Here is a 57,671-nt window from a genome sequence, read left to right on the forward strand (position 1 = left end):
ATATTGCCACTTTTTTATACCGAAATATACACTTTTTGGCAATTTAACAGAGCCTTTTTTAATATTATTTTATCATAAGTTATTAACAATCAGATTGTTAATTTGTTTTTAAGGAATGACTAAATATTTAACCTGATTGTAGGCGGGGATGCAAATAGATACTTTTACCATTTTATATTTTTTTTGCTATACAAATAATAAAATCTTTCTTTTCTAACTCTTTTTTTATAAAATGAGTCTCATAGTTTTGGTAATAAATACTTTCAATTTTCAATCCCGCTTCGTCAAGCCAATCCTCGATTTTCTTTTCATTAATATCAAATGTCAAATGAAAACCAAGTTTCATTGCCCCTTCACTTTTTTCCTGCATGTAGGGAGTAGAAAAAATAAATTGCCCGTTTTCTTTAAGAGCATTTGCAAAAATTTTCAGAAGCAACTTAATATCTTCTTCTTCAAAATGCTCAATAGTTTCAAATGATAGTATTGTATCAAATAAATTACTAAAATTAAGATTTAATAAATTCTCATTTAAAAAACTAACATTAGCTTTTTCTTTGTAACGTTCTTGTATTGTATTGACCACTATGGCATCTATATCTGCTCCAATAACCTTACTTGCCTTGTCAGACATTAGTACTGAACCATACCCTGTTCCACAAGCAAAATCGCCACATACTGAACCATCATCAATAAATTCCTTAGCAAATTCATAACGAGTAAAATGATTTTTTTGATAAATATCTAATTTCTCAAAATTTAAATTAGTTTCAAACTGAATATCTACCCGTTCACCATTTCCCCCAAGAGGATTCGATTTATTAAAATCATACATTTCTTCTTTGAAGAAAAAACGTTTCTTTATTCTTCTTAAAATCCCTTTTATAATTCTTTTCATATTAATTTATTCTATGAATGTTTGTTTCTAATTTTCCCTCCTTAAATTAATTCTTCCAAAAAAATCCATATTAAATATTTTGAATAAATCTCTTTTCAAAAGAGATTTGGTTAGGATATTTTTCCCACCTTCTAAAATACGTACAAGTAATACTTGGTCACTTAATACTATTACTTCCTTTCTTTTTCAATACCTAAAAGCAAAAAATACTACTGCAACTCATTGACATTTGTTTCCAACAAAATGGCATCCAACCGCTTTTTAAAATTCTCATCTCCAAAATAATCCCCAAATGGATATACAGCTTCATTAGAACTCATTCTGTTTACGATTAGGTTTTCTAGTTTTTGTTTTATTTCTTCCTTGTCAGCGCAACTAGTTATGTATTGAGGGTCTTTGACTATCCTTCGCATTTCGCTTCGTTCAGGAGAAATCGAGAGAATAGGTTTCTGTGTTGCAGCCAGAAACGGGGCTTTACCAACCAAAATATTAGAATACAAAGGCCCGCTCTCTATGATGATGTTAATATCGGCTTCGTGCATTTGCTCTTTACAGGAATCCGTAAAAATGGCAAAATCCAAAATTTTAATATTGGGACAATTTACATATTTGAGCACTAATTTTTTCTTATCAATCCCTTTTAATCGCAAAACAAACTCCGTATTTTCTTTATATAATGGGTTGCCTTTGACTAATTCTTGATATGCGTCTAAAAGCAACTCCACATTTCTGCCAAACTGAATCGCTCCTTGATAAGAAATCATGATTTTTGAATTCTTTTTAAAACCATTTTCTACATTCAATAAATCAAAAACACTCTGATCGTATTGATGAGGCAAAGTATAGATTTTTTTTCTACTACCAAAAAGTGCTTGTAAATCTTCAGACAATAAACTAGATGGACTGATACAGGTTTTGGCTTGTGTAACTACTTCGAACATCTCTTTTAGTCGGAAGAGTTCTAAATTAGTCAAGGCTGTTTTTGAACCAGGATACCAAAATAAGGGATAGGGGTCATGAAAATTGACAATTGCTTTTTTTAGAATAGGCAAATTTTTAGCCCCCAAAATGGTTTCGTGTTCAATACCAGCACTCCGAATAAAAATGTGGTCGTACTGATGGTAGTCTATTTTAGCAAAACACGATTGATACACTTTGCGAATATGATTTCTTATTAACGAAACATGAAATAATCTCCAATAAATTTTATTGAACCATTTGGTAAAAAAAGGAATCTTCACATCCAGCACATATTCTTTTATAGAATCAACTGGCAATAAATACAATTGGTCGTAGCTTGCTTCTTGCTTTACATATACCACATCAATAATAGATTGGGGGTATGCAACACGCAACTTTGCCAAGAACGACCTGGATACAATACCTTCGCTGGTTCCCCAAGCCCTTAAATCTTGTGCGATTACTAAAAACTTCATTGTTTGATTATTATTATAAAACTCTAACTGAAAATAAGAAAAGTTAGAACCTTTTATTAATTACTTTTCTCATTTTATATAGCCTCAGTCTGAAAGGCAAAACCGCATAAAAAAGTTGCCATTTTAATTTTTCAAATATACTCAATTCTAAAATGTTTAAAATATCTTCACACAAATGATATTCTTCAAAGTCAATCGAAAAGGCTATAAAATATCGTTTTAATGAATAGGTAAGTAATTGTTTTTCTTTTAAATTTTGTACTACCAATAAAATTGCTTCGGCATAGGACTCTCTTCTAACAGGGTTATTAAGGTAATATTCTCCTGTATTGGACTGAGGATGTTTCCTTCCATAAAACAAGGTTTTATTTATAGAAATACCTCTACAACCAGATGAAACTATGCGCGAATACAATTCCCATTCCTCAGCATACATCAACGTTTCTACAAATCGATTCTTTTCAAAACAAGATGCCTTCCACATTACGGAACAAGAATTAAACTGAAGTTGGTTGTTCAACATCTTTTCAATGTCGCTCTTATCAATATAAAAAGAAGTGTAAGTTTTAGAATAATCAAAAGCGTAATGAAAATCTTCAAAAAAAACATCTCGAATGTACCTGCAAAAAGAAATGGAGGGATGCTCTAACTCCAACAAACACAACTCCAAGTTTTGGGGATGTGGAATATCATCATCATCAAAAAAAATGATATAATCTCCATGTGCTAAATCTATCCCATAATTGCGACAACCCGGCAAACCTTTTACATAAGTGTCTGGCCGTTTATGGAACTGGAATCGATTGTCTTGCTCTAAAATAACAGCTATTACTTCCTCCGTATTGTCGGTTCCTCCATCATCAATAATCAAACATTCCCAATCAACAAAAGTTTGCTTTTGAATAGACAAAAGCGTTTCTACTATAAAATGCGCCCTGTTGTAGGTCGCCATGATGATACTTACTTTTGGATTCATTGATTTGAAACTACTTAAAAATTTTACTTTTTGGTAATAAATGTAGGGTTTATAAAAGCTTTTTAGATAAATTTCCTGAGAAAATCTTTAATGGCCAAAAGATTAAAATTCCTAAGGTAATGTTTGAGGATAAATAACCAATCTTTTATACCCAAGGACTTTACCTTTTTTAATTCGAAATAGTATTTTCGTACTATTTTTATGCTCTGGTATCTTGTAAAATGTCTTAATTTGTCCTGAATTAAAAAATGATAAAAGGCTACCGAAGACTTATTTTTTAATGCCATATTATCGCGCCTTCCCGTAATATTCTCCGAGGACATTCTGGGATAAACTATACTCTCGTTGATAGAATAAATAGGCTTCTCTTCACAGAAAACCAACCAAGCATGATCGTCGCTGTTCCAAGCCAAAGGATAGTCATGAAAACCATACTTTTCAAATGCATTTCTAGAAAAAACATATTCAGAAAGTGAACTCATGGCGATGCGCTTAAATTTCCTATAAAAAGCATCCGTGGCAGATTCCCACACAGGATTTGTAAATATTTTTGATTTGGTCTTTTCTGACTCATAGACCAATTGAGAAGCATATCGGACCACATTGGATTTCGATTGAAACTCCGGCAAATGAAAGTAAAATTTTTCTACCACATTCTCACCCAACACATCATCATCCCCCAAAATCATGAGCCACTCTTCATCAGTAGACAAAGCAATACAGCGTTCCCATTGTTGGGCTAAGGAAGTTCCTCCTAAATTAGATTCAAACCGATGGTAATCAAAATCAAACTTTCCCTGAAATTTATCTAGCAAATCCAAAGGGCTTTCAGGGCTGGCATCATTACCAATATACACTTTGAATCTTTTGTCAGTTTGATTAGCTAGTGACTGGAAAGTAGCCTCAAAGAAAGTGAGTTTGTAATAGGGAATTATTATGGCAAGCATATCGAAACGTATTTATTTAGCTTTAAATTTCAAAACATAAGGAATAATACGTTTGAACATACCCAATACACCCGCAGTTTTTAAAACTTTTTTAATCATTAACCCCGTTTGATAAGTATTCGAGTTTTTAGTATCACTTAATTTGAGTTTATATTCTTCATATAATTTATAATATCTGGAGATTAAAATTATAGAAAATTTACGATATTCCTCATCAGATAAATAGTTTTTAAAATATTCACAGGCTTTTATCTGGTCTTCGCATAATCCTTTTGTCATCATTCTACTGGAAGGATTTAACCTATACAAAGCTAAAGGCTTGTCTATAAAAACGGAATTACAACCCGTTTTAAAAATACTGACCCATACAATCCAATCTTCTTGCGCTGCTATATTTTCTGGAAATCGAATGGTTTCGAACAAGGAAGAATGAAAAAAACCACAATGGATTGGAATTGAGAAATTTAGATTCCACTGATACAGTATGTTTTCAAAAGTAAATAACTGGGCGTTTAAATGGCAAAATGGTTCTGATGATTGTTTTGGGTTCGCCGTAAACATCCTAAAGTTGGATATAACCAAATTTACTTCTTTATTACTCTCTATTTGTTGCAAGGTCAATTCTAATTTTTCCTTGTCTAAAAAATCATCCGAATCCAAAAATTGAAAATACGCTCCTATAGCTTTTTCTATTCCTAAATTCCGGGCACTACTTACACCTCCATTTTCTTTATAAATATAAATAAAACGAGGGTCTTTTTCGACCCATTTTTTCGCCACTTCCTCAGAATTATCCGGACTTCCGTCATTGACAATAATACATTCCCAATCGGGATACGTTTGTTCTAAAACGGATTGCAAAGCGGCATCCAAGTATTGGGCTTGGTTGTAGCAGGGAACAATGATGGAAACTAAACGATTCATATACTTTTATAGGCATAAATAATTCCCGTAATAGGTGTTAAAGTCCTAGTGAAATATTCAAATCCGGATTTTTTTAGTATTTCTGTAATGATTTCTGAACCTTTATCGTGCCATTCCAACATAAAGACATCCACTTTATTAATAATTCCGGATTTATAAATATTTTCGAAAATTTCATATTCAGCACCTTCACAATCCATTTTGACAATTATTTTTCTTTCTGGGTTTTCATCAATAATTTTAGTAAATTCTGAAGAAGCATCCTTGATTTGAACTTCCCTTTCTGAAATACTTTGATTAGAAGAATAACTTGGACTTAATTTACCCCGAACTCCTGTATTCCCTTTAACAAACTTATTGTATTCAAAAGTTTCTTTTCTATCATTGTCACCAAGTCCGATATTTTGAATACGATAAACTTTATGCAGCTTTTCGTTTAATAACAAATTATATTGGGCTTGCTCAAAAGTGTCTTCTACAGGCTCAAAAGCATAAATTTTATCTACATACTCTAAAGTAGAAAAAAATAAAGAAGAAATGCCAATATTAGCTCCAATATCAATTACGACAGCTTTCGAATTGGAACTAAAGTTATAATCACTTTCAGCAAAAACTTCATTCAAGATAAAAAACTCTTCGGGACTTTCGACGTAAATGGTCAAATTTAAAAAACCTACCAAAAATCCGTCTTTATGAGGCTCCATTTTAAAATTATTGAACTTTTGATCTAATTTTAAAACAAATTTTCTGGAACTAAAAAATAATTCAAAATTATCATTAACATTGAATTTTGCCAAAGAATTTATTTCTCTTTCCTTTATTTTCTTTTTGTTTTCTATTCTGAAACCTAACTTATTAATAAGTAAATAGAGTGCCTTTTTCATAATCCTTATTTAAATTGTATATCAAAATCTACATTCAATCTACTTTGCCCTCTGGTAATTTTCTTTCCTGGTAGAAAATAGCTCCCTTCCTCGACTTCAAAAGTAAAAGCATTATCAATCCAGTCGGCAACATCATTTTTTATTTGTAAAAAAATGGTAGCAAAATAAATACCCGATTCAAACGGATTTTTATCAAATTGCAACACAATTTTATTTGGGTCATCAACATTGCGCATTTCCTTCAAACGAGTACTTGCCCAAACTAATCTTTGTCCAAAATCATCATCTATCCTAATGTCAAAGAAAATATCGCTGGAATGAATCAAATGTTGATTTACTATACTAAACTCAAGAACCAATACGCCTCCCGTTATTGGTTTTAAATCTTCAGCATCACCATAAACTTTTACGCTTTCAAACAAAATCAATCCACAACCAATACGGTTATTGTTATCAATTAATTTGGTGTTAACAATATCTCCCTGCAAATATTTAGAAATTGTTTCATCAATACTTCCATCAAAGATAGCAGTTCCATTCTCAATTAGAATCCCTCTAGTACACAAACTCTTCACCGCCGCCATATTATGACTCACAAACAAAACGGTTCTACCGCCTTGTTTGGAAATATCTTGCATCTTGCCAATGGCTTTTTTCTGGAACTCAGCATCACCCACGGCCAGCACCTCATCGATTACCAGAATTTCTGGCTCTAGAAAAGCAGCCACAGCAAAAGCCAGTCGCACCGTCATTCCACTGCTGTAGCGTTTTACAGGTGTATCTATGTACCGCTCACAACCCGAGAATTCTATAATTTCATCGAGCTTCGAGGCGATTTCTTTTTTGGTCATACCCAGAATAGCACCGTTCAAAAAGATATTTTCTTTACCCGTAAGTTCAGGATTAAATCCGGTACCTACTTCGAGCAGGGAGGCAATCCGTCCCCCGCACTTAATGCTCCCGGTAGTGGGTGCTGTAACCTTAGATAATATCTTCAACAAGGTAGATTTTCCCGCTCCGTTTTTGCCAATGATGCCCAAAACTTCGCCCCGTTCCACTTCAAAATTAATGTCTTGCAGTGCCCAAACATAATCGCTAGTGCCTTTGGTACTGCGGTCATTAGTATCCCCAATTTTGAGATAAGGATCTTCTTTGCCCCGCACTTGATGCCACCAACGGTTCAGGTCGTGGCTGAGCGTGCCAGTACCTACCTGCCCGAGGCGGTATTGTTTAGAGATGTTTTCGGCTTTGAGGATAATGTCTTTCAATTGGGGTGTTTTTTTGCCACGAAGGCGCTAAGGCACAAAGTTATTTTATTTTTTGTCAAAACACTATTGGGAGGCAACTTTTTTGGACACGCCCTTCGACTGCGCTCAGGGTGACAGTCACGGATTCGCTAAAGCGAAGTCACGGATCAAAACGGATTTTTTTCAAACCATATGAGGCATTGAAGGATATTTAAGGTTTCGCTTTGAGGATGATGTCTTTCAAGGTAGGAGGTTAGAGGTTAGAGGTTAGAGGTTAGAAGTTGTTTAAAAGTTTAAAATTGTTTAAAGGTTTAAGGTTTGCTGTTGCTATTGTCATTTGTTTTTTTTTACCGCGAAGGCGCTAGGACGCAAAGTTATTTTATTTTTTTACTTAAATGAAACTTAAATGCCTTAGATGATTAAAAAGTTAGAAGTGGGAAGTTGCCATTCGACGAGCTCAGGGTGACAGTCACGGATTCGCTAAAGCGAAGTCACGGATCAAAACGGATTTTTTTCAAACCATATGAGGCATTGAAGGATATTTAAGGTTTCGCTTTGAGGATGATGTCTTTCAAGGCACGAGGGTTAAGGTTAGAGGTACGAGGTTAGAAGTTGTTTAAAAGTTTAAAGGTTTAAAGTTTAAGGTTTAAGGTTTAAAGTTTGCTATTGAAATTGTCATTGCTATTTTCAATTAACCGATTAACCGACTATGCGATTAAACCATTTTAAACTTTTACACATTGAAATTGTTATTGCCATTGCCATTGAAAGTCTTAATCCATTATCGAGTAAACCAATTTTCAATTTTAATGTCGTCCAAATTTTGAAAATCCGATACATTATCAGTCACTAAAGTCAGTTTGTTTTCAATAGCAGTTACCCCAATTAGTAAATCAAATTCATCGTGCATCGGTTTTCCCAAACGACGAAGCCGTACTTTTTCTTTAGCATATTTTTTTATTGAACCAACAATTGGAATTATTGATAACCCATTTACAAATAAGTCAACAGCTTTATGAGATTTAGTTGGGTTCTCACTGTTTTCTGCACCATAACGAAGTTCAAAAAGGGTGATTTCGGAGATAAAACAGTTTTCCGTCCCTTTTTCTCTAATTATTTTGTCTAATTCAAGTTTTCCTCTCAAAAAGAAAACACAAATGGAGGTATCAAGTAAATATTGCATCAGAATTTAATTTCTTTATTTTTAAATTTTCTACTCCATTTTATATCTTTAGTAATTTCCTCAGCCGTTTTTTCGGAAGCAAATGCCCCAAAAGATTTAAAAAAAGAACTTTCCTTTGCTGTCTTATCTTTTTTAAGCGATTTACTTAACTTTTCAATCAATTCAATTTTACTCAAAGAAGGTAATCCTTCGAATAATATAGAATAGGCTTCCACTATATTTCTATCAGTATAACTCATCTTGCTGTTATTTATACAAAGTTACAATTAATATTTCAAACATTTAAAATTCTAAATCGCTCTATTCTTGCCTATAATGCCCAAAGCTTCGCCCCGTTCTACTTCAAAATTAATGTCTTGCAATGCCCAAACATAGTCGCTCGTGCCTTTGGTACTGCGGTCATTGGTGTCTCCAATTTTAAGATAGGGATCTTCTTTACCCCGCACCTGATGCCACCAACGGTTCAGGTCGTGACTGAGTGTTCCTGTCCCCACCTGCCCAAGGCGGTATTGTTTGGAGATGTTTTCGGCTTTGAGGATAATGTCTTTCAATAGGGGTGTTTTTTTGCCACGAAGGCGCTAAGGCACAAAGTTATTTTATTTTTTGTCACATTACTATTGAGATGCGTTTTTTTTTGGACACGCCCTTCGACTGCGCTCAGGGTGACAGTCAAGGATTCGCTTACGCGAAGTCACGGATCAAAACGGATTTTTTTCAAACCATTAAGGCAATTAAGGTACGAGGGTAGAGATACGAGGTTAGAGGTTAGAGGTTAGAGGTTAGGAGTTGCCCTTCGACGAGCTCAGGGTGACAGTCACGGATTCGCTTACGCGAAGACACGGATAAAAACGGATTTTTTTTAAAACCATTAAGGCAATTAAGGTACGAGGGTAGAGGTACGAGGTTAGAAGTTGCCCTTCGACGAGCTCAGGGTGACAGTTTAAGGGTTTAAAAGTTTAAGGTTTCAGGTTTGCCATTGAAATTGCCATTTTCAATTAACCGATTAACCAACTAACCGATTAAACCATTTTCAGTTAACCGATTAACCCTATTAAACTTTTCACATTGCTAATGAAATTACTGTTTTCAGTTAAATTTTTCCATCATATAAATCGGCTATTGGGAAAATCATATCATAATCATTCCAGTTGAGATTACCGTCTATAATTTTAAATGTACCAAAAAGAGTTTCGTTTAAATATTTTTTTATGGACTGGTGTTGTGATTTTGATAAAAAATCCGCGAAATCAACAAATTTTTCCACACCATTATTAAACTCAATTAAAATATGATAATTGCCTAGATTTTTAGCCTTAATTATTGATAAAGGTTTATCTAGATTATAATCTGTATTGCTAACCGTAATTTTCATCTGTATATAATATTTGTTTTTTATTGGAAGATGGAACGCCTATAACCATTTTTCTGTGTGTCAATGATGATTATCGTGGGCGTTTCATCTGATTATAGTTTTTTTGTTATTTTTTCAAATTCGATTTCCTTATGATAAACAAAATAAGCAATCCATTTTTCGACTATTTTTTCTGAATAAACTGCTAAAAATGCTTCAAAATCCTTTAATTCTTTGTTTGCTAATGGCTTTCTTCCTTTAACGTTTATGATTTTGATTTCTGTTATTACTCCATTTTCTATGCAAAATGTTGCTTTACTTTCAAATTCTCCTTTTTTAGCATGTACATGAATTGGCACATGTTCGTTAGAATAAAAAAACAAAATTATTCCTAAATATTCATACAGTTTCGGCATAGCTGAATCATTTATCTAGCAAAGATAATCACTATTATTTTAATTATTTGCTGTAAGTAATGTGTTTTTTTGCTGCCAACACTTCTCCCCGCTTTACTTCAAAAATACTATCTTTCAAGGTACGAGGGTAGAGGTTAGAGGTTAGAGGTTAGAGGTTAGAAGTTAGAAGTTAGAAGTTAGAAGTTGTTTAAAGGTTTAAGAGTTTAAAGGTTTAAACGACTAAAAAGTTATACCTTTTTGCCGCTCACGAGCATCAGCGAACCGATGAAGTAAATGCGGTAAAGCAAAAAGTTATTATTTTTTGCCACACACGAGTCCCGATAATTATCGGGACAAACTGACGAAGTAAAGGCGCTAGGGCACGAAGTTTTTTTTAAACCAGTAAGGCAATGAAGGCAAATTAAGGGTGAAAGTGGGAAGATGGAAGTTAGAAGTTGCCCTTCGACGAGCTCAGGGTGACAGTTTAAGGGTTTAAAAGTTTAAGGTTTAAGGTTTAAAGTTTCAGGTTTGCCATTGAAATTGCCATTTTCAATTAACCGACTAAACAGTTAACCGATTAAACCATTAAGCGATCAAACCAATGAACAACTGATCACTCGAAACTGAACACTGATGACTAATACTACACCGTATCTATAAAACTTTTCTCCGTCTTATTGAAAACCAATAGCCCCACAAAAAATACAATGATGGTAATGCAAACGGTATAAACCAATCCCCAAAGCGAAACCGTTCCGACTCCCAGAAGGATATAACGGGTGGTTTCTATAATATAAGCCAAGGGATTATACTGCACCAACCAGGCATAATCAGGCATTTTGTCTTGAATCAAAGCCATGGGATACATCACCGCCGAGAGGTACATTAGCAATTGTACTCCAAATCCAATCAAATAACTCAAATCTCTGTATTTAGTAACCATAGAGGAAATCAACATCCCCAGTCCCAAACCTAAAATCCCCATCAATAGGATTAAAAACGGGAAAAATAAAACGTAGACATTCAAACTCAACGGAGCGCCTTGAATATAAAAGAAAAGGTAAAAAGCAACAAAAATAAAAAATTGGATGCCAAATTTGATTAAATTGGAAATCACTACCGACAAGGGGGTAATGATTCTGGGAAAGTAAACCTTGCCAAAAATAGCTGCATTTTTTTTGAAAGTATCCGAAGTATCATTCAAACAGGCGGTAAAATAATTCCAGACCATAATGCCCGCTAAATTGAATAAAAAAGGAGGAATCGTTCCCGTCTCGATTCCCGCAACCGTATTGAAAATGATGGTAAAAGTTACCGAAGTAAACAAGGGCTGTATCAAATACCATAAGGGCCCCAATACGGTTTGCTTGTAAACAGTAACCACATCCCTTTTAACAAAAAGTAGCAGCAAATCGCGGTATTGCCAGACTTCTTTGAGGTTAAGTGAGAAGAACTTGTTCTTGGGTGTGATCTCAAACAACCAATCGTTTTCAATATTTTCTGTAGTCTTCATGGGCATATATAAATTCAATCTACCGAACAAATCTAGGAAAATATACCTCCATCAAAACCTACAATCCTAACCAATGTTCAAACGCAAATATAATAATTTCTACCTAAGAACTAAGACAGAAACAAAATGATTAAATAAGAGCCAATGACAATCATTTGAAAACCGAAAACAGTTAACCGATAACCGATAACTGATAACTGATAACCGATAACTGATAACCGATAACCGATAACCGATAACCGATAACTGATAACCGATAACTGATAACCGATAACTGATAACCGATAACCGATAACCGATAACCGATAACCGTCAACATTTTTCGTATCTTTGCACCATGCTTTCATTTTTCAAATCAAAACCGCTACTCAAAGATCTCATTCCTGAGAATTACATTGACATACATTCCCATCTTTTGCCCGGAATTGATGATGGCGCTAAAACAATTCAGGATAGTATCCACTTAATCACAGGTCTTCAGGGATTTGGGACTTCGCAATTCATTACTACGCCTCACGTGATGCATCATTTTTGGGAAAACACTTCCAAAATCATTCAGGATACGGCAAAAAACACCCAAATCAAATTACAAGAAAACAACATTTCGATTCCATTTCGGGCGGCTGCCGAATATATGATGGACGACAATTTTGTAAAGCTATTTCAGTCGGAGCCGTTATTGACGCTCAAAGACAACTATGTCTTGGTGGAAATGTCCTATATCAACCCACCCATCCAATTGTATTCGATTCTATTTGATTTGCAGGTGGCAGGCTATATTCCCGTTTTAGCTCATCCGGAACGATATGTGTTTTACCACAACAATTTCGAAGAGTACAACAAACTGATCAACGCAGGTTGTCTATTGCAACTGAATTTACTAGCTATAGTGGGATATTATGGCGAAGGAATTGCCAAAATTGCCGAAAAATTACTCCAAAATGACATGTATAGTTTTGTAGGTTCTGATGTGCACCATAACAATCATATTGCAGCATTCAACCAAAAAATTAAATTAAAAGACCCAGTTCCCTTGCAAGAAACCATCGAGAAAAATCAGTTTTTCAGGCTATAAAAAAATTCCAAAACTCAGAAGCCTGTCTTTGGAATTTGTCATGTGCAATTTAAAAAACCCGTCTTATAGTACCAACTTCTAAACTCGTACTTCGTACCTCATTCTACTTATCCAATACTTGAAAAGTAGAATTCATACTGATAAACTCTGGGAGTATCTTTTTCATTTTGGCAACAATATCATCATTGTCAAAAAAAGCAGCTATTCCGATCAGCTCTTGAATATTAACATGCAAGTCTAAAAACTCTTCCTGAATTTCCTGAGCAATCATAATTTTTTCGTGGTGAGTAGGCAATGTTTTGGAAGTATCATTAAGTAATTCTTCGTATAGTTTTTCGCCCGGTCTCAATCCGACAACTTTAATTTTTATATCACGCTCCGGTACATAACCAGCCAATTTAATCATCTTTTTGGCCAAATCGATAATTTTCACCGGTTTACCCATATCAAAAATATAAATCTCGCCTCCGTTACCCATCGAACCTGCTTCTAAAACCAATTGACAGGCTTCCGGAATGGTCATAAAATAGCGAATAATATCGGGATGTGTAATAGTCAACGGGCCTCCTTCGGCAATTTGTTTGGAAAACAATGGAACAACCGAACCATTAGAACCTAACACATTCCCAAAACGAGTTGTTATAAATTTTGTGGCATAAACATCCTCTTTACTCCTGTATTTTAAGTGCAGTGATTGTACATACTTTTCGGCAATCCGTTTACTGGCACCCATAACATTACTAGGGTTAACCGCCTTATCGGTCGAAATCATCACAAATTTTTTCACCCCATATTCACAAGACAGATCAGCTAAATTCTTTGTCCCATTTACATTAGTCAAAATAGCTTGCGATGGATTTTCCTCCATCAATGGCACATGTTTATAAGCAGCAGCATGGTACACCACATCAGGTCTAAATAACTTAAACACTCTTTCAATAGCCGATCTATCTCTAATGTCAGCAATAATAGAGTGAATATGAACATTCCGCTTAATGGTCTCCACTTCTAACCCTATATGATGCAGAGGTGTTTCGGCCTGATCCAAAATAACTACTTTTTTGGGTTCAAAGTTTAATATTTGCCTAACTATTTCACTTCCGATAGATCCTGCAGCACCAGTAATCAAAATGGTTTTGCCTTTTAATTGACTACAAATAGAAATAGTGTCCAAAACTATTGGATCTCTTTCTAACAAATCTTCAATTTGAATGTTTTTTACCTTTTGAGATATTTCCTTTTGATCTTCCCAGTCTAAAATCGTGGGCACAGAAAACACTTTAAAATTGAATTCAATACATTGATCGATTAGTGCAATTTGTTCTTCTTTTGACAAACTTTTATCAGCAATCACAATCCCCTCAGCACCAATGGATCGCATCAATGCAGGCAGTTTTTTACGTAAAACCAAAATAGGCAAATCCAGCATTCGTTTGGAAGCATTCTGATTGTTTTTATCGACAAAACCAATAATTTTGAAACGAGAAGGACTTTCAAATTTTAAGGCGTTCGCAATGGATATCGCATTTGCATCGGTACCGTAAATAATGGTTTTAATTAATTTTGTATCATTTTTTTCGACAAAATAAAGCTCAAAAGTCTGTTTAACAACCACTCTATACAAGAACAAACCACAAAAAGAAAGGACTATATTGATGAAAAAGGCGGTATTCAAAAATGCTTTTTGCTGAAAATACAATTCAAACAAAAAATTAAAAAACAAGAAGAAAACCAAGACCGCCGTTTGAGAAAATAACAGTTTAACAGCATCTATATAAGACGAATGTCTAATAATCCCGGCATATGTTCTGAATAGCCAAAAGAAAAACAAATTAATCCCCATCAAAGAACTCACGAACAATCCGTACCGCTTGGTCACTATATAATCGAGTCCTGTGCCGTCAAAAATCAAATACGTAAAAAAAAAGGAAAGAATCAACACGGAAAAATCGATCAAGATAATGATCCACCTTGGCAAATAGCTTAAATTATGAATATTGAATCTTATATTGTCTCGTGAAAAATAACTTTTTGTACTATCTTTTCCCATCTTAAATAAAGTATTTATTATTCATGTGCTGGTGTATTTTTAAAAACCATTCCTAACAACCATTGATTCAAAATTAAAACTGAATTCTAATAATAACACTTTAGAATTAATTTGAAACCGTTTTAAAAACGAACCAATATGTTAAAGAAATCAAAGATAGCAATAATTAAGATATGATTTTAGTTTAATAGATAAAAATCTAAAAACGCGGACAAACTACACAATTCAAGTCTAATTGTGATGCAAGTTGTACAAACGAAAAAAGAAATGAAAATCACATAAATAGTACTGTGCCATTCCTCTCAAAAAAAAGAATCAAAAAACCCTAAAAACAAAAAATCCCGTAGCAACGGGATTTAATCTTATTTTTTATATTTTAAAAGCTGTAGCAAATAATCTCCATAACCGGATTTAACAAGTGGTTCGGCAAGTAATCTGAGTTGATCAGAGTTAATAAAACCTTGTCGCCAAGCGATTTCTTCTATACATCCAATTTTTAGTCCTTGACGTTCTTCTATCACCTGAACAAATTGTCCCGCCTGCATCAAGCTATTGAAAGTCCCCGTGTCTAACCAAGCGGTCCCCCTATTGAGAATTCCAACTTTCAAAGCTCCCTTTTCTAGATACACTTTGTTAACATCGGTAATTTCATATTCTCCTCGAGGACTAGGCTGGATGTTTTTGGCAATTTCCACAACCGAGTTATCATAAAAATACAAGCCTGGAACGGCAAAATTCGATTTAGGTTCTAACGGTTTCTCTTCAATCGAAAGTGCCTTGTTGTTCTCGTCAAATTCAACCACACCATATCGTTCTGGGTCTGAAACATGATAAGCAAAAACGACACCTCCAGTAGGATTGGTATTCGATTGCAATAACTCTCCCATATTGGCGCCAAAGAAGATATTATCTCCTAAGACCAAAGCCACACTATCTGTACCAATGAAATCAGCACCAATAACAAAAGCTTGCGCCAAACCATTGGGAATGGCCTGTTCAGCATAACTAAACTGACATCCTATAGAAGAACCATCACCTAATAACTTTTCGAAATTAGGCAAATCGTGTGGGGTCGAAATAATTAATATTTCATGAATCCCCGCCATCATCAAAGTCGACAGGGGATAATAGATCATAGGTTTGTCATATACGGGCATCATCTGCTTGCTCATCGCCAAAGTCAAAGGATGCAAACGGGTACCGGATCCACCGGCTAAAATAATTCCTTTCATAGTGTTATAGGTTTTCGGTTTTCGGTTCTCAGTTTTCGGTTTTCGGTTTTCGGTTTTCGGTTCTCAGTTTTCAGTTAACCAATGAACCGATTCAACATTTAAGCATTGTTATTGCTATTGTTATTGCTATTGTTATTGCTATTGATCTTTCAACAACTTCGCCATCATAATCCTCAAACTCTCTTTATAATCAATAGCTTCAATCCCATACACTTTCTTGATCTTCGATTTGTCCAGTAAAGAATAAGCAGGCCTTTCGGCTGGAGTTGGATAACTTGAAGCGGGAATTCCTTTGATGTCGCAGGTTTTATGTCCAATCTCCTTGATGTCTTGCGCAAATTGAAACCAACTGATTTCCCCAGCATTCGAATAATGATAGACACCAGACTCCCAGTGAGGGCCAGCCAAAATAGTTAAAATAACCTGAGCCAAATCGGCCGCATAAGTGGGTGAACCTACTTGATCATTGACTACTCCCAAACTCTCTCTTTCGGTCATTAGCCGCAACATCGTTTTAACAAAATTATTTCCAAATTCCGAATAAACCCAAGCGGTTCTAATAATAATACTCTGAGGACAATTTTTCAAACAAGCTATTTCTCCGGCTAATTTGGTAACCCCATAAACACTTTTCGGGTTGGGTTGATCTTCTTCGGTATAAGCGATAGGAGAACTGCCATCAAACACATAATCAGTTGAAATATGGACTAGTTTGGCTCCTGAATCGGAAGACAAACTAGCCAATGTAGCTATGGCCAAATGATTAATTTTATCAGCAGTAATCGAATCGGTTTCCGCTTTATCTACTGCTGTATAAGCAGCACAATTGATTACAATAGCCGGCTCAATTTGTTTGAAATTCGAAATGATTACCTCTTCTTGGTCTAAAGGAAAATCTTCAATATCAGTAAAAATAAAATCGAACTGAGGATAATGTGCAGCCAATACTTTGATTTCAGAACCCAATTGTCCATTGGCTCCGGTAACAAGTACTTTTTTCATCTGTTTATTTTATTGTTTTTTTAAAGGTCAGATGGAACACCCATAATCATATCCGATGGTATCAAGAAGCATGGTCGTGGGTGTTTCATTAAAATTGGGTATTACAGTTTTCAAAATCGGGTAAAATAAGATCCTTATCAGATACAATTATTTCCTCAGGACGTATTTTCCAATCAATTCCTAATGCAGGATCATCATAACGAATACCCCTTTCGCTTTCTTTATGATACACTTGATCCACTTTATATAAAACAGATGCCTTTTCGCTCAACACCGAAAAACCGTGTGCAAAACCATGTGGAACCATCAGTTGTTTTTTGTTCTCGGCACTCAAGACCACACTAAAGTGATTTCCAAAAGTTGGGGAGTTTTTGCGCATATCTACCGCCACATCCAAAATTTCTCCTTCTAAAACCCGAACCAATTTCGCTTGAGCATAAGGCTTGTCCTGTAAATGCAACCCACGAATAACTCCTCTTCTAGAAAAAGATTGATTGTCTTGTACAAACTGATATGTAATTCCGTTTTGTTCAAAATTTATTTGATTATAGGCCTCAAAAAAATAGCCCCTTGAGTCTTCAAATACGGTAGGATTAATTATTACTAAGTCTTGTATAAACGTTTGTTCAACTTTCATTTTTTTTCTATTAAACCTTTTTAATTCTATACATAAAACAATTGATGTATTACCGCTCTAATTCTTTCTCTATCCCCATCAGTCAAATTAGAGCCCGACGGCAAACACAAGCCGTTTTCAAATAAATTGGCCGCCACATCAGTCCCGTAATAAGGATATTTCTCAAAAATGGGTTGTAAATGCATGGGTTTCCATAACGGACGACATTCAATATTCTCAGCTTCAAAAGCCAATCGTACAGCTTCTCTATCAATTCCATTGGTCAATTCGGAATCAATCAAAATGGAACTCAACCAATAATTGGCAAAATAATCTTCGTTGGGAGCTGTAAAAACACTAATCCCTGGAATTTCTTTGAATAAATCAACATAAAAATCGTGCATCCTCCTACGAGCCTGCACCCGTGAATCCAATACTTCCATTTGGCCACGTCCTATTCCGGCACAAATATTACTCAAACGGTAATTATACCCTATTTCACTGTGCTGATAATGAACCGCATTATCTCTGGATTGAGTGGCAAAAAACAAAGCTTTATCTTTTAATTCTTTGGTTTGGGTAATTATAGCACCCCCTCCCGAAGTGGTAATCACTTTATTTCCATTAAAGGATAAAACACCAATTTCGCCAAATGTCCCACACTTTTGCCCCTTATAACTGCTGCCAATGGCCTCTGCACTGTCTTCCAAAATAGGAATTTCATATCGATCCGCTACTGCACGCACCTCCTCTATTTTATAGGGGACCCCATACAAATGGACCGCAACAATTACTTTGGGTTTCTTCCCGTTTGCAATCCTGTCTTTAATCGCATTTTCTAAAGCTATTGGACAAATATTCCATGTATCGTATTCGCTATCCACAAAAACTGGAGTGGCGCCCAAATATAAAATAGGATTGGCCGAAGCAGAAAAAGTCAAACTTTGACAAAGAACCTCGTCGCCAGCTTGTACACCTAAAAGTATAAGCCCAAGATGAACGGCGGCCGTTCCAGAACTTAAGGCACCTACAAAACTATTTTCGCCAAGGTAAGTTTCCAAATCCTTTTCAAATCCATTGACATTAGCCCCAAGTGGTGCTATCCAATTAGAGTCAAATGCTTCCTGTACAAATTTTTGTTCACCTCCACCCATATGGGGAGAAGAAAGCCATATTTTTGGTTTATTCATTTTTGTTACTAAATTTTATTATTTTACCAGGCACACCTACCACTACTGCATAGTCTGGTACATTCTCTATAATTACGGCTCCAGCTCCAAGAACTGCCCATTTACCAATTGTTATTCCCTGAATAATAGTTACCCCTATCCCTAGATGCGCTCCTTCGCCAATTTTCACATTGCCAGCCACTGAAACATTGGGCGAAACATGCACAAAATCTTCAATAATGCAATCGTGATCTATAATTGATCCTGTATTGATAATACAGTGCTTCCCAACTATAGTATTCGCATTAATTATGGCTCCAGCCATTACTACTGTTCCTGGCGACACCTCCGAAAATCGTGAAACAATTGATGAAGGATGTATCGCTATTACAAAAATTGCTTCGATAAGCGCAACAACCCTTTTGCGTTTTTTGTTATCGCCTATTGAAACAATAAATTCCTTTTCTTCAAAATTCTCAAATTGATTAAAGTGCAATATGGGAATATCAAAAATACAATCTGATTTTGGATTATGATCAATAACACTTTCAATCGTATGAACTTCAGATGCTACAATAATATCAATTACCACTTTGCAATGCCCACCAGCTCCAAATAAATACATATTAATTCCCTTTAAAAGCTTCTGTTGTAATTTGTCCTACGCCATTAATACCTTCGCTCATAAACACTTTTTTAACGGTCAAAAGTACTATTTTTAAATCTAACAAAAAACTAATATTATCAACATACCAAACGTCATATTCAAATTTTTGTTGCCACGAAATTGCGTTTCTTCCATTTACTTGTGCCCAACCTGTAATTCCGGGCTTCAGCTCGTGCCGCCTTGCTTGCAATGAATCATATAAAGGCAAATATTCCGGCAATAATGGCCTTGGCCCTATGAGGCTCATATCTCCCTTGATTACATTCAATAGTTGCGGCACTTCATCTAAGGAGGTTTTGCGAACCAATTTACCAATTTTTGTTAATCTTTGACCATCAGACAACAAATTTCCCATCGTATCCTTTTTATCATTCATGGTTTTGAACTTGATGATTTTAAATAATCTTCCGTTTTTACCCGGTCGAATCTGATAAAAAAAAGGTTTGCCATTATTGGCAAAAAACAAAGCGATGATTACAAAAAGTAGTAGCGGACTTAGGACGAATAATCCTAATGCACTGCATAAAAAATCGAATAGTGGTTTAAGAAAATATTTATACATTCTTTTCTAATTTTTGATATTCAGCCAATAAGGCTTTCCAAACTACTTCTTGACTGTATCGAGAAACAATCATAGGCCTTGCATTATTCTTCAAGTAAGCTCTTAAATGAGAATCCTCCATCATTTTTTTCATACTATCATAAATTGCGTTATAATCTTTTATGGGTATTATCCAACCATTTTCACCTTCGATGATTATTTCGTTACATCCATTGATATCAGTCACTATACTGGGTAGCTCCATGGCTCCTGCTTGCATTACAACGTTTGGAAAACCTTCGCGGTAACTGGGAAAAACCAATGCATCCGAAATGGCTAAGTACGGACGTACATCGGCTTGATGTCCAACAGCTATAATGTTTGAATTGGATTGTATTTGTAGCTTGGTTTCTGGGCGAAGTGGATCTATATCATCTTCCAGAAAACCTACTAATACTAATTTGACAACCTTTTCTTTTTCTGTTTTTTGGAAGGCGGTTACCAATTCATTGATTCCTTTGTCTCCTACTAAACGACCTATAAAAATGAATACAAAATCCTTTTCTGTGATGCCTAAATCTGATTTTAATTTAATACTTTCATTGGCAGAAATGTTTTTTTTAGAAAAATACTCCAAATCAATTCCATTTACATTACCATTTGCAATAATATGCAATGTTTTAGAAGTTATTTTATACTTCAATAAGTCATTTTTAACCCCTTGTCCCTCTGGATAAATATTAGTTGCACATTTGCATAATAATTTATCCATCAAAATTAAAATATTCTTAATTAACCCTTTTCGCGTGGGGAATATTAACCCTGTAAATGTATGCATTCTGATTGGTACACATGCCATCTTGGCAGCAATCATACTAAGCAAACCAGCCTTTGGCGTGATTGAATGTACTATTAAGGGGCGTTCTTTTCTAAACAGCCTATATAATCTCCATAAAGAAATTATATCTCTCAACGGACTGATCGGTCTTTGCATCTCCAAATCAATGGTGCGTACCCCTTCTCTTTGAGCGACATTTACCAGATGCTCGTCTTGACCAGAAACTGTTACGACTTCATATACTTGACTAAGATACTTTAATTGTCCCCTTAAAAGATAGTCAAGAGACATTGCAATAGTTGCTGTTCTAATGATTTTAATTTTCGTAAACACTTTTGTATAATTCTATATGTTTATCAATCATTTGCTTTATATCGTATTGCTTTGCTCTTTCCTGACAAGCTTGAGCTACCTTTTGATACAAATCAGGATTAGTTAATAATTCATTAATTTTAAACGCCAATTCATCGGCTTTCCCAAATTCAAACAAGACACCCGCCCCCCCTGCTATTTCGGATAGTCCTGGAACGTCTGAAGCTATAAAAGGATTTCCGGATGCCATTCCTTCGATACTGGACAATGATAAACCTTCATATTTTGATGAAAGTACAACTATATCTGCAGTTTTCAACAATTGAGGCACGTCCATTCGTTGCCCTAGAAAAAAAACTCTATCATTAAATCCTTCTCTAATAGCTTTTTCTCGGACATCATTTTGTAAATTCCCTACACCTACCATAACCAATTTAATATTGGTTGGTAAAAACTTTAAACTTTGCAACAATGTCCAATGATCCTTGGGCTCATGAAAAGAGGAAACTTGGATAACATATTTATCTCCTATTTTATGTTGTCTGTCAATTTCATTAATCGAAAGTTTTTTTGAATCGAAAATTCTTGATACATCCACACCATTTTTAATGATTATAAATCTATTAGAATTAAATTGGGTATGATTTAATAGAACATGAAGCACTTCCTTTGTAATACAAACTATTTTATGGTATCCCTTATAAAATACCTTATCCAGCAAACGAAAAAAATTATTCCTGATTCTTCTATTGGAAGTACTGTGTTCTGTAAAAATCAATTTGCAAATGTTGCCATTCATTAAATTGGCAAGAACGGTGTAATATTGAGCAGGAAAAAGGTGAACATGAGCAACCTCATAATCTTTCAGATAATCTTTCAATTTAAAAACATTCGAAATGGAATAGATGTCCTTGTAATTTAAAGATTCGTTAAGAACTATAACTTTACAACATTTTAATTCTTTCAATGCTTTTGTAAACTCATGATTATTGTCCCAAAACAATAGTACATCCATTTGAATACCCCTTTTTCGATATATAGGAATCGTATCAAGAAGCAGTTTTTCGGCACCGCCTGTACCAAGGGAATTTATGATTTGCAATACTCTCATTATCTCTTTTTATAGCTAATTTAAAAAAATCTTTTTAGTAAAACTGTAAAAGAGTGTTTGATGTATTGCATATAGGATAAACGGCAGAAACATCAATCGCATTCTACTAGCCAAACCTAAATTATATATATAGCTAGCTATCATTACCATTATAAACAATCCGATTAAGGTTGCTAATTTCACATCCTTTGTAATATTTATTTTAGTACATAATATGAATAAATAATAAACTGAAAATAACAAAAGTAGTAATACCAAACTATTCTCAATAGAAACCATATATTGATAAAATGTTGACGCATCAAAAAACATAGGTCTAAACAAAAGCAAGCCAATTCTTTCGAAAATATTTGTCTTGCTTATATCTATACCATTGCTAACGCTATTTGAGTATAAATTCAATTTCTGCCAAAATTCTATTAACAATTCTAAACTAAGTCCATCTATCCTTAGAAAACGCATTATAATTGGTAAAAAAACACATACAAACAAGGATGCACTTACTAATAGTTTAAATTTCATCGCTCTTTCAGTTTTTTTAACAAATAAAAAATATAAGAAAAAAGCCAAGCCGTACATTAAAAAAACATGAGGCCTAAGCAGAAGAAACAAAATCAACGCTATACAATGAAAAAAATTTAATGTTTTGTTGTTCTTAACTTCAAAAAACAAATACGTCATAATAAAAAAAACCAACGCGTCTTTTCCTGCAAATCCTGACCAATAATGAAAAGATGGCAATAGAAAAAACAGTTGAGCTATACGAGTTATAATTGGATTTCCTGGGGAAGAAAAACTATCTTCCATGTTTTCAAAATACCAAATAAAAGCTTGAAAACTTAAACTAGAAAAAAGAAAATAAAGCAACAATTTTGAGGCGCCCATTACAACTAAAGGATATATTAAAAACGACATAAATTGACTACCTAAGCCGAAAATAGAAAACCAGGAATCTGCCACTTTAGCTTTTTCATAAAAGACATTGGCATCTATAATATCATCACAATATGCCAAAATCATTGTACTAAAATGAATAAAAAAAAGTACTAAAAAGATAACTTTTTGCTCCAGACTACACTTTGAATAATACTTTTTTGAAATTATATATATATACACTAAAATCAAAAAAAAGGCAATACTATTTATCATTTTATCTTAATTATCATTTTATTTGGATAGTCTATACCATTTTTGAAAACTACAAATAGCCCAAAACTCAAAGTTATTTTCTATGCTTTTTGCAATATGATCATAAATGATTATAGATTCCAAGTCAGAACTAAAAATTTATTGCTCAAAAATGAAATTTAAAACCACTTGCGAAAGTTATCCCTCTGTTAAATTAGTAAACAACTATTTTTCAATTGGAATTCCGAAACCTATATTTTGATTTGCACAAAAACCTATCGAAAATAGTTTTTTAAAAGGCTTTTTTTAACAAATGATTCTTGTTTATTTTCGATTATTCTAAAAAATAGTTTGCCCCCCTTATTCAACGCCGCTCCAAAAGAATTTATAATTTGTAGAATTATCTTTTAAATAATTTTATATTGTTGAAATTATTATGTTGAATGTGCTAATTTTGCTTTTATAATCAAGGCTGCATTTTCAAAATGATACTTTTCTGACAACCGTTTTAAATTTGATACTTGTGTTGAATATCTTTCAATAAATTTGGGGTTCTTCAGACTGATTTGCCGCACTACTGTTACCATTTCATCAAAATCTTTGCAAAGAAAACCAATATCGCCTCCTTTGTCAAATAATTCAGATATAAAACCTTGTTTTAAAGCAATTATAGGGATTTGAAATTGTATTGAATCCAATAGGGAACCACTTACTCTATAAACATATTCGTCATCTGTCAAAAAAATCAATGAATAATCTATTTTAGAAATAAGTTCCCAATACAAATCATTTGTTAAAGATTTATTACAATTTGCCTCAAGAACAACATTTGCGTCTAAATTGCTTATTTCTCTTTCTTCTATTCTACCAATTATTGAAAACCTACAACTACCATTTTCTATATTTGAAGCCATTGATTTTGAAAGTTTAAAAATTAATTCAGAATTTTTTCTCCTATTTGCTACACCTAAATGGGAAAATGTAACACAATTTGAAACTCGCATATCTTCACGGGTGAAATTTTTAATAGGATGGTTGATAACGATAACTTGATTGCCGTTAAAATCAAATCTTTGAATTAAAGCATTTTTTATCAAATCGCTAAAAACAATTAATTTGGTATTTTGAGGTAAATTGCATAATGCTTTACTTAAAAAAAAAGAATTTAATTTGTTTTTAAACAAACTAGTTTTTTGAAATAAATATTCAACTTCACCATGCAATAATACCAAGATTTGCTGGCTATTATTTTTTTTTATTTTAGTAAAAAAACAAAATAAATTAAATGAAATCAAGCTGATAATCAGCAATGAGGACTTATCTTCTTTAAATAGCCTTATTAATTCTAGTAAGTTTTTCCTGTCAAAATATAATTTTTTAAACCACGAGATTAGTTTTTGAAAAAAAGTTTTGCCTGGATTAATAACTTTGATTGACCTAAACGATACTTTTATGTTTTGGAAATTACTAATTATTTCAGATAAAATATTTGTATGCGAACAATCTCCGATAAACAGAATCTCTTTTTGTTTCGAATCCTCTTCTAATACTTTTTGTGCAGTATTTATTATCCCAGAATTAATTACCAAATGATTATTTCCAATTATAACATTATCAAAAATTATAATTTTTTCAAACTCCAAAAACTCGGCCGATGTCATCATCTTTAAATAAAATAATATATGTAAATCTTAAATGGTTAACTAAAAGTAGTAAGACTAATCCAAGCCTTCCTTAAAAAGTTATCCTTATCTTTCCCCATAACACCCTGAATAACAAATAATAAAGATGCAATAATATTGGTAAAAATTGAGGCTGTATACCCCGAAGTTTTTTTAAAATATAAAAATCTACTTTTTGAATAAATTTTTAATTTATCATAATTGTATTTACTAAAAGTGTCCCTATAAAAGCTAACCAAATGAATTATTGTAACTTCTGGAATAACCATTGAAACATATCCAAGTTTCCTTACTCGATAAGACAATTCAGTTTCTTCGAAATACAAAAAAAATTCTTCATCAAACCCCCCTAAACGATCAAAAATTTCTTTTCTAATAAACATATCAGCTCCGTTAACATATCCTACTACTTTGTGAGTAGAGTCCTTATTAACAATACCACTTGCTAATTTTTGAATAAAATAGTTTTTATATATATGTTTAAATCCTAAATAACTGAAATATTCCATTACAGATGGTAAATTACCGTAAGAAACCGTCTCAAAATCTTGACCACTTAGTAATTCCCCCCCAACAACAGCTACCTTTGAATTTTTATGATTTTTCATGAACTCAAAAAAAACATGAATAGCATCTGAAATTAAATAAGCATCCGAATTCAATAAAAAAACAAATTCTCCTTTTGCAATTTTATTACCCTTATTATTACCTCGTCCAAAACCAATATTTTCTTCATTTAGAATCAATTTGACTTCAGGAAATCTTTTTGAAATCATTTCAACTGAATTATCAGAAGAATTATTATCAACAAGAATTATCTCAAAAGAATTTTGTTTTGTAAATGAATAAATAGACTCAATACATTTTAGAGTCAGCTCACACGTATTAAAATTTACAATAATTATTGAAACATCCATTTTAAAAATCTAATTTAAAAACAAAATTCAATCTAAAAAATAACAACATAGTATATAACTTGCTAAAAAATGATTGAAATAGTAATCATAAAAGGATGTAACCCTGCAGAATTTATAGCAAATTAAGAAGTTTTCAATTTTTTCTAGAAATTAAAAATTAAAATCATTTCATTAGCTTAAGCTTGAAGATCATCCTCTCTAGTGAAAACTTTCAAACTATATTGATTAGTACTTGCATCTAAATTAGTATTTCTAATAAAGTATATACAAGAAACTAAATAAAAAAAATTTCTATTAAATAATATTTGGTCACTTAATAGAACTAATAAAAAAACAATAAAATACCCCTTATTAATATTTAACTTATATAAATCAACTACGTAGATAATCAAACTTAAAAAACCAATTAAACCAAATGAAAAAAAAATCATTAAATAAGAATTGGAATAATTCCCAACAAATATCCCATAGTTTGAAAAAAAATTAGACATTTGATTATGCCCTAATCCAAAAAACCAATTAAAAATATCCATCTTAAAAATCAACGGGAAATTTCCAAAAAGCCGATTATTGTCTTCTATAGAGTCAGCTCCTAATTTATCTAAATTACTACTAAATAATAAATCATAAAAGTCCGATAAGAAAAAGAAAGGCACAGATAAAACTGCTAATAATAATAAAAATTTTAGATTGCGCATTTGAAAGACAAAGTGATATACTAAGATTACAATTAAAATAGCAAAACCAGTAGTACTAGTAGAGAATATCAATCCCAATAAATAAATTGCAGTAAGAGAATACTTTTTTTCAACTAATGAATTGTATAAAAGAGGTAAAATAAATATTGCGAAATGTGCAGGCTCTAAAAATATGGAATTAGGACGACCGTAACTTATTGAAATAAGGAGATCTAAATCTTCTACACTTGTGTTTAATGGTAAAAATAATGTAATTGATTGATTAAATACCCAAAAGGCAACGAATTGAAAGAGTACAAATACAGAAGCAAAAACCCCTAAAATATGTAATGTCTTGATAAATACAGAATTTACTTCTTGCTGAATAAAATAACATAATAATACAGCAAAAAATATCATCTGTATTGAATTGTTAATAAAAATACTTTGAATACTTGTCCTAGAAAATATAAACGAAAAAAAATTACAAAAAAACAATACGGAAAAAAGTAAAATTATTTTGTAATTGAAAACTATTTTTCTTTTGAATAATAAATCAGAAATAAATAAAATTAATAGAATAATTATATCTAAAGTAAAACCAGGAAGCACTAAATAAATTCCAAATACTGGAACTAAAGCTAAAAAAAAACTTCTTAAATTAATTGAAGAAAATTGCTGCATGAACTAATTCAAATTTTAAAAAAGTCTAAAAATTTTATTCCTAAGTCATTTTTTACAACAATTGGCCACTTCCAGTTTTGATACACTCCTTGGGCGATTGCTGGAGCAGCTATCATTGATGCAATTCTAATATCAAAAAAATTAAAAAAAATAAATAACAAAATTATTGTTGCTAAAGCAGAAAATAAGGAAGCTTTAAAAAAAGGAACTTCATTTTTAGTAAGTATCATATTTCCTGCTATAGAATGGTTGCATTCTAAAAAGGAAACTAGAACAGCAAAAATTATTAAACTTTTATTCATTAAAACAGTTTGACTCCCTATTAAGCCTATTCCCCATTCTCCAAAAAAAATCAACAATAATCCTCCCACTAAAAAGGTAGACAGAAGAAAAATTTGACCCAAAACGTAAATTTTCTTAATCTGTTGTAAATCATTCTCCACACGTAATTGAACAATCTTAGGTTGAAATGTTGCTGCATAAATTCCAGCAAGACCCGTAATTACAGCTATTAGTTGCATACTAATCCCATAAGTCGCTATTTCGTTTAGTGTTAAATATAGTGAACCAATAATAAGCGCGGATCTTTGAACAATAAAACCTCCAAATGAAGTTAAGCCAATCTTTAAAGCATTTGGATAGATAGCCTTCAAAACCTCCTCCTTGTCTCTGGCTACAGCGACGGCTAGTTTTTGTTTGATTTCTTCTGTAAAAAAAAATTTATAGGACAACCATCTGATAATAATGACGGACGAGGCCTGTGCCGAAACAATCGCAACAATACCATATCCCTGAAATATCAAAAAAGAAGCCATAACTAAATATACTAAATATCCAATTATCACAATTTGCTTTGATTTTTTTACTAAGCCTTTTCCTTGAAGTAATGAATCATAATAAAGTGAAAAAATATTATACGTGTTGATTAAACATAAAATAGTCCAAGCAATATATATTTCCGTAACATCCCCCTTATAATTTTCTAAAATAAAATAAATATAATAAGTTCCAAAAGTGGAAAGTATTAAAAACAACAAAAATGCCATTCTAAAATAAAACCATTGCATTGCGCTAATAACTCCTTTCAACAAACCATAATCGACAGTTTGAAAAGTAGTAGAATACACCCTTTCATAGCCTTTTGTGTTGAGATTATTAACACCACTAAAAACATAGGTAATGTTTCTGGCAAAAGAAGGATTAAAACCGAAATCAAGTAAGGAAGCAAAGGCTGTAATGGTCATAAAAATAGACCAAATCCCTACCATTTCAGTAGGCATTCTTCTTAAAATCAAGGGAAGTAAAATCACAGAAGAAGCAATTTTTAAAAAAGTTGCCCCATAATTCCAAAACAAATCTTTATGGTTAATTTGCATAAATCTATTAATATACTTAAGAATCCATCCTCAAATAATTATAAAATGTTAAAAATCTTACAAAAAAAATAATAAGTAACGTTTGAAATGAACTGCTGTTTTAAAAAAAATTTAACAAAATAATTTTTCAAGTTAGTTAGTAGTTCATACAATTACTAATTCTGTCTAAAATTATTTTTCATCTGAATCTTTTCGAGTAGCGGCATCATCTCTTTTTGAGAATTCCCAACCAAAAGTCCATCCCGGATATTTGACATTATCAACATCAAGTCCAACATTAGTTGACTTATTACCAGAATAGTAGGCATTTACAACTCCTTTTTGAATATGTATATTATTATAATTATTATGTACGTAATTATTAGTAAACATGAAATTTTTTAAAAATGTAGATGATTTTTCCTCAACAAGAACTCCATAACGACCAAAATTATACACTTCACAATTATCAATTTTAATTGATTCTGATACATAATTAGAAGTATTCTTTAAAATATAAATACCTATACCAGATTTATTCCCTATTACTTTAGTGTTTTTGATAGTAATATTTTTGTAACTAGCTTCAGAAAAAACAATACCATTTTCAACTGCATAAACATTACAGTTATCTATTATAACATTATTACATGCTCTAAATCCAATTCCAGCATCTAAATTATCTTTAAAAACCGAATTACTAAATTCAATATTTGATATGTCTTCTGCATTTGCTGCATTATTTATAATTCCATTAACCATAGCCCCAATAGATGCATTACCCGAAAATTCACAATTAAAAAATTTAATATTAAAGCATAGATTACGAATACCATTTATTTGATTATCTGTTTCAATGTCAACACCTGATTGAGGCGCTGTACCCTTAGTATTGGTAAATTTAGTATTGGTAAATGTAATATTTTGTCCACTAACGATAGAGCATCCTTGTCTATGATTTCTATCAAAAATACAATCTGTTACTTCGATGAACTTACTTCTATTTTCTTCCACTTCATTATTCATTCCAATAAACAATCCATCACCTTTATTCAAATTAGATTGAATATCTTTAATTTTAACATTTCTAGCCCTCATTATATTAATGCCATGCATAAATTCTGTAACTGTAGAAAATTCATTTTTACTTCCCAAAATTATTCCATTGGACAAATTGATGTTCTCAGTTATAAAAGATTCTCCTCCTATTAACAAAAAAGGAAGGTAAATTTGGGTGGCTCTATACTTCAGAACACTATTATCTAAATCTACATTAGTATTGGATTTAATTTTAAAACCATTATTATTAAAAAAATAATTCCCTTTTGAAAATTTTATATTACCCGAATGGGCGAGAAGATTAATAAATTTTTCAGAATTGTCAGTTCCTGAAACATAGTTGTTGTTTTTGTCTAATACTAAATCGGATACAAATCCAAACCATCTTGAATCGATTACTTCATACTGTCTTTTAAAAAATTCTGTTCCTAATTGAAAATAAATGATTCCATCTACAAAAGGCACATAATCTATTTTAGAAAGCACTATCTCTTCCCCTATGTACTGATCTAAAATACCAAATAAAACATCCCCTTTCCTTTTGGCTAATGATAAATCTTCATTAGATTTTATATATCTTATATTTTTTATAGTAACTTCTGATCCATAGCAAAATTGCAAGTTTTTAATCTGAAGAAAATCGGGGTAATAATTTAGAAATTCTGCAGTACCAAATAATAATGTAGTATTTTCATTTTTTGATTTTACCGACTGCTTTAAAAAACATTTTTTGAATTCAGAATCTAAAACACTACTACTTATTTGAAACTTATTGTTATGGCTTCCTTTAATACTTAAAATAGTCTTAGATGAAATTGAATAACTTATTATTAGTAGTACTAGAGTAATTGATTTCTTCATAATGAATTAGATTATTTTTGAAACACTAAATTATTGCCAAGCAGACAAAATAACTAAGTAATAATTATAAATCATTTTTAATTATTACTTTTCATCATATTCGTTATACCGCAAAACTTAATTTTCACTTAAAATTGAGCAGTAGTCGCTTCATTATCACGACAAAAATAATTAAAAACCCTGCGACAAAACCTCCTAGTACAATACCTTTCATCTTACCTAATCGCTCTTTTGCCAATGGTAATATCGGCTTATCTAAAACTTGAATCAAAGGTGTTTCTCTTCTTAGTGCAACTTTTGCCAATTCACTTTGTTTCACTAACTCTGTCAAAATAGCGGTATTCGCTTGAACATCTACTTGCTTTTTGGCAGAAGGTACTCGACGTATATTTAAGGCTGGATTTAAATTAAACGTATTATCATTGGCAGATGCCACACCTGCAATTGCATAATTAAGCTCTCCTCTAATAGAATCGGTTTGTCTTTGTAATATTTCTAGATTAGCCCTAGCCTTTTTACTCTTGGTTGCGATATAAAATTGCCCAACTTGCCTGGCCAGGTTTTCACAAAAATACAAGGAAAACAACTCATTTGATGAAATTACATCCATGGTAATAATGGATAATTTTTTATCCTTTTGAGCTACGGCTAAATTAAATCTTGACAAATTGGATGAAATTACCCCCAAAATACTATCATGTATTCGCGTAAAATATTTCCTTTTTGACCTTGGAAGAAACTGAATTTTAGCTAATTTTGGTTTCTTATTCCAAGATTTTCTCCATTCATTATTTTGAATATACATCTCTGCTAGTGAAATAGTATCACCTTTATAGAATACTGGTTTCAATAATGCCTGTTCTATCATGGTTCTTGATTTAAATAACTCCATCAAATTAGCTCCTTCAAAAATACCACCGCCAGAACCTCCAAGATCTAGACCAAACTGACTAGCTAATGATAATATTCCACCTGAGCCACCCGATTTTTCATTCTCTAAGGCAAAAGTCAAAGTAGCTGTGTAGGTTGGTTTTTTCATAAAGGAATAGCCCAAACCGAGAACAGCTCCAATAAACCCAGCTATCACAATAATCTTCCATTGCGATAGAAAATAGTCATACCAGTCTTTTCCCTTTTCTATAAGTTCTTTTAACGAAATCTCGTCCTTAACCATCGGTTCTTTTGTTGTCATTCGAAAACGCTTTGATTTATTTTTAACTTATTAATTCAATTAAAATAAGTTCTACTTAAACGAGGTCACTATCAATAAAGCTAAACTCGTTATCACACTACCAATACTTACCCATTCTCCCGTACTCATTTTTCTAGTCTCTGGCTTTTCTGGCACTACAATCTGTGAACCTGGCAAAACCTTGGGATACGAGCGTATGAAAAAGAAAGAACTCGAAACTGCCGCCTTTCCATTGGGGTATATAATATAGGCTTTTTTCTTCCAGCCTTTGGCATCAGTACCTCCTACAGCCCCTAAGTAATAACTAAATCCTTTACCTCTGCTATACGGAATTTCTGATGTCAAAAGAACATTTCCTGTAACTTTTACGCTTTCGTTGTAAACCGAAACTTCAATTTCATCTCCTGGAAATAAGGTAACATTCGTCTTATCTGTAGGATCTTTAACTATCGATTTCCAATCTACCGGGATAGTAGCATATTTCAAATCCCCTCTCAATTTCTTAGTCAATTTATCTTGAATGGAGTCTTTTTTGCCTAAATTCAGATTAATATTTTCCAAGTCTTCAATTTGCTTTGCCTGAATAGGTCGTTTAATTTTTACACCATCCACATTGGCTACAGCCGTTAAACCTCCAGCGCGCTGAATGACATCATATATTTTTTCTTTTTTATTGGCCAAAACATATTTACCGGTATAATTTACGGCACCACTCACAGTAACCATCTCTGGTTTTTCGTAAACGGCCATTCTGCGAATATTAACAACATCAAAAGGAGCTAAAACAAAATTCTTGATTTGCTCATTATTTCCAGCAAAAATCTCCAAATTAAACAGTTGTACGCGACTCGGATTGGCATTATCGATTGCATCTGATGTTATCATGCGGGCAACCTCCACTCTTTTCGAAGCCGAACCTGTTAATCCCCCTGCTTGAACCAATAAATCATTCAAAGTCAGATTCTCGTGATACTCGTAAACTCCTGGTTTTTTTATCTCTCCATCAATGGTGATTTTATAATCTTCTTTGAAATCTAAAATCGAATACACAGTCACGACATCTTCTTTTTTCAAATAAATATCAGCAGCAACATCTCCTCCCATGGCCAAATCTAAATTTACATTGGTCACCTCAGTAGTCAAATCGGATTTAGTCCTAACTATCGTAGCCCTGCTTGTATAAGCATCTTCTTTCAATCCGTCCGCTTGCTTAATCAAATCAGAAATGCGCATGCCCTCATAAAAAGAATAAACATTGGGTCTAAAAACAGCTCCATCTATTTTGATACGATTCTCAAATCGGTTTAAAATCTTAGAAATCCGGAAAACATCCCCTGAAAGCGGTCTGTAGCTGCCAAATTCTGTAGATTTAATATCTTTTACTTTAAATTCTTTACCCGTTTTCTGCAAAACATTTACCGAAGCGGTATACGCAAACTCATTAAACCCAGAAGCAAATCCCAATAAATCCTTGAAGGTCTCGCCCGATTTCATTTCGAAAATACCTGGCCGTTTTACTTGCCCTTCTACAGTAACTCTTTGTGTATACGCTGGAATCCGAATCACATCATTATCTTTCAACCCTACATTATCAGCTTGATTCCCATTGACTAAAAAATTATAGATATCTATTTTTTTATACAATTTGTTGTTTCTCAACAATTCTATATTACGATAACTGCCATTCTTTCCAGGTCCTCCCCCTAAAAACAAAGCATTGTAAACTGTTGCCAAAGAAGAAATAGAATAATTTCCAGGCTGTTTACTACCTATAATAGTCACTTTTATGGTGCGAATACGACTCAAACTAATGCCCACCTGCGATTGACCGGAAGCCACAGTACTGTACACCCTGGCTATAGCCCCTCTGATTTTTTGAGTGGCAGCCTCTATAGTCATTCCTGAAACTGGAATTTGTCCCACATACTGAATATTGACTTTTCCTTCTGTAGTTACGGGAATATTCGCACTATATTCCTGAACGCCATAAACACTGATCTGCAATTCATCCCCCGGTCCTAAAACATAGTTTACTGGAGTAGCCAATTTCAAATTGGGTTCAAAATTCAAATCCGGATTATCAAACAATTCAGAGCCAAAAACCAATGAATTCAAAGTGTCTTTTACTTTATTGTTGACAATTTTTTCTTGTTGACGACCTTGCGCTCCCTTCTTTTCGTCAAAAACATCGGCATTAGAAACACCGGTAGGCGATGCCATCGTCGCAGTATTCAATCGAACTTTTAATTTAGCAAACTCCGCAGCTGACATTCCTTTAGATAAAGCCAAAGGCTCCACCTGCTCAATAGTGGTATTGTTGCTCTGTAATTGGCTTTTTATTTTAGCAATATCACCATCCGACATATAGTCGACTTTCAGAGTGCTCAAATCGGATCCTTTTAGCAAATCTTGGGCTCTTAAGCCACCCGTTTGAAATAGGGCAATTCCTAATATAATGACAGCAATTATTTTTCTCATAATAAAATGGTAATAAATGGTAAATATAATATTTTAATAAAGGAATTTCAGTTCCTTACTTTTCAACATAAAAAAAGGCAACCTCTAAACTGTCATCCTGAGCCTGTCGAAGGACAACTTCGTACCTCGTACTTCCAACTTCCCACCTCTAACTTTCCATGGCTTCGCCCTTGCAACTCCCATACAGAACTTGCTAAAAGGGAAACGCCTGCAAATTTATAGTAAATAAAAAAATAATGGGTGATTTAAGAAGGCAATTTGACCAATTGAAAATTCAAAAATAAAACGAAGTTTTCTACTCTATTTTATTACAAACAAACCAATTGCAATCAATCCTTTCATTTAACACCCAATTTCTATCCACAAAATAAAAAAATAATTAAATTAAATCTCTCTTTTACTCACTTTAAGCACACAACCTAAAGATTCTAAAATCAAAATATAATGATTCTTTTTGACTTCTTGTATCACCGCCGACTGACTCGAAAAAGGACCTGATTCCAAAATAATTTTATCTCCTTTTTTCCATTGATCAACAGCTACATCATAAGTTTCAGGAACCGAAAGCCAATTTTTAATGGTCTCAATTTCTGAATCTTTTACTACGGCAGGTTTCCCCAGCCAAAACAAATAACGAACCGCACCAACCACCTCAAAAATCCGATTGCGTCCTTTTTCTTCAATCTGAACAAAAATATACGAATTGAACAAAGGCACACTGACTATTTTTTTGCGGTCAGACCATTGACTTTCTTTGGTAATTAGCGGACAATAAGCAACAACACCAATGGCATTCAACCGTTCTGCTACTTTTTTCTCCCATTTGGGTTTGGTGTACACTACATACCAGTTCATAGTTTTCTGTTTTCTGTTGTCTGTTGTCTGTTGTCTGTTGTCCGTTGTCTGTTGTCTGTTCATTAACGACATTTCTTATCCGAAAACCCATAATTGATAACCGACAATCTCTATTCAAATTTATTCCAATTATTCTCAACATAACGCAAAAAAGAAAATAGTTTAGCTCCAAGAATATCATACTCATTTTTAAGTACCTCAAACTCATCTGACAAGTCAGGATATAAAAATTGTAATTTTTCTAAATGGCACAAAGTATCTAAATTACTCGCATGAGAATAAGTCAGAAACTTGATAAAATCTTGTTTATATCGCTTTCTACCATATCCTTCGACAATATTGGTAGCTACAGAATCAGAAGATCTTCTTATTTGGCTACCCAATTCATGTAATTCGTATTGAGGTAATTTCAAAGAGATGGTATGTGTTTTATAGAACAAAGCCAAACTTAAATTGTAGATATCTAAATCTTTATAACTTTTCATTTTTTTTGTTATTATATTTTTTATTCTCTTAACTATCATTCAACAACCGAAAACCCATAACCCATAACTGATAACCGATAACCGATAACTGATAACCGATAACTGATAACCGATAACTGATAACTGATAACCGAAAACCGACAACCCTAAGAATACATCTTCTCGTAATACTTCTCATAATCGCCAGAAGTCACATTGTTCAGCCACTCCTGATGCGTCAAATACCAATCGATGGTAAATTCTAAACCTTGTTCGAAAGTAACCGACGGTTTCCAACCCAATTCCTGGTTAATTTTGTTGGCATCAATAGCATATCGCAAATCATGTCCGGGTCTGTCTTTGACGTAAGTAATTAATTTTTCCGATTCGCCAGCTGTTCGCCCAAGTTTGTTGTCCATTATTCGACACAAAACTTTTACCAAATCAATGTTCTTCCATTCGTTAAACCCACCAATATTATAAGTTTCATGATTCTTACCTTGATGAAAAACCAAATCGATAGCTACCGCATGGTCGATCACAAAAAGCCAATCACGGGTGTAATTCCCGTCTCCATACACAGGTAAGGGCTTATGATTGATAATATTATTGATAAACAACGGAATCAATTTTTCAGGAAAATGATTGGGCCCATAATTATTCGAACAATTAGTCAACACAAAAGGCAAGCCATAGGTCTCTCCATACGCTCGCACAAAATGATCCGAACTCGCCTTTGAAGCCGAATAAGGAGAATTTGGGTCGTAAGGAGTAGTTTCGGTAAACAAGCCTTCAGCACCTAGCGAACCATAAACCTCATCCGTACTCACATGATAAAACCGTTTGCCTTCCGTATTATTTGCCCATATTTTTCGGGCAGCATTAAGCAAATTGACTGTTCCAATGACGTTGGTTTTTACAAATGCCATCGGGTCTTCGATCGAACGATCTACATGCGATTCCGCAGCCAAATGAATCACGCCATCGAACTGATGCTCTTGAAACAATTGGCCAATAAAAGCCTCGTCTGTAATATCCCCTTTTACAAAAGTATAATTGGCCTCTTTTTCAATATCACTGATGTTTTCCAAATTTCCTGCATAGGTCAGCGCATCCAAATTAAATATTTGATAGTTTGGATAATTTTGCACAAATCGACGCACCACATGCGAACCAATAAACCCGGCACCACCGGTAATTAATATTTTTTTCATTTTCTAATAAATTTTATTTCAATAATCAATCTCCCCACTACCGTAATTTCGTAACAGTACAGACGCGATTAATCGAGACTCTACCACCTAAATATCAATTCTTCCATCTTCCCAGCTCCCAACTTCCCACTTCTAACCTCGTACTTCTAACCTCGTACTTCAACCCTTACAATTTCCCATCGGCCTGATCTCCCAAAACCCCTTTCACATCATAAAGAACACTATTCTGATTTCTTAATACATCAATATCTAAGCTTAAAAATTCTTGGTGTGACACACCTAAAACTACAGCATCGAAAGTAGCGGTTGGCAGTTGATTACTGGTAATCAATCCGTATTCGTGTAAAACCTCGGCAGGGTTGGCCCAAGGATCATAAAGACTCACTTTTATTCCATAATCTTCTAAAGCGCTGATTACATCTACAATTTTAGTATTACGAACATCAGGGCAGTTTTCCTTAAAGGTAATTCCCAACATCAGCAAACTAGCACCATTTATCGTAACTCCTTTTTTAATCATCAACTTTACCACTTGCGAAGCAACATAATCCCCCATACTATCATTCAATCGGCGGCCAGCTAAAATGATTTCAGGGTGATAACCGTTTTCCTGAGCTTTTTGAGCCAAATAGTAAGGATCCACACCAATACAATGTCCGCCGACTAAACCTGGTTTGAAAGGAAGAAAATTCCATTTGGTACCTGCAGCTTCTAAAACGGCTTGGGTGTCAATTTCTAAAATATTAAAAATCTTAGCCAATTCATTGACAAAAGCAATATTGATATCCCGTTGCGAATTCTCGATGACTTTGGCGGCTTCGGCTACTTTTATCGAAGGAGCGAGATGTGTTCCTGCTGTAATCACCGATTGATAGAGTTGGTTCACTTTTTGTCCAACCTCTGGAGTGGAACCCGAAGTAACCTTTAGAATTTTATCTACGGTATGTTCTTTATCTCCCGGATTGATTCTTTCAGGCGAGTAGCCTGCAAAAAAATCTACATTGAATTGCAAACCGGATATTTTTTCCAAAACCGGAACACATTCTTCCTCAGTTACTCCCGGATAAACAGTCGATTCATAAATGACAATATCTCCTTTTTTCAATACTTTACCAACCGTTTCACTCGATTTGTAAAGGGGAGTCAGATCAGGGCGATTATTTTTATCCACTGGGGTGGGGACCGTCACGATATAATAATTACAATCAGCAATTTCGGCTAGATCAGAAGTGCAATACAACCCATTTGCAGCAGTCGAACTTGCTACAAGTACTTGTTTCAAACTATCAGAATCAATTTCAAGAGTACTGTCGTTGCCCTGCTTTAAGGCGTCTATTCGAGACTGATTAATATCAAATCCCACAACCGAATATTGCGTTGCAAACAAACGCGCCAAGGGTAAACCTACGTATCCCAAACCAATAACGGCTATTTTACTATTTGTATTCAATTTAAAAATTTTTATTAGTTTCCAATCACGGAAACTTAGTTTTTATCTCTTTTCATCAGAAGCCTAACTCCTTTTTCACACTCACTCCCATCTTCCCTCTTCCTGTCCCCCCTTTAGGGGGCTAGGGGGTCAACTCCCTATCCCCTGGTACACAAACCCAATCTCCTTTAACGCTGCTGCATCCAATATATTTCTTCCATCAAAAACAAAAGCAGGCTTTTGCATATTGTCATAAATTTTTTGCCAATCATAGCCAACAAACTCATCCCATTCTGTAAGCACTGCTATAGCATGAGCATCTTGACAAGCCTCATAAGGATTATCAAAGGAAAGGATTGATTTAGTATTTTCTTCGGAAGATCTTGACTCTAAATAATCCAAATCGGCTAAAACTTTTTTTCTGGATACTTTGGGATCATAAACTGCAATCTGTGCTTGCTCGTTGGCTAAATCATTGGCAACATATATGGCTGCCGATTCCCTAGTATCGTTGGTATCTTTCTTAAAAGCCCATCCCAAAAACGCAATCTTTTTATCGGCGACAGTGTTATACAGTGTTTGCACAATTTTATTGGCAAACCGCTTTTTCTGATGGTCATTCATAATGATTACCTGTTCCCAATAATCAGCCACTTCTCTAAGTCCATACGATTTAGCGATGTAAACCAAATTCAAGATATCTTTCTGAAAACAAGAGCCTCCAAAACCCACCGATGCTTTTAGAAACTTGGAACCTATCCTACTATCGGTTCCGATAGCTTTAGCAACTTCATTAATGTTGGCACCTGTTTTTTCGCAGAGTTCAGATAATGCATTTATCGATGAAATGCGTTGTGCTAAAAAAGCATTGGCTGTCAACTTTGATAATTCCGAAGACCACAAATTGGTTGTCAGAATTTTTTCGGGAGCAACCCAATTCGCATAGACGTCAACCAAAGCCTGAATGGCATTCTGACCTCCTTCAGACGGGTCTCCTCCAATCAATATTCGGTCGGGTTGCAATAAATCCTGGACCGCTGTACCTTCGGCAAGAAACTCGGGATTCGATAAAATTTGGAACTGCACATGATTTCCTGTATTGTCCAAAATGCTCTTGATGGCTTCGGCAGTGCGAACAGGCAGGGTCGATTTCTCAACGACAATTTTATCGCCTTTGGCAATTTTGGCAATTTGTCGAGCACACAATTCGATATATTTCAAATCGGCGGCCATCCCTTTACCTTTACCATAAGTTTTGGTCGGCGTATTTACCGATATAAAAATAATTTGAGCTTCGTCTATTGCTTTTTCAACATCGGTCGAAAAAAACAAATTCCGACCTCTTGCTTCACGAACAACCGCACTCAACCCAGGCTCGTAAATAGGGACATTCTCGGTATCTTCATCATTCCAAGCAGCTATTCTTTCGGCATTCATGTCTACCACCGTGACTTGTATATGAGGACATTTTTGTGCTATAACAGCCATTGTTGGTCCTCCAACATATCCTGCTCCTATGCAACAAATTTTATTAATTTTCATTTTTTAATGCTTCTGTTTTCAGTTATGTGTTATCGGTTATCAGTTTTGACTGCTAAACAATAAAACATAAAATTATTATTCAAATTTATTCCAATTATTTTCTACATAGCGTAAAAACGAAAATATTTTGGCTCCTAATTGATCGTACTCATTCTGAAGTAAAATCATTTCACTTGATAAATCAGGATAAAGAGAAACCAACTTTTCTAAATGACAAAGTGTTTCTAAGTTACTTGCATGTGAATAGGTTAAGAACTTAATGAAATCTTGTTTATAACGTCTTCTTCCATATCCCTCGACTATATTTGTCGCTACAGAATCCGAAGACCTTCTTAATTGGCTTCCCAATTCATATAATTCATAATTTGGCAATTGCAAAGAAACCTTATGTGTTCTATAAAACAAACACAACCCTAAATTGTAGATATCTAAATCTTTATAACTTTTCATTTTTCAATTTTTATATACAACTTTTATTACTTAAACCGATAACCGACAACCGATAACCGACAACCGACAACCGATAACCGATAACCGATAACCGACAACCGACAACTGACAACTGACAACCTACCTCAAATTCTCCCAATACCAATCTACTGCCTCTTTCAATCCTTCTTTCAAAGAAAATTTAGGATCATATCCCAATAATGATTTTGCTTTTTCGATACTAGCCAACGAATGGGGAATATCTCCTGCTCGATTCGGGCCATATTCTATAGGGACATCTGCTATTTTTGGATTGTATTTTGATAAGTACTCTTTTAAATAATCAACCAAATTATTCAGCGTATTGCGGTCGCCATAAGCCGTATTATAAACCGTATTCACAGCCTCTGGATTATTGGTAGTCATCGCCAATTCATTCATTTGAATGACATTGTCAATATAGGTAAAATCACGAGAATAATTACCATCTCCGTTGATTTTTGGGCTTTCAAGTTGCATCAACTGCATTACAAATTTGGGAATTACCGCTGCATAAGCTCCTTTTGGATCTTGTTTACGTCCGAAAACATTAAAATACCGCAAGCCAATGGTTTCCAAACCGTAGGTCTTACTGAAAATTTCCGCGTACAATTCGTTGACATACTTTGTAATAGCATAGGGCGAAAGTGGTTTTCCGATGACTTCTTCTACTTTGGGCAAGCCTACTGAATCTCCGTAAGTCGAAGAACTAGCCGCATACACAAAGCGCTTTACCTGCGCGTCGCGAGCAGCCACCAACATATTCAAAAAACCAGAAACATTGACTTCATTTGAGGTAATGGGGTCATTCAAAGAACGGGGAACCGACCCCAAAGCAGCCTGATGTAAAACATAATCAACGCCTTCGACCGCCTGCTGGCAATCTTCCAAATTCCGAATATCCCCTTCAATCAATCGAAAATTTTTATCATTGATAAAATCTTTCAAATTATGTCGATGCCCGGTGGCAAAATTATCCAAACAGACCACTTGATGCCCCTTGGATAAAAAATAATCACATAGATTGGAACCAATAAAGCCCGCACCTCCTGTAACCAATAATTTGCTTTTTGTATCGACAGTCATTATAATGTAATCCTTATTAAATGGATTTTCTAACTTTATTAATCACTTTTTCTAAAAAATTTCTAGGTTTATCATCTTCATTGTACCCATTAGAATAGGTCGTATTGCCATAACCGTAACCGTATCCGTATCCATATCCCGCGCCGTACTTGGCTTTGTTTTGGAATCCGTTCAGGATAATGCTGGTATTTTTCAACTCTCCGCGTTTTACCCTGTTGTTCAACAAAGTAATCATCTCTTTCTTGGTGAAATTCTGTCTCACTATATACAAAATAACATCACTGTATTGAGCTAATTCCAATGCATCCGAAACCAATCCGACTGGTGGGGTATCAAGAATAATGTAATCGTATTTTTTCTTTAACTCGTCAATCATTTCTTTCATGCCATCGCTCATAATCATCTCAGCAGGATTAGGCGGAATGGGGCCCGAAAGAATAACATCCAAAAAGGGAATATGAGTAGGGCTTATGATTTCGTCAACAGTTTTCTGTTTAATTAGATAATTGACAACCCCTACTTCGTTGCTCAAATTAAATTCTTCGAAGAGCTTAGGCTTTCTCAAATCCAAACCAACAATCACTGTCTTTTTCTCGCTTAAAGCAAAAACAGTGGCGATATTCAAAGTCGTAAACGTTTTTCCTTCACCACTGACAGAGGAGGTAATCATTAAGGTCTTAGCTCCAGTCAAAGATTGCTGTTTGTATAGATATTGAAGTGAGGAACGGATTGCCCTAAATGACTCCGAAAGTGCCGATTTAGGTTTCAAATACACCGCCAAATCAGAAGATTCCTTGCTTAGTCCAATAACGCCAATCAAGGGGATTTGGGTCAATCTGCTGATATCTTCTGTATTTTGAATGGCATTGTTAACAAAGAAAATCACGAAAACCATCAGCAACGGGAAAAGCAAGCCAAGAAACAAAGCCAAGACATAATTGACCGAGGTTTTGGGACCAATAAGCCCACCTCCTATGTCTTTGGCAGGGTCGATAAAATGAATATCCGACAGATTTGCGGCTTTCACGATATCGGCTTCACTTCTTTTTTGAAGAAAGGAACTATATATATTATCGCTTAAATCGTATTTCCTTTTTATTTTAATCAATTCCTGTTGATCTTCCGGTAGCTGTTTGATAGTGCTTTCAGCTTCATTGATTTTACTTTCGACCATCGCCAAATCATACTGTAAAGCCGCTTTGGCTGTAGCGATGTTTTCCATTAAAACCTTCTTTACTGCTTCCATCTGATTGTCAAAATCGCGGAAGATCTTCTCACTTTTTACGGCGTATGCCATTTCAGATCTTTGAGTCGAAAGCGAAATCAATTTTGATACATTGACAACGATATTCGGATCCTCAATTCCAGCAACCGAAGGTGCAGGTAGCTTTGAATAATCTACACTACTCTTCAAATAAGACTTTAGGGAATTATAATAGGTGATTTTGCGGTTAATCTCATCTTTCTTGACATCATACTCCAACACTTTGTCAGAAAATTTTGCTCCATCACCTTCTATATTATAAATGTTTTTGCCCTTTCGAAAAGATTTGAGTTCATTAGTTGTCTCTTTCAGCTGCGACTCCATAGCAACCAGAGTGCTATCGATGAATTGAATGGTATTAGTCGCAAATTGATTTTTACCATCCAATTGCCTTTTAATAAGCATCTTAACAGTGGCGTTCAAATATTCCACCATTCGAGCTTTATTGGTACCTTGCATCCCCAAGGTTATAATGGAACCGCCCTTATCATCCGACTTTACATTGATCCCTTTGTAGCCTGAAACCGTGCCATCAAAATCATTAAATTGAACAAAATATTCGTTCCCTACGTACAAACCAGGATTGTCTTTGATTTGCAATTTCCAATTCAAAAAGGGCAATGAAACTTGTTGCCCAACCTTGTATTTTTTTACAAAATCACCTACAGCAACTGAGGTGGTACTGTATGTATTCGTTGCATAAGTAACCAAAGAAACCGAATTACTTCCAAAAGGAATTCGAACTTCGTATTCATTTGCACTCAAAAATTTAATCCCGATAAGGCTTCCGCTAAGTTGACCCCTAGATTTATCGATACTAACATAAAAAGGAACTGCTCCATAAGCATCGACAAGATTGTATTTTCCTTGTGCCAAATACGAAATGTAATACTGTAATTTATCCACAACCAACTCATTATGAGAACGGGATTGTAAGGTCGTTCCAATCGTTTGCACTTGATCAGAAGTGCCACCCCAATTGAAAACTAAACTGGTATTAGAGGTAAAAAGTGGATTGGTTTCCTCTTTGACTGAGATAACCGTTTCCATGGCATATATCTTTTCTTTACGAATATTAACCTGATAAGCAATCGTAAAGGTAATGGCTAAACTGAGCAAAAACCACTTCCAATAACTTCCAATTTTGGTCAAGAACCCCTTAAAATCAAATCCGGCTTGGGCTTCAAAAATCGAAAAATCCTTTATATCTAACATTTTTGATTTTAATTATAATTTTAAAAGTACTAGAGTTGTTGTCACTAAAGACAAAAGCATTACAATGGTAGACAATGATTCTAAACCTGTTTTTCCCGTTCCCCATGTCTTTTGTTTGAGTGGTTTTACATAGATATAATCATTGGGTTGCAAATTATAATAGGGCGATTTCATCACATTGACATCGGTAAGATCAATGTCATGCATTTCTGTTCCTGTTGGAGTTTGCCGAATAATGGTCACTGCTTTTCGGTCTCCTGTCACAGCAATATCGCCAGAATTGGCTATCGCTTCCATGATATTGACATGGTCTTGAAATAGAAATTTTGTCCCCGTGCTTCCCACTTCACCATTGATAGTGTATTTGAAACCTGCCAAGCGAACTATCACAAAAATATTGGCTTCTTTTTTAAAATATTCGTCCAATAGTTTCTGCTCAATTTTCATTCGCAATTCTTCTACAGTATAACCAATGGCAGTAATTTCACCCAAAACCGGTATGCGAATCGCACCATGATCATCGACTGTATATCCTGAAAAATACAAGGACGACCCAACATTATCAGTCTCCCCTTTATTGGTGGGATTAAAAATAGTAACTAATTTTGGATCATCCGCCTTGATAGTAATGCTCAAAACATCATTTACCTGGAGCCGATAGGGCTTAGACATGACTTCGGAAATGGAGGCCTCAGAAGTAGCTCCATTTTTATTCTGCAGATAAATAAGATCTTTGGTAGGAATACAGGAAGTAAATAGCATTCCTATTCCCAACAATATATAAAATATGAATTTATTCATTAGTATGTTTTAGGTAACAAATATAAGCTTTCATTTTTCAACAACAAACTTCAACAGCAATTTCAACACTAAAATTATAAGCAACTCTCACAATCGTAGTCCTATATCCCCGGAGTTTTCCAAAAGATTATTTCCTTATTCTAACTTCCATCTTCCAACTACCCACTTCCTACTTCTACTATCGTATATTGTACTTCTGATTTCAGTCTATCAACAATCTTAAACAACTTTAAACGCAAAACCCGCAAGCGATAACCAATTAACCATTTCTCAAACTCTTCTCAAAAGGAACCCTGTGCAAAATGCTCCTCCCCAAAGTGACCTCATCGGCATATTCCAATTCATCACCCACCGATATGCCTCGGGCTATTGTTGAAGTAATAATTTCGGCATCTTGAATTTGTTTATAGATATAAAAATTAGTTGTATCGCCTTCCATAGTAGAGCTTAAGGCAAAAATTATTTCTTGCACTAAGCCTGATTTCACCTTATCGACCAAGGTGCTGATGTTCAACTGACTGGGACCTACACCATCAATTGGTGAAATCTTCCCTCCTAAAACGTGATAAATCCCCCGAAATTGTCCTGTATTTTCAATAGCCATTACATCACGAATATCTTCAACGACACAAATAAGTTGATGATCTCTTTTGGGATTCGCACAAATAGCGCAGAGCACCGAATCGGATATATTATGACAGCTGCTACAAAACTGCACTTCTTCACGCATTGTGGTCAAGGCTTGCGACAAAAACGAGGTTTGTTCCTTAGGCTGTTTTAATAAATGCAATACCAGTCGCAAAGCCGTTCGCTTACCGATGCCCGGTAATTGTGCCATTTCATTGACGGCTTTCTCTAAAAGTTTTGACGAAAATTCCATAGGGACAAATGTAGTGATTTGTTTAGAAAAGGGGAATCGGTTAATTGGTTAATCGCTTAGGGAAAAGTTTAATCGGTTAATCGCTTAGGGAAAAGGTTAATCGGTTAGAGGAAAGGTTAATCGGTTAGTGAAAGGTTAATCGATTAATCGGTTAATCGCTTAATCGCTTAGGGAACAGGTTAATCGATTTGGGGAAAGGCGAATCAATTAACCAATTAAACAGTTAACCAATTAACCTGTCATCCTGAGCCTGTCGAAGGAAAACAGTTGCCCTATTAACCAAAAAAAGAGGCTTTCGCCTCTTTTAAGAATTAAATATTTTTTTATACCAAGCCTTTATGGGCTTTTCTTCGCCATAACCATAGCCGCCATAACCGTAGCCATAACCACCGTAACCGTAGCCAAGTCCACTACCTGCTGTTGTATCATTCAATAATATAGCCATATTAGGCAATTTACCTTCCTTGTACAATGTATTTGGAATGCTCAATAATCGCTTGTCAATATGATTTGCTCTTACAACATATACAAATGTATCTGCGTGTTTGGCCACAATTAAAGTGTCTGAAACCACACTCACTGGAGCAGTATCTACAATAATGTAATCATATTCTTGTTTGAGTTGATTGTATAGCTCATCAAGCTTTTTACTCATAAGCAATTCAGTTGGATTTGGAGGGATTGTTCCGGCCAATAAAACATTATAATTCTCATAACCTTCCAATTTATTGATATAATCTCCTATAACTGCATTGTTGGTTGACAAATAATCCGTTAAGCCGCGAGTATTACTTAATCCTAGGTAATCATTTAATTTCGGACTGCGAATATCCATACCAATGAGAAGGACTTTTTTGCCTGAAAGAGAAAACACACCCGACAAATTAGCAGATAAGAAAGTTTTTCCTTCACCAGGTATCGTTGAGGTCAAAAAAATACTTTTGGCTCTCGTATCTGGCACCTGATTTAACATGAAATTTATGTTAGTTAAAACAATTCGTATAGCTTCGGCCGTACTTGACCTGGACCTTGTATTTATCATTTCATTCGGGGTCATCGATCTTGGCACGTCTCCTAAAAACGGAATATTAAATTTATCAATAATATCCACCCTATTTTTCACTTTGGTATCTAATAAAAATAACACATAAAGAATAGAAAAAGGAATAACCAAACCAAAGACCAAGCCAATTAGATAAACTATTTTCTTTTTGGGCAAAATTGGACTTTTAGATGCTTTTGCTTTATCAATCACTCGCGCATTAGGCTCTGTCGCCGCTAAGGAAATTGCAGTTTCTTCTTGTTTTGTTAACAAGTACAAGTACAATTCTTCTTTAACTTTTTGTTGCCTTGCAATAATTCTAAACTGTCGCTCTTGGACTGGAATAGCTCCAATTTTAGTATCCAACAATCCCTCTTGACCTCTAATATCACGACGCTGAATAGAAAGATTCGACTGCAATCTCTTTAAGCTTTCTGTCAAATTCAATTTAATGGCAGCTAACTGCTGATTCAATGCAATGACAGCCGGGTTGGCTTCGGTAGCCGATTTTAAAATACGGTTACGCTCTAACACCAATTTATTATATGATTCCATCAAAACAGATGAATCATCATCGGCCGATATCATATTAGTGGGTAATAAATCCTTAGGACCACTTTTGCGCATAAAGTCCAGCATTGAAACCACCATATTAGTTTGTATGTCGATCTCAACACCTTTTTTGCTGTATTGATTTGATCCTTCTATAAAAAGCTTTGCTTCTGTTTCAATGTCTGTTAACTTATTGGAGGTTTTAAATTGTGCAACATCCTTTTCTACACCATTCAACTCTTCACTTATGAGTAACAAGCGATTAGTGATAAACTTTGCGGTATTCTCAGAAACAAAATTTTTGTCCTCGGCAGCATCTTGATTGTAAATTTTTACTAAGTTGTCCAAAAAATGTTCGGCTCTAATCAAAACGGGATCCACTAAGGAAATCTCTACAACACTACTCAATTTGCTTATTGGCTCAACTGTGAGACGTTTAAGATAACTAGCCGTCACAAGCTCAATTGGACTAACTAAAATAACAATATCTTTCTCTTGTTCAATCGTATTACTACTGGCTCCACTACTTTTAGTGATAACCATATCCCCATTTATCGTAGGAATGATTTCTCCGTACTTAAATTCTTTTTTGGAACTCAGCATGGGATTTACTGCATTTTGATCTTCGCTGGCGTGGGCTAAAACAAAAGTATTGTTCGACAGTTTTTTATATTCAAAACGCATTGAGTTTGTAAAAAAAGATTCTTTGGTATTCAAAAAACTCACTTGAATAGGAGTCTTAGAGTAAATATCTACATCGACTACCTTTCCCTTAGAGATAAGATTTACATTCAACCCCAGTTCTTTTACAGTGCGTTCAACCAAAGTTCGTGATTTTAAAATCTCAACTTCATTATCGACATTACCTTTCGAACCTTTACCAATTGCCAAGTCGGAAAAAGCGGATAACTCAGAGAGCATCCCTCCTTTTTTATCGTCCTTCACCAATATCGTTGTGCTCGCTTTATATTGCCGAGTAGCATACCTCAAATAAATATTGGCCACTATCAAACAAATAACAATACCCAACAAAAACCATTTCCAATGAATCAAATACCTTTCGATATTCACTCTTAAATGAATATCATCATCTTTGAATTCATCTGTATTAAAATTGTCATTCATAAAAATTAATTTGAAGTGGTGGTAACTATTAATGTAATTAAGGTGATAAGTAATGAGGTAACCGAAATAATTACCCCTGTGTTAGGCCCTACTTTAGCCCCATTGATTTTGGTTTTATTGGGTTCAACATACACCACATCATTTTGGGAAAGGTAATAGAAAGGCGAGTTGATAAAATCGGCTTGAGTAATATCGACTCTGTTATAGGATTTGACCCCGTCACTTTCACGAATAATCAGTAGGTTGTCTCTCTTACCATAAATGGTTAAATCTCTTGCCATACTCAAAGCTTCAATCAGGGTAACTCGGTCTGAATTGATTGTATAAGTCCCCGGTGCAGTGACTTCCCCTTGCACAGAAATTTTAAAATTAATAATCCGAATATTAACGATTGGATTCTTTATGTATGTCCCAATTTTCGTTTCTAAAATTTTAAGCAATTCAGAACGTGTTAGACCGCTAATTTCCAACTTTCCTAAAACAGGAAAGTCAATAAACCCATTCACATCTACCAAGTAGGTTTGCAACGCCTCTTGCCCACGGGCATTTATTACATTACCTAATGAAGGGGATGGAACACTGATGTTAGTTAAATTGAAAGGAATGGCCGATTCAGGATCTGCTGCTGATACAATAATAGTCAACAGATCATCGGGCTGAATTTTAATTTCATAGTTTGGTGCTTTGTCATTAGCAGCCAAACCATCAATATTTTGAAAATAAACAATATCTTTTCTTGGAGCACAAGAAGAAAATGCAACTACTAAAAGGGAAAAAATAATTTTTTTAAACCACTTCATTTTTAATTAATTTATTTATTGTATTTGAATAATACTTGAACAAAGACTCCTGACAAGTTCTTAAAAAATGTTCGTTAATGCGATTCTTGTATGCAATCCGATTATACTAACCTAGCTCCTAGACGAATGTCTTCAGAGGAAAAATCCCTTACTATATTTTCAAAAGTCGCACAACAAACTCTTAGTCTGAAAAATATGCTGTTATGAACCTTTCTTTTTAACTCGACGCAAATAAACAACTTATATCCTCAATTTACAACTAAAAATTGATTTTAAAAAAGATAGCAAATTGCAAATTAAAAAATTTTTTAGATGAAAGCGCAAGCGGAAACTACGCGAAAAATCTTTTCGAGTTATTCTGTCTAGAAACCAATTTTTGTGTAAAAAATTAATAGCGTCAGATTAAAACCAATTAACTGGTTTGGCATAAGTAGTTTATAATAATGCTAAGGTAAACGTTCAATTCATAAAAATTTATCTTACAAATGAGTTATTCTACTTTTCCACAGAGACTAAATGAAAGGCTAGTGAAGGGAAATTTTATAGTTTTAAAAAGCATTTTTTTCACCTTGAAAAATATTCATAACCGTTTTCCATATAATTTTCATGTCCAGCAGAAAGCTCCAATTTTCAATATACCATATATCGTATTCGACTCGACCTTCCATGTCAGCCAATTCTTTTGTTTCCCCTCGGTATCCGTTCACTTGTGCCCATCCGGTAATACCTGGTTTGGCATAATGTCGCACTAAGAAATTGTCAATCAATTCCGAATAGTGTTCAGTATGAGACAGCATATGAGGTCTTGGTCCAACCACCGTCATGTTGCCCATCAAAACATTGATAAACTGAGGAAACTCATCAAGACTGGTTTTACGAAGAAAGGCACCAACTTTGGTAATTCGGGAATCATTCTGGGTGGCTTGTAGAGCATCTGCTTGGTCATTGACGTACATAGTTCTAAATTTCAAACAATAAAATGATTCATTGTTTCTTCCCGAGCGCTTTTGTGCAAAGAATATGGGCCCTGAAGAATTTAATTTTATCGCCAAGAATACAATGGGAAACAACCATGAAAACACCAATACAATTACCACTATTGAAAAACCAATATCAAACAACCGCTTAAGGATACGATTAAGACTCAACTCCAATGGCTCTTTTCGCAACATCAAAACGGGTATATTCCCGTTTCCATAAAAAGCAACCTCAACCCTATTGGCTTTAGTATATTGTTGAAAATCGGGTATATAACGAATTCGAACCATATAACGTTCGCAAAGAGCGGTCAACTTATTAATAATTTCGAGTTGACTGATATGCAAAGCAACATACATTTCATCTATTTTATTTTTGGCCAAATATGGTTCAACATCCTCAAATGTGCCTAAAACGGGATCTTTAACTTCGGCACTATCCACTGTATCGTCAAAAAATCCCATGACCCGGTACCCATAGGTAAGGTCTTTAGATAAAATACGATTCATTCGCTCCCCCATAGCATTGGCCCCGACAATAACTACTTTTCTAAAATTATATCCCCGACTCCGAATGAATTTCAAAAACTTCATAAACAAAATCCTGAAACTGACCAATAATACAAAGAAAGTTGCATAGAAAAACACCATGCGCAAACGAGAGACTTCCTCATATTTCATCACATTGATGAAGATAGCCACAACGGCTATTTGTATCATCAACAATCGGATAGTCCTATACAGTATCGCCTCAATTGGCTCAGTACGTATAATTCGATACGAATCTTTATACAGCAATAGCATTATCCAAAAAACATTCAGTAAGAGAGAAACCGCTTTATCTCCCCTAAAATATTCGAGATACAAATCTCCATAGCGAAACCAGAAAGAAAGTGCAATGGCAACATTCAATAAAAAGATATCGCAAACTAAAAAAACAATTTTATAATAACGTGAAAATCGATATGTAGCAAGTGTTTTTAAAATGGGCATAAAGAATAATTTTGAATCTTAGGATTCGGTTTTGATAAACAGCAAATAACTAGGAATAGTTCCATTAGCTAGTTTTCCTTTTACAAATTTAATTATTTTCAACAACAGCATAAAACGATTTTCCTGATTATTAATTAAATGCATTCCATTATATTTAAAATCAGCGAAATAAATTTACAAAAACAAAAAATGTGCTTATTTTTTCACTAATTGCAATTTACTATTGACATGGTAATTGCTATTGCTATGATTTTATGTTAATTTTTTACAAAGTACAGTTTGCAACACCAAAATAGTTAACTCAATATCGGATAATAAAACTTTTTATAATCCCTGCAGAGGTTAAGACGAGTGTTACGAAGTTAACTCTTTATATTTCTCCTTCAAAATCAAACTCAAAAAAACTGGCCCATAATAGACATACCGTTTCCACATGCGTTTGGGTTCTTTGATCAACCTAATAAACCATTCTAGCCGCAAATTAATCCAAAAAGAACTTGGTCGTTTCACCGTTCCTGCATAAAAATCGAAAACGGCTCCGATGGAACAAATGATTTGGGCATTTAACTGGTCTTTGTGTGCAAAAGTCCATTTCTCCTGTTTGGGCGCTGTCATGCCAACGAACAAGACATCGGGGCGAAAATCGTTGACTTTTTCAAGCATTTCTTTGTTGTCGGTTTCTGAAAATTCAGGTTTGTATGGTGGAGAAAAGGTTTGGACTTTTATATTAGGATATTCCAAGGTGATACGCTCCCTGATTTTTTTCAAAGTGTTTTCAGAAGCGCCCAAATAAAAACAACGTCCTCCTTTTTGCTCTAATTCCCGCAACAAATGAAGATGTACATCCGCCCCAGCAATTTTTTTGATTTTTTGACCGCCCAGCAAGCGAACTGCAGCTACAATTGCCATCCCATCAGGCAACAATATATCCGAACCCTGTAAAGCTTCTTTAAAAAGAGCATCCTCTTCGGCTATGCAGTAAGAATATTGGTTTATGGTATTTATCAATACAGAAGAATCAGTAGGCAACTGCGGTAAATCACCATAAAATACGTTGTAATCCGTAAAATGCAAATAGGAAGAAGAATGACTCATACGATAACGACTATTGTTCACAAACAATAAAATACCTCACCGAAAAACCTCTAATAATGTAAGGGAATTGTATAGCTTAGAAGTTTATTGCTTAAAAATATATTAATAGTACAACACCTTTAATATTGAAGTTTAAAAATTATGAAATCGCCATTAACAGCAAGTTTGCGTAAGCAAACACCAATAAATAAAAGGCGATAACATATATGACCAATGACAAATAAACTTTTACATATATGAAAATTTCATTTATTTCATATTTTGGATATGAAGATTTAAATCTTCAACGGTATCAAATCGATCAGAAATTTTTCTTGCTGGGTTTCCGGCATAAATTGAATAGGGCTCTACATCTTTTGTTACTACCGAACCAGCGGCAACTATAGCACCATCATTTACATTTATTCCCTGCATAATTGTAACTCCATATCCTATCCAGACATCGTTGCCAATATGGGTTGTTAAATTCAAACCTTTCCATGAATAATTACAATCTCTAATCGAAGAAGACAAGCGCACAGGTACACCAATTTCTTGATAATTATGATCGTACTTACCTACAACAGCAACTTTGTTTCCGAACAAAACATTATCGCCAATTATACAATCTGTCTCTATAAATGAATCTCGTCCAATATAAAAATTTTTTCCTATGACTAAAGTGTTTTTTGCCCACAACCTGACTCTAACGCCAGAATGAAAACCATCTGCAATCTTATATTTTCTATATTTAATTTTCCTTAAATACAAGTTTCTTAAACTTTTAAACAGTCTTATCATATACCAAAAAAACTTTCAAACTTAGATTTAATCCTAGATAAAATACTCATTTTGCATAGAAATTTTCTTTGAAAACCCATTGAAATTCCGACTATCTCGGGAAAAATGAATCTGTCACTAGCTGTTTTGTCTAAAACAGGTATATAGCGTTTTGAGGAACCGTTAGTGTTTGTTGCTCGATTATCAAATCCATTATTGAATACCTTAGATAATACCGGATACACAGTCAATCCCTTAGTCTTATATTGATTATAAAACCAACGAATAGCCCAAGAATCAAGTTTTCCATTCATTTGTTTTTGAAGCATCGCAACCAAGTCAGATCCACCTTTTGAAAATTGCTGTCTTTCATTTCTATTCTTTATAAAACTATTATAATCCTTAATTTCCCAATCAATGTCTACCCATTTACTACGCCAAGTTGCCCACCCCCAAGACCATCCTCTATTAAGAAAATAAGTGTCGTATTTATAAGACGAATCAGAGTTTAAGTTAAACGAATATCCCGAGACAGAAAAAACTAAATTATTTCCAGAATAGTTTTGTAAAGACTGATTCATAAAACTCAAGAAATTAGATGTACAAATTAAATCATCTTCAAGGACTATCACTGTGTCATATTGTTCAAAAACCTTATTAACTCCGTTAATAATTGAGTTTGCCAATCCTTTATTATTTTCCGATTCATTTACAACTATAGTCTTGAACCCGCTAATTGTTTTTAAATAGGCCCTCACTTTCAAAACAGCTTCTTGCTCTTTTTCATTTTTAGGAGCATCGGAAAAAATGATCAAAACTGACTTTGACGCCAATGGGTTTAACTTTAGAGCTTCAATGGTTTGAATCAAAGTATCTAGGCGTTTATAGGTAAATAGAGCAATAGGAGCCGTAACAACCATGGTTATAGATTTTATTGGTTTTAACTTGTTGGGTATAATTAGTTTTTAATGATCATTTTTCGTCAGTTCGATTTCTCGACAGAAAATTGCCCTTCGACTAGCTCAGGATGACAGACCAAGATAAATTTCGATAAAAACGATTCTCGATTAGCTACGCTCAGTTCGACTATAGCCCCAAGTCATTTTATGTCCCTTCCGATAGCTGTCTTGATCTCACAAAAAACACTCGAACTGACGTACTTAAATAATCACACCCAGTGGGTTGACATTTTAAAAAAAACTTACAAAAATTATTAATATTAATCTTTTTAAATTATACATGCGAATCAAGGGTTAAAATATTAAGTTTATAAAAGCTGAAGCGATTTTGCCAAAGATATGAATCAACAGTCCTTTTGCAGACCTCACTTTACTAGCTCTTTGAATATCTGTCTTTTGAATTAGCCAATTAAATAGTGATTCTATAGGTTGTCTAACTCTTGATACCGCTGTTGAAAACAAGTCATTTGCAGCTCTGTCTCTATTTTTAATTTCTTGACACTGCCCTTTGATTCCTTTGACTGGTGTCATCATAATTGAGTTTTTTTCTTGCTCTAATTCAGAAAAAAAATCTTGTTTATTGTAAATTTTATCACCAAAGAAATTTCTGTTAGTTTTCTCAGACCAAGCTTCTTTGAATACGGTTAAATCATTTACTGAGGCAGGAGTTATTTGAATTTCTTCAGGAAAAGGGATTTTATCCAAACGTCTAAAAGCCAATGCGTGTAATTTTACACCATAATAATACAAGCTCTTAGTAGAACAATATCCTTTATCGGTTAGTTCTTTGGCTACTTTTGCATTACGCTTTCCTGAACAAGTGATTATTGGCATTGAATCCAGTAAACTTTGATTAACGATACAGTCAGAAGGTAGAAAATCTTCAAACAACGAAGATGTAAAACTTCTAAAAGCTTCCGACAATTGGTTAAGCCGATTAGAAAAAGCAGTATATGAACCAAGTTTTGGGAACCAATTACGCAAATAATCACAAGCATATTTGTGAATTTGTTTGATACTAAAGCGTTGTTCTTCTTGAACTGCAAAAAGATAAATTGTCATAATCTCTTGGTCTGTTAAGTCTTGTTTATCGTTGTTACTGAAACGTTCACAAGTATATTTTAAATCTTTTTCAAATCTGTCACAGATTATTGAATAGATTTTTACTAATTTTAGGGCTTTAGGCTGATTAATCATATATTTAAAAGTGCGTTAGATACACTATAAATATACTGATTATCAGATTAATAAACTAATTTTATGAAAGATATTTCTTTCTTTTTTATATTGTTTTTAACCCTTGATTCGCATTATACATAATTATACAATCGATCTGATAGCTTGTCGAAATACCATTGGAAGGAATTTTCCATTTTTGAAGCAACTACTTTTGTTGAGTTAGTCGTCATGATAGCTTGCTCAATTTTGATGTATAAATCATTTGGATTTTCAGATTCGAATAATAAACCATTTTCTGAATTTATTAAAACAGATGAGCCCGAAACTTCAGATACTATACAATAACAACCTGCTACCAATGCCTCATTGACTACTGCTCCAAAAGGCTCAAAAACACTAGGAAGAATAAAGATATTTGCCAGATGAAAATAAGTATATAAATCTGTTCCAGTCAATTTTCCTGGCATTTTTACTACATCTTCTAGAAAATGATCCTTGACATACCGATTTAATGAAGGTTGCAAACTACCATCACCCACCATTATCAATTTAACATCCGAATACTTCTTACTAATTTTGCCAAAAACCTCTACTAATAACATTGGGGATTTTACAGGTTCGAAACGACCAACGAAAAGAATAACTTTTTTATTATTTAAATTGTATTTTTCAATGAGTGAATCCGTATCAGTTCCTTTGATTTTTGAAAGTAAGATTTGCTCGTCTTGTACAATGGGAAAATAGAAAAATTTTGCCTTGTTTTTTTTAAATTTTTGAACAAGAAACTCTTTTACTTGTGGATTAACAACAATAATTTCGTCGACAAAACGATACACAAAACTCCGCAACCAACTCCTACACCATGTATAGTTTTGAGACATCGGGAGAGAATCATCAATAGTAACAAATAATTTGTAATTAAATATTTTCTTAAAAAAAATAGAAATCACAGTATTGAAACCTAATTCGTGTGCAAAGACAATTGATGGGCGAAGTTTGAAAAAATAACGTAAATAAGTAAATGAAATCAAATGCCTCCCAAAATAAAAACCACGGTTTACATATTTAAACTCAAATTTTGCGTTTTTATTAACTTGCTCGATATCAAATGCTTGTGCATTAATTTCTTTGTCTCCGCCTGTGAGTACAACAAACAAATGAAATGATTGCGCCAGTGAATTGAACAAATCAATTCGATACGGGGCTAAGTAAGGATGAAAAATTAATATATTTTTAGATTTCATTTCAAGTTGTGCACCAGGATTAGTGCTTAAATATTAAAATACAGCTTAATTTTAGCTAATACTTTCTTCTAAATTGTCATACGAATTCAAAATATCATTGATGCGATTGGCGATATGAGCTACCTTTCTTTCCCAAGTTAAGCTGTCGGTTGTTTCAAAAATGGATTGAAATCGACTATTTAAAATTTCAGGTTGATTATTGATATTTTGCAACTTAGACACAATATAATCCACCGTAGTCTCTTTATTTCGATATGGAATTTTAAATCCATTTTTGTCATTCACCACAATTCCCATACCACAAGTATCGTGGCACATTACCGGCACTCCTAAACCTATTGCTTCTAAAATAGAATGAGGGGTACCTTCCTTTAGACTGGTATGTATTAACAAATCTGCGCTTTTAACCAATTCCAAGGCTTTTTCTTTATCCAACCATCCTTTCCAACTGATTTTATCTGCAATGGGAGTGGCTATTTTTTTGGAGGATTCCAGCAATTCTCCATCGCCTAAAACCGTCAAATGAAAATTCAAATTTGGCAGTTTTACTAGGGCTTCAATCAATAAAAACAAGGCTTTCCCTGGGGTTATCATCCCCGACCAAACTAAATTCAGAGTGCGCAAACCGTCATATAACTTCCTTTGTCCTATCACTTCAGGCAAAACTGACAGACCTGTTTCTTGGAGTAATTCTGTGGTAGCACCCCACTCATGCAGTTTTTTTTGTGCTTTTTGATCTACACAAAAAACCAAACTCGTCCTTTTAGCTGCTTTCCGTGGACGGATCGCTGTCATAATTTGAATCTCATTGGCTATATGTTTCAAACACTGCAACCAATATTCTTTGCCTTGAAATGCTCGTAAAAAAGAAAAAGGAATACTATGAAATCCATTCGTGGGGCCCCACACAAAAGGTACAGGTAATTTCCACAAATAGCCAGGCTCTCTAAAACCAATCATATTGAGCTGATAGGCTAAATCAAAAGGATTGGATTCATGCAAGTCAACTGCTACTTTGTATGCTTCTTTTTGCCAACAATTATATCCCCAATAATAAGCGGGCCAAAAACCCGCATCATGCCATTTAAAATATTTTTTAGCCTTAAATGGAATTTCAACTGGCACAAATTGAATTGAAGTTGGCTTGGTATTCTTTAAAAAATATGCCTCTACTTCATCAAAATACTTATCATTAGTGGGAGTTAACTTGCAAAAAACAACTGTTACCTCAAAATATTTAGCTAGTCCTATAGCAATTTGCCAGCCAACAGCGCACTCCGATCCCCAGATTGGCGAAACTGCATAGGCAGAAATTAGTATTTTTTTCATTT

General features: G+C 34.1%; 50 protein-coding genes and 2 pseudogenes. 1 reads left to right on the top strand and 51 read right to left on the bottom strand.

All coding sequences use genetic code 11. From position 1 onward, the window contains the following. Positions 1-172 precede the first annotated feature (172 nt). The 14 genes and pseudogenes from ACIQ1E_RS01555 to ACIQ1E_RS01620 all read right to left on the bottom strand — a co-directional run bounded on the left by ACIQ1E_RS01555 (position 173) and on the right by ACIQ1E_RS01620 (position 12,098). The gene (locus ACIQ1E_RS01555) at positions 173-895 is read right to left on the bottom strand and encodes a class I SAM-dependent methyltransferase (protein WP_396168082.1); all 723 of its coding nucleotides are present in this window, start codon (positions 893-895) and stop codon (positions 173-175) included. Between the two features lie 209 nt (positions 896-1,104). Next, entirely contained in the window at positions 1,105-2,331 is a 1,227-nt protein-coding gene (locus ACIQ1E_RS01560; protein WP_396168084.1) for a hypothetical protein, read from the bottom strand. Positions 2,332-2,374: 43 nt separating this feature from the next. After that, the gene (locus ACIQ1E_RS01565) at positions 2,375-3,307 is read right to left on the bottom strand and encodes a glycosyltransferase family 2 protein (RefSeq protein ID WP_396168086.1); all 933 of its coding nucleotides are present in this window, start codon (positions 3,305-3,307) and stop codon (positions 2,375-2,377) included. 62 nt (positions 3,308-3,369) lie between these two features. Beyond that, positions 3,370-4,254 carry a glycosyltransferase family 2 protein gene (locus ACIQ1E_RS01570; RefSeq protein WP_396168088.1) on the bottom strand — a complete coding sequence of 295 codons (885 nt, stop codon included), beginning with the start codon at positions 4,252-4,254 and terminating at the stop codon, positions 3,370-3,372. Between the two features lie 12 nt (positions 4,255-4,266). Continuing rightward, positions 4,267-5,178: a glycosyltransferase family 2 protein gene (locus ACIQ1E_RS01575; protein WP_396168090.1), complete on the bottom strand. Its 912-nt coding sequence runs from the start codon at positions 5,176-5,178 to the stop codon at positions 4,267-4,269. Further along, positions 5,175-6,062, bottom strand: a complete 888-nt coding sequence (locus ACIQ1E_RS01580) for an FkbM family methyltransferase (RefSeq protein WP_396168092.1) — start codon at positions 6,060-6,062, stop codon at positions 5,175-5,177. The genes ACIQ1E_RS01575 and ACIQ1E_RS01580 overlap by 4 nt, the downstream gene beginning before the upstream one ends. A 5-nt stretch (positions 6,063-6,067) precedes the next feature. Continuing rightward, positions 6,068-7,330 (bottom strand): polysaccharide ABC transporter ATP-binding protein, encoded by a 1,263-nt coding sequence (locus ACIQ1E_RS01585; RefSeq protein ID WP_396168094.1) that lies wholly within the window; start codon positions 7,328-7,330, stop codon positions 6,068-6,070. A 760-nt stretch (positions 7,331-8,090) separates the two neighbouring features. Further along, positions 8,091-8,492, bottom strand: a complete 402-nt coding sequence (locus ACIQ1E_RS01590; RefSeq protein WP_396168096.1) for a PIN domain-containing protein — start codon at positions 8,490-8,492, stop codon at positions 8,091-8,093. Then, positions 8,492-8,731: a hypothetical protein gene (locus ACIQ1E_RS01595; RefSeq protein WP_396168098.1), complete on the bottom strand. Its 240-nt coding sequence runs from the start codon at positions 8,729-8,731 to the stop codon at positions 8,492-8,494. The genes ACIQ1E_RS01590 and ACIQ1E_RS01595 overlap by 1 nt, the downstream gene beginning before the upstream one ends. Positions 8,732-8,788: 57 nt before the next feature. Beyond that, positions 8,789-9,043 (bottom strand): annotated as a pseudogene (locus tag ACIQ1E_RS01600) (ABC transporter ATP-binding protein); the annotation flags it as partial. 539 nt (positions 9,044-9,582) lie between these two features. Then, positions 9,583-9,864, bottom strand: a complete 282-nt coding sequence (locus ACIQ1E_RS01605) for a DUF2442 domain-containing protein (RefSeq protein WP_133277360.1) — start codon at positions 9,862-9,864, stop codon at positions 9,583-9,585. A gap of 92 nt (positions 9,865-9,956) precedes the next feature. Then, on the bottom strand, positions 9,957-10,259 hold the full coding sequence (locus ACIQ1E_RS01610) for a DUF4160 domain-containing protein (protein ID WP_133277359.1): 303 nt from the start codon (positions 10,257-10,259) through the stop codon (positions 9,957-9,959). A 622-nt stretch (positions 10,260-10,881) separates the two neighbouring features. Then, complete coding sequence (locus ACIQ1E_RS01615; RefSeq protein WP_396168099.1) at positions 10,882-11,751, bottom strand: ABC transporter permease; 870 nt, start codon at positions 11,749-11,751, stop codon at positions 10,882-10,884. Between the two features lie 110 nt (positions 11,752-11,861). After that, positions 11,862-12,098: a hypothetical protein gene (locus tag ACIQ1E_RS01620; protein WP_396168101.1), complete on the bottom strand. Its 237-nt coding sequence runs from the start codon at positions 12,096-12,098 to the stop codon at positions 11,862-11,864. Between ACIQ1E_RS01620 and ACIQ1E_RS01625 the strand changes: the two genes are divergently transcribed. Further along, positions 12,089-12,826 (top strand): tyrosine-protein phosphatase, encoded by a 738-nt coding sequence (locus tag ACIQ1E_RS01625; RefSeq protein ID WP_396168103.1) that lies wholly within the window; start codon positions 12,089-12,091, stop codon positions 12,824-12,826. The two genes, ACIQ1E_RS01620 and ACIQ1E_RS01625, sit on opposite strands and share 10 nt — an antisense overlap. 103 nt (positions 12,827-12,929) lie before the next feature. On the opposite strand, the gene ACIQ1E_RS01630 is transcribed toward ACIQ1E_RS01625, so the two are convergent. The 37 genes and pseudogenes from ACIQ1E_RS01630 to ACIQ1E_RS01810 form a co-directional block, all read right to left on the bottom strand. Next, positions 12,930-14,876, bottom strand: coding sequence for a polysaccharide biosynthesis protein (locus ACIQ1E_RS01630; RefSeq protein WP_396168105.1), 1,947 nt, complete (start codon positions 14,874-14,876; stop codon positions 12,930-12,932). Between the two features lie 362 nt (positions 14,877-15,238). Further along, positions 15,239-16,108: a glucose-1-phosphate thymidylyltransferase RfbA gene (gene rfbA / locus ACIQ1E_RS01635; protein WP_396168106.1), complete on the bottom strand. Its 870-nt coding sequence runs from the start codon at positions 16,106-16,108 to the stop codon at positions 15,239-15,241. Between the two features lie 138 nt (positions 16,109-16,246). Beyond that, positions 16,247-17,110, bottom strand: coding sequence for a dTDP-4-dehydrorhamnose reductase (rfbD, locus tag ACIQ1E_RS01640; RefSeq protein ID WP_396168108.1), 864 nt, complete (start codon positions 17,108-17,110; stop codon positions 16,247-16,249). An 88-nt stretch (positions 17,111-17,198) separates the two neighbouring features. Further along, the gene (rfbC, locus tag ACIQ1E_RS01645) at positions 17,199-17,747 is read right to left on the bottom strand and encodes a dTDP-4-dehydrorhamnose 3,5-epimerase (RefSeq protein WP_396168110.1); all 549 of its coding nucleotides are present in this window, start codon (positions 17,745-17,747) and stop codon (positions 17,199-17,201) included. A 26-nt stretch (positions 17,748-17,773) separates the two neighbouring features. Beyond that, positions 17,774-18,916, bottom strand: coding sequence for a DegT/DnrJ/EryC1/StrS family aminotransferase (locus tag ACIQ1E_RS01650; RefSeq protein ID WP_396168112.1), 1,143 nt, complete (start codon positions 18,914-18,916; stop codon positions 17,774-17,776). Then, complete coding sequence (locus ACIQ1E_RS01655) at positions 18,909-19,520, bottom strand: acetyltransferase (protein ID WP_396168114.1); 612 nt, start codon at positions 19,518-19,520, stop codon at positions 18,909-18,911. The genes ACIQ1E_RS01650 and ACIQ1E_RS01655 overlap by 8 nt, the downstream gene beginning before the upstream one ends. 1 nt (position 19,521) lies before the next feature. Further along, a complete protein-coding gene (locus tag ACIQ1E_RS01660; RefSeq protein WP_396168116.1) occupies positions 19,522-20,124 on the bottom strand; it encodes a sugar transferase in 603 nt (200 codons plus the stop codon). Continuing rightward, positions 20,117-21,274: a glycosyltransferase family 4 protein gene (locus tag ACIQ1E_RS01665; protein ID WP_396168118.1), complete on the bottom strand. Its 1,158-nt coding sequence runs from the start codon at positions 21,272-21,274 to the stop codon at positions 20,117-20,119. The genes ACIQ1E_RS01660 and ACIQ1E_RS01665 overlap by 8 nt, the downstream gene beginning before the upstream one ends. Next, entirely contained in the window at positions 21,258-22,364 is a 1,107-nt protein-coding gene (locus tag ACIQ1E_RS01670; protein ID WP_396168119.1) for a glycosyltransferase, read from the bottom strand. The genes ACIQ1E_RS01665 and ACIQ1E_RS01670 overlap by 17 nt, the downstream gene beginning before the upstream one ends. A 15-nt stretch (positions 22,365-22,379) precedes the next feature. Beyond that, complete coding sequence (locus tag ACIQ1E_RS01675; RefSeq protein WP_396168121.1) at positions 22,380-23,513, bottom strand: hypothetical protein; 1,134 nt, start codon at positions 23,511-23,513, stop codon at positions 22,380-22,382. Positions 23,514-23,926: 413 nt separating this feature from the next. After that, the gene (locus ACIQ1E_RS01680; RefSeq protein ID WP_396168123.1) at positions 23,927-25,156 is read right to left on the bottom strand and encodes a hypothetical protein; all 1,230 of its coding nucleotides are present in this window, start codon (positions 25,154-25,156) and stop codon (positions 23,927-23,929) included. A 35-nt stretch (positions 25,157-25,191) separates the two neighbouring features. Continuing rightward, on the bottom strand, positions 25,192-26,091 hold the full coding sequence (locus tag ACIQ1E_RS01685) for a glycosyltransferase family 2 protein (RefSeq protein WP_396168125.1): 900 nt from the start codon (positions 26,089-26,091) through the stop codon (positions 25,192-25,194). 176 nt (positions 26,092-26,267) lie between these two features. Next, positions 26,268-27,452, bottom strand: coding sequence for an O-antigen ligase family protein (locus ACIQ1E_RS01690; RefSeq protein ID WP_396168127.1), 1,185 nt, complete (start codon positions 27,450-27,452; stop codon positions 26,268-26,270). A gap of 8 nt (positions 27,453-27,460) precedes the next feature. After that, a complete protein-coding gene (gene wzx, locus ACIQ1E_RS01695) occupies positions 27,461-28,828 on the bottom strand; it encodes an O-unit flippase-like protein (protein ID WP_396168129.1) in 1,368 nt (455 codons plus the stop codon). Positions 28,829-28,999: 171 nt separating this feature from the next. Further along, on the bottom strand, positions 29,000-30,727 hold the full coding sequence (locus tag ACIQ1E_RS01700; RefSeq protein WP_396168131.1) for a right-handed parallel beta-helix repeat-containing protein: 1,728 nt from the start codon (positions 30,725-30,727) through the stop codon (positions 29,000-29,002). Between the two features lie 124 nt (positions 30,728-30,851). After that, positions 30,852-31,919, bottom strand: coding sequence for a lipopolysaccharide biosynthesis protein (locus ACIQ1E_RS01705; protein WP_396168132.1), 1,068 nt, complete (start codon positions 31,917-31,919; stop codon positions 30,852-30,854). A 51-nt stretch (positions 31,920-31,970) separates the two neighbouring features. Continuing rightward, positions 31,971-34,397 (bottom strand): SLBB domain-containing protein, encoded by a 2,427-nt coding sequence (locus tag ACIQ1E_RS01710; RefSeq protein ID WP_396168134.1) that lies wholly within the window; start codon positions 34,395-34,397, stop codon positions 31,971-31,973. Positions 34,398-34,781: 384 nt separating this feature from the next. Continuing rightward, the gene (locus ACIQ1E_RS01715) at positions 34,782-35,315 is read right to left on the bottom strand and encodes a UpxY family transcription antiterminator (protein ID WP_396168136.1); all 534 of its coding nucleotides are present in this window, start codon (positions 35,313-35,315) and stop codon (positions 34,782-34,784) included. 47 nt (positions 35,316-35,362) lie between these two features. Beyond that, positions 35,363-35,737: a four helix bundle protein gene (locus ACIQ1E_RS01720; RefSeq protein ID WP_396168138.1), complete on the bottom strand. Its 375-nt coding sequence runs from the start codon at positions 35,735-35,737 to the stop codon at positions 35,363-35,365. Between the two features lie 146 nt (positions 35,738-35,883). Then, a complete protein-coding gene (gene rfbB / locus ACIQ1E_RS01725; protein WP_396168140.1) occupies positions 35,884-36,930 on the bottom strand; it encodes a dTDP-glucose 4,6-dehydratase in 1,047 nt (348 codons plus the stop codon). Between the two features lie 166 nt (positions 36,931-37,096). After that, positions 37,097-38,380 carry a nucleotide sugar dehydrogenase gene (locus ACIQ1E_RS01730; protein WP_396168142.1) on the bottom strand — a complete coding sequence of 428 codons (1,284 nt, stop codon included), beginning with the start codon at positions 38,378-38,380 and terminating at the stop codon, positions 37,097-37,099. 129 nt (positions 38,381-38,509) lie between these two features. After that, positions 38,510-39,901: a UDP-glucose 6-dehydrogenase gene (locus ACIQ1E_RS01735; protein WP_396168144.1), complete on the bottom strand. Its 1,392-nt coding sequence runs from the start codon at positions 39,899-39,901 to the stop codon at positions 38,510-38,512. A 75-nt stretch (positions 39,902-39,976) separates the two neighbouring features. Then, positions 39,977-40,351 carry a four helix bundle protein gene (locus tag ACIQ1E_RS01740; protein WP_396168145.1) on the bottom strand — a complete coding sequence of 125 codons (375 nt, stop codon included), beginning with the start codon at positions 40,349-40,351 and terminating at the stop codon, positions 39,977-39,979. 120 nt (positions 40,352-40,471) lie between these two features. Beyond that, positions 40,472-41,455 (bottom strand): SDR family oxidoreductase, encoded by a 984-nt coding sequence (locus ACIQ1E_RS01745; RefSeq protein ID WP_396168147.1) that lies wholly within the window; start codon positions 41,453-41,455, stop codon positions 40,472-40,474. 16 nt (positions 41,456-41,471) lie between these two features. Then, on the bottom strand, positions 41,472-43,934 hold the full coding sequence (locus tag ACIQ1E_RS01750) for a polysaccharide biosynthesis tyrosine autokinase (RefSeq protein WP_396168149.1): 2,463 nt from the start codon (positions 43,932-43,934) through the stop codon (positions 41,472-41,474). A gap of 12 nt (positions 43,935-43,946) precedes the next feature. Next, positions 43,947-44,735 carry a polysaccharide biosynthesis/export family protein gene (locus ACIQ1E_RS01755; RefSeq protein WP_396168151.1) on the bottom strand — a complete coding sequence of 263 codons (789 nt, stop codon included), beginning with the start codon at positions 44,733-44,735 and terminating at the stop codon, positions 43,947-43,949. 259 nt (positions 44,736-44,994) lie between these two features. Then, positions 44,995-45,615, bottom strand: coding sequence for a recombination mediator RecR (gene recR / locus ACIQ1E_RS01760; protein WP_396168153.1), 621 nt, complete (start codon positions 45,613-45,615; stop codon positions 44,995-44,997). Positions 45,616-45,919: 304 nt separating this feature from the next. Continuing rightward, entirely contained in the window at positions 45,920-48,334 is a 2,415-nt protein-coding gene (locus ACIQ1E_RS01765) for a GumC family protein (RefSeq protein ID WP_396168155.1), read from the bottom strand. A 5-nt stretch (positions 48,335-48,339) separates the two neighbouring features. Beyond that, entirely contained in the window at positions 48,340-49,134 is a 795-nt protein-coding gene (locus ACIQ1E_RS01770) for a polysaccharide biosynthesis/export family protein (protein ID WP_396168157.1), read from the bottom strand. A gap of 548 nt (positions 49,135-49,682) precedes the next feature. Then, complete coding sequence (locus tag ACIQ1E_RS01775) at positions 49,683-51,104, bottom strand: undecaprenyl-phosphate glucose phosphotransferase (RefSeq protein ID WP_396168158.1); 1,422 nt, start codon at positions 51,102-51,104, stop codon at positions 49,683-49,685. An 18-nt stretch (positions 51,105-51,122) separates the two neighbouring features. Beyond that, entirely contained in the window at positions 51,123-51,248 is a 126-nt protein-coding gene (locus ACIQ1E_RS01780; RefSeq protein ID WP_396168160.1) for a hypothetical protein, read from the bottom strand. Positions 51,249-51,458: 210 nt separating this feature from the next. Continuing rightward, a complete protein-coding gene (locus ACIQ1E_RS01785; RefSeq protein WP_396168162.1) occupies positions 51,459-52,199 on the bottom strand; it encodes a WecB/TagA/CpsF family glycosyltransferase in 741 nt (246 codons plus the stop codon). Between the two features lie 294 nt (positions 52,200-52,493). Next, a pseudogene (locus ACIQ1E_RS01790) lies at positions 52,494-52,658 on the bottom strand (DapH/DapD/GlmU-related protein); the annotation flags it as partial. A gap of 317 nt (positions 52,659-52,975) precedes the next feature. Beyond that, entirely contained in the window at positions 52,976-53,827 is an 852-nt protein-coding gene (locus tag ACIQ1E_RS01795) for a sugar transferase (protein WP_396168163.1), read from the bottom strand. A 384-nt stretch (positions 53,828-54,211) separates the two neighbouring features. Continuing rightward, complete coding sequence (locus ACIQ1E_RS01800) at positions 54,212-55,114, bottom strand: transposase (RefSeq protein WP_396168165.1); 903 nt, start codon at positions 55,112-55,114, stop codon at positions 54,212-54,214. Between the two features lie 113 nt (positions 55,115-55,227). Beyond that, positions 55,228-56,340: a glycosyltransferase family 4 protein gene (locus ACIQ1E_RS01805; RefSeq protein ID WP_396168167.1), complete on the bottom strand. Its 1,113-nt coding sequence runs from the start codon at positions 56,338-56,340 to the stop codon at positions 55,228-55,230. Positions 56,341-56,391: 51 nt separating this feature from the next. Beyond that, positions 56,392-57,669 (bottom strand): glycosyltransferase, encoded by a 1,278-nt coding sequence (locus ACIQ1E_RS01810; protein WP_396168169.1) that lies wholly within the window; start codon positions 57,667-57,669, stop codon positions 56,392-56,394. Positions 57,670-57,671: the final 2 nt, after the last annotated feature.

Source organism: Flavobacterium sp. (genome assembly GCF_044348915.1).
Lineage (GTDB): Bacteria > Bacteroidota > Bacteroidia > Flavobacteriales > Flavobacteriaceae > Flavobacterium.

Coding starts and splice junctions, on each gene's coding strand:
- ACIQ1E_RS01555 (WP_396168082.1), bottom strand. CDS start 895: ATGAAAAGAATTATAAAAGGGATTTTAAGAAGAATAAAGAAACGTTTT.
- ACIQ1E_RS01560 (WP_396168084.1), bottom strand. CDS start 2,331: ATGAAGTTTTTAGTAATCGCACAAGATTTAAGGGCTTGGGGAACCAGC.
- ACIQ1E_RS01565 (WP_396168086.1), bottom strand. CDS start 3,307: ATGAATCCAAAAGTAAGTATCATCATGGCGACCTACAACAGGGCGCAT.
- ACIQ1E_RS01570 (WP_396168088.1), bottom strand. CDS start 4,254: ATGCTTGCCATAATAATTCCCTATTACAAACTCACTTTCTTTGAGGCT.
- ACIQ1E_RS01575 (WP_396168090.1), bottom strand. CDS start 5,178: ATGAATCGTTTAGTTTCCATCATTGTTCCCTGCTACAACCAAGCCCAA.
- ACIQ1E_RS01580 (WP_396168092.1), bottom strand. CDS start 6,062: ATGAAAAAGGCACTCTATTTACTTATTAATAAGTTAGGTTTCAGAATA.
- ACIQ1E_RS01590 (WP_396168096.1), bottom strand. CDS start 8,492: ATGCAATATTTACTTGATACCTCCATTTGTGTTTTCTTTTTGAGAGGA.
- ACIQ1E_RS01595 (WP_396168098.1), bottom strand. CDS start 8,731: ATGAGTTATACTGATAGAAATATAGTGGAAGCCTATTCTATATTATTC.
- ACIQ1E_RS01605 (WP_133277360.1), bottom strand. CDS start 9,864: ATGAAAATTACGGTTAGCAATACAGATTATAATCTAGATAAACCTTTA.
- ACIQ1E_RS01610 (WP_133277359.1), bottom strand. CDS start 10,259: ATGCCGAAACTGTATGAATATTTAGGAATAATTTTGTTTTTTTATTCT.
- ACIQ1E_RS01615 (WP_396168099.1), bottom strand. CDS start 11,751: ATGAAGACTACAGAAAATATTGAAAACGATTGGTTGTTTGAGATCACA.
- ACIQ1E_RS01625 (WP_396168103.1), top strand. CDS start 12,089: ATGCTTTCATTTTTCAAATCAAAACCGCTACTCAAAGATCTCATTCCT.
- ACIQ1E_RS01620 (WP_396168101.1), bottom strand. CDS start 12,098: ATGAAAGCATGGTGCAAAGATACGAAAAATGTTGACGGTTATCGGTTA.
- ACIQ1E_RS01630 (WP_396168105.1), bottom strand. CDS start 14,876: ATGGGAAAAGATAGTACAAAAAGTTATTTTTCACGAGACAATATAAGA.
- rfbA (WP_396168106.1), bottom strand. CDS start 16,108: ATGAAAGGAATTATTTTAGCCGGTGGATCCGGTACCCGTTTGCATCCT.
- rfbD (WP_396168108.1), bottom strand. CDS start 17,110: ATGAAAAAAGTACTTGTTACCGGAGCCAATGGACAATTGGGTTCTGAA.
- rfbC (WP_396168110.1), bottom strand. CDS start 17,747: ATGAAAGTTGAACAAACGTTTATACAAGACTTAGTAATAATTAATCCT.
- ACIQ1E_RS01650 (WP_396168112.1), bottom strand. CDS start 18,916: ATGAATAAACCAAAAATATGGCTTTCTTCTCCCCATATGGGTGGAGGT.
- ACIQ1E_RS01655 (WP_396168114.1), bottom strand. CDS start 19,520: ATGTATTTATTTGGAGCTGGTGGGCATTGCAAAGTGGTAATTGATATT.
- ACIQ1E_RS01660 (WP_396168116.1), bottom strand. CDS start 20,124: ATGTATAAATATTTTCTTAAACCACTATTCGATTTTTTATGCAGTGCA.
- ACIQ1E_RS01670 (WP_396168119.1), bottom strand. CDS start 22,364: ATGAGAGTATTGCAAATCATAAATTCCCTTGGTACAGGCGGTGCCGAA.
- ACIQ1E_RS01675 (WP_396168121.1), bottom strand. CDS start 23,513: ATGATAAATAGTATTGCCTTTTTTTTGATTTTAGTGTATATATATATA.
- ACIQ1E_RS01680 (WP_396168123.1), bottom strand. CDS start 25,156: ATGATGACATCGGCCGAGTTTTTGGAGTTTGAAAAAATTATAATTTTT.
- ACIQ1E_RS01685 (WP_396168125.1), bottom strand. CDS start 26,091: ATGGATGTTTCAATAATTATTGTAAATTTTAATACGTGTGAGCTGACT.
- ACIQ1E_RS01690 (WP_396168127.1), bottom strand. CDS start 27,452: ATGCAGCAATTTTCTTCAATTAATTTAAGAAGTTTTTTTTTAGCTTTA.
- wzx (WP_396168129.1), bottom strand. CDS start 28,828: ATGCAAATTAACCATAAAGATTTGTTTTGGAATTATGGGGCAACTTTT.
- ACIQ1E_RS01700 (WP_396168131.1), bottom strand. CDS start 30,727: ATGAAGAAATCAATTACTCTAGTACTACTAATAATAAGTTATTCAATT.
- ACIQ1E_RS01705 (WP_396168132.1), bottom strand. CDS start 31,919: ATGACAACAAAAGAACCGATGGTTAAGGACGAGATTTCGTTAAAAGAA.
- ACIQ1E_RS01710 (WP_396168134.1), bottom strand. CDS start 34,397: ATGAGAAAAATAATTGCTGTCATTATATTAGGAATTGCCCTATTTCAA.
- ACIQ1E_RS01715 (WP_396168136.1), bottom strand. CDS start 35,315: ATGAACAGACAACAGACAACGGACAACAGACAACAGACAACAGACAAC.
- ACIQ1E_RS01720 (WP_396168138.1), bottom strand. CDS start 35,737: ATGAAAAGTTATAAAGATTTAGATATCTACAATTTAAGTTTGGCTTTG.
- rfbB (WP_396168140.1), bottom strand. CDS start 36,930: ATGAAAAAAATATTAATTACCGGTGGTGCCGGGTTTATTGGTTCGCAT.
- ACIQ1E_RS01735 (WP_396168144.1), bottom strand. CDS start 39,901: ATGAAAATTAATAAAATTTGTTGCATAGGAGCAGGATATGTTGGAGGA.
- ACIQ1E_RS01740 (WP_396168145.1), bottom strand. CDS start 40,351: ATGAAAAGTTATAAAGATTTAGATATCTACAATTTAGGGTTGTGTTTG.
- ACIQ1E_RS01745 (WP_396168147.1), bottom strand. CDS start 41,455: ATGACTGTCGATACAAAAAGCAAATTATTGGTTACAGGAGGTGCGGGC.
- ACIQ1E_RS01750 (WP_396168149.1), bottom strand. CDS start 43,934: ATGTTAGATATAAAGGATTTTTCGATTTTTGAAGCCCAAGCCGGATTT.
- ACIQ1E_RS01755 (WP_396168151.1), bottom strand. CDS start 44,735: ATGAATAAATTCATATTTTATATATTGTTGGGAATAGGAATGCTATTT.
- recR (WP_396168153.1), bottom strand. CDS start 45,615: ATGGAATTTTCGTCAAAACTTTTAGAGAAAGCCGTCAATGAAATGGCA.
- ACIQ1E_RS01765 (WP_396168155.1), bottom strand. CDS start 48,334: ATGAATGACAATTTTAATACAGATGAATTCAAAGATGATGATATTCAT.
- ACIQ1E_RS01770 (WP_396168157.1), bottom strand. CDS start 49,134: ATGAAGTGGTTTAAAAAAATTATTTTTTCCCTTTTAGTAGTTGCATTT.
- ACIQ1E_RS01775 (WP_396168158.1), bottom strand. CDS start 51,104: ATGCCCATTTTAAAAACACTTGCTACATATCGATTTTCACGTTATTAT.
- ACIQ1E_RS01780 (WP_396168160.1), bottom strand. CDS start 51,248: ATGCATTTAATTAATAATCAGGAAAATCGTTTTATGCTGTTGTTGAAA.
- ACIQ1E_RS01785 (WP_396168162.1), bottom strand. CDS start 52,199: ATGAGTCATTCTTCTTCCTATTTGCATTTTACGGATTACAACGTATTT.
- ACIQ1E_RS01800 (WP_396168165.1), bottom strand. CDS start 55,114: ATGATTAATCAGCCTAAAGCCCTAAAATTAGTAAAAATCTATTCAATA.
- ACIQ1E_RS01805 (WP_396168167.1), bottom strand. CDS start 56,340: ATGAAATCTAAAAATATATTAATTTTTCATCCTTACTTAGCCCCGTAT.
- ACIQ1E_RS01810 (WP_396168169.1), bottom strand. CDS start 57,669: ATGAAAAAAATACTAATTTCTGCCTATGCAGTTTCGCCAATCTGGGGA.